Source organism: Coleofasciculus sp. E1-EBD-02 (assembly GCF_040218245.1).
GTDB lineage: Bacteria > Cyanobacteriota > Cyanobacteriia > Cyanobacteriales > Coleofasciculaceae > Coleofasciculus.
Genome location: NZ_JAVJQN010000093.1, coordinates 1 through 57,671, shown reverse-complemented (window position 1 = coordinate 57,671; position 57,671 = coordinate 1). Strand labels below are relative to the sequence as shown.

Below are 57,671 nucleotides of genomic sequence, written 5' to 3'. Positions count from 1 at the left end.
GCCGTTATTACTATATCTCTTGGCAGCCATGCATCGGGATAATCAGTTAAATAATGAAATGTTTGAGCAAGGTAGTAGTGTTGAAACCAAGATTTTGATTTATGAACAGTCTCTTAATTGGGTTCTCACTAAACAACGATCTGACCAAGGGTACAATTTAAATACCGCACTAACAGAATTAGATGTACAAAATTTGCGAAGAATTCTGGCTGAAGCTGGACTATGTGTAGTTCAGTCTGGTGGAGAATATGCATCAATCGCCATGATTGAACAACGGTTACGTCGCCAAGGTGAAGAGTATACTCAAGCTTTAGAAAGATCACAGACTCAAGACAAGGAAAATCCTCTGAGAAATATTCTTGCCACTTTTTACTTACAACCGACCAGTGGACGAGATGGTTCAGTTGAGTTTGTACACAAAAGCTTTAGTGATTTTTTGTTTGCTGAGCGGCTGCGAGAAAGTTTAGAAGCATGGACAATAAAAGGAGGCAAGCGTCAAACCTCGTATGAAGTATCGAGAGATGATATGAATTGGGAAATTTATGACCTACTGGGTTATGGAGGGCTGACGCCAGATATTGTAGAATATCTGAGCGCTTGGTTAAATACCAGTGAGACAATCGATACAGGTATCCTATTTGAACGCCTAGAGGATTTCTATTTTCGTTGGTGTGATGGAGATTTTATTGATGTTGATACAATCGAGAAAAACTTTCCTTTAACCAAAAAGCAGCAAGGGCAAGATCCGAAATTTTTCGTGGGACAGCGATTGGCAGATATTCACACCGTAGATATTTATACAGGTCTAAATATATTAATTTTACTTTTAGACTTACATCGCCTTGCTCAAGACAAAGAAAATCTGAAAAAAACAGTTTATTTTTATCCCTGTGGTCAGCCAGATCATGATGATTTTGACAGCTCTCGACTACGGCGGATTATTGGCTACAGCTACTGTATTGGAATTGATGCATTTGTGCAGACTGTAGGAATATTTTTGAGCCATGCAGAACTAAGTGGTGTGGATTTACATAGCGCTGACCTTCAGGGGGTTAATCTATGTAGCGCTAATCTTAGTAATGCTAACCTAAGTAATGCTGACTTGCGGGGAGTCAACTTGAGTAACGCTAATCTCAGTAACACTAATCTAAGTGGTACTGATCTCCGCAGCGCTAATCTCAGTAGTGCCGAACTCAGCCATGCTAATCTTAGTCGTGCTAACTTGACGGGATCTAACTTCCGAGAAGCTAATCTCAGCAATGCTGAACTACGAGGTGCTAATTTGGATCGTGCTGACTTCAGTAGTACCCAACTGAATCAGACATTTCTAAATCATGCATCCTGCCGTTATACTAATCTAAGTGGTGCTAATCTAAGTGGTGCTGAACTCCCTAGTACTGATCTAATGGGAGCTAACCTGAAATATGGATCTCTTAGTCGTGCAATTCTCCGAGGTGCTGACCTCCGAGATGCCAACCTCAGTAGTGCTAACATTAGTCGTGCATTCCTAGGAGGAATAATCTGGAATATAGAAACAAGATGGGATGATGCTAGTGGAATGGACACAGCATTTGATCTGCCACCAAATCTCAAGCAAGTGTTTGGATTAGGATCTTAGAAGCACTAATTAGATGTTTAGAGTACGATGGGAGTCATTAGATAGAGAAAAGATAACTCATTCAAGCTGGTTATCAGCTCACAGTTTTTCAGGCACGAAAAAGCAAAAATGGCTGAACTCACCATTCAAGTACCAGACGAACTGGCTCAACGCCTAGAACCACTTCGCGATCGTCTCCCGGAATTACTACAGCGTCTCGTAGAAACCGTTCCCCCCAGCATTCCCTTACCCAACCAAATCTCATCTGTTACTAACCCAACAGATGCTCCAACTGCATACACTGAAGTTCTCGACTTTTTGATCGCCCGCCCTACTCCTCAAGAAATCACTACCTTTAAAGTTTCCGCAGAAGCTCAAGAACGTCTCCGCACGCTGCTAGACAAAAACCGAGAAGGAACACTCACAGAAGCTGAAGCAACAGAACTTGATTTATATGAGCAGTTAGAGCATCTAATGATTTTGCTTAAAGCCAAAGCTTATAACTTAATCGGATAAATGACTGCTTCCGCGATTTCCCCTTGCCTACGTCAGTTCAATCAACCTGTTCAGATTATCATAAAGAGAGCATAGCTAATCCACTCTGGCTGTTGTCGAGTTAAACTTACCGTGCAGAAAGTCGAGAGAAATAACCCATGCTAAACAGCCTTCAACTCAAAAATTTTGGTCCGATAGACCAGCTTAAGTGCGAACAATTAGGCAATATTAACTTAATTATTGGTGAAAATAGCACAGGTAAAACAATATTACTTAAGGCTCTTTACAGTGCCATGCGAACCTTGGAAACCTATAAACGGGGCAATGAACCGCGCAGCGCTGAAGAAATACTGGCAGACAAACTTTACTGGACATTCGAGACGGTAAAAATCGGCGAACTCGTGAGAAAAGGAGCGGATGAACCTTTATCATTCCAGATTAATGTTAACCATCAAAAATTTATCTATACTTTTGGCAGAGATACAACCAAGACTATTCAAAACTTAGACAATCATGTTACACCCCGCGAGAGTAACTCAATTTTTTTACCCGCTAAAGAAGTTCTTTCTCTGCACTCAATTATTTTAGAATCTCGTGAACAAGACAAGACTTTTGGGTTTGATGATACCTACCTAGATCTAGCCCGTGCCTTACGTCAACGTCCTAAAGTTGGCAAAAAGTATAGAGAATTTGCTGAATCGCGAAGAAACCTAAAAGATATTTTAGACGGCAAAATTGAGTATGACGAAAGTTCAGGAATTTGGCACTTTAAAAAAGGACATCAAAAGTTCTCTATGGGAGTGACGGCAGAAGGCATCAAGAAAATTTCGATTCTCGATACTTTACTCGGAAACCGCTATCTTGATCCGCAATCCATCATTTTTATTGACGAGCCAGAAGCGGCGTTGCATCCAAACGCCATTTCCAAATTACTTGACATCATCGCTATGTTAGCGGAGTGTGGAATCCAGTTTTTCATGGCAAGTCACTCTTACTTTGTAATCAAAAAATTATTTCTCATCGCTCAACAACACAATGAAATCTCAATCAAAATAATTTCAACTAATCCTGAACAGTGGACTATTGCCGATCTAAAAGATGGTTTGCCGAGTAATCCTATCATTGATGAATCTATCCAACTTTACAAAGAAGAAGTGGGGCTGGCTTTTCAATGACCACTCAACCGATTATTGAATCTGGAATGACGTTCGGATCTTATCCAGAAGGACATTGCTTCCATATTGAAAAAAGTCAAACCTACCAAGACATCCAGGAGGGCGTTAAGATAGCAGAGCTTTTGTTGCTATATCCTCCCAATTCACCAAAGGTATGGATTATTGAAGCAAAATCCAGCTCACCTCGTCCTGAAACACAACCAGGGTTTGACGATTTTATCGAAGAAATCCGAGAGAAATTGACGAACGGGCTGAATCTCTGTATGGCAACTTGCTTAAAACGCCATGCAACATGGACAGAATTACCTTCTCTCTTTCAGACACTCGATTTAGAAAAAATTGATTTTCGCTTACTATTAGTGATCAATGGACATAAAGAAGAATGGCTTCCACCATTACAGGACGCCCTAAAAAAAACACTAAGCTCAACTGTAAAAACTTGGCATTTATCGGCAAATTCTGTGGTCGTGCTAAATCACACATTAGCTCAACAACAAGGATTAATTCGCTAAGGGGTAAATGCTAACTAATGTCAAAACACCCCCAGGTTTTAAGGCGCTATAAATACGATAAAATAGCTGGGTTAGTGAAGCGCGATCGCTCTTTTTATCAAACAGGTAGTTCAGGCATTCACCAATGGAGGTGACAGCATGACATGCTGGGATATCTACATTAAACAATGACTCAACCAGAAACTCCGCTTCTGGGACTCGGGTTCGTGCTATGGCAATCATTGACTCTGAACTATCAACGCCGAAAACGTGATAATCTGCCTTTACCAGTTCTTGCGCCAACAATCCACTCCCACAACCCAAATCCACGACTAAACCTTCTCTTATTTGGTGTTGCGCGAGGATTGCCAATATACCAGGTGTAGATTTCAGGGCGTAATCCCGGAATCCGACATCGTGGATATATGCCAAGTCTTCTTTGTACCACGTTTCCATATCCTCTCACCGCTAAATCCTCTAGACTATTGGTTTAGTCTGATGAAGGGGGGGTTTTGTTGAAAGGTTATTGGTGGATATCCTAATTAAACCCCTAAACCCATCCCTAAAGATGTCTTTCGGGTTGCACGAACCGGCGCTAAAGCGCAACTACGAACCGATCCATTAAATTTTGTTACGATAAACTCGGATGGAGAGTCAGCGGCGCACCCAAAACGTCGGGTAGCTCAATCTCCCTGCTGTAATCTGCTTGAGACAATACACCCATGCTGAGACTAGAACACATTAGTAAAATTTATCCCACTGGCGAAGTTCTCAAGGATGTCAACTGGGAAGTCAAACCGGGCGATCGCATTGGCTTAGTTGGCGTTAATGGTGCGGGTAAATCCACTCAACTTAAGATTATTGCTGGGGAGATAGAACCCACGGCTGGGGAAGTGATCCGCCCTACCAGTCTCCACATTGCTTACCTCACCCAAGAATTTGAGGTTGATCCCAGTCGCACGGTGCGCGAAGAGTTTTGGACGGTATTCACGGAAGCCAACCAAGTACAGCATAATCTGGCGCAGGTGCAACGGGACATGGAAACCGCTGATCCCGATGAACTCGATCGCCTGATCCACAAGTTGGATAAATTGCAGCGTCAGTTTGAAGCCCTCGATGGGTATAGCCTGGAAGCCCAAATAGAGAAGATATTACCGGAAATGGGATTTGCTCCCGAAGATGGCGATCGCTTAGTCAGTGCGTTCAGCGGCGGTTGGCAAATGCGGATGAGTTTGGGCAAAATACTGCTGCAAAGCCCTGACTTATTACTGTTAGATGAACCGACAAACCACATCGATTTAGAAACCATCGAATGGTTAGAAAATTACCTGAAAGGATTAAAAACCCCGATGGTGATTGTCTCCCATGACCGGGAATTTCTGGATCGGCTCTGTACCCAGATTGTGGAAACTGAACGCGGCGTCTCTACCACCTACCTGGGCAATTATTCGGCGTACTTGCAGCAAAAAGCTGAGATGAAAGAATCCCAACTCAGCTCCTATGAGCGTCAGCAGAAAGAACTGGAAAAGCAGCAAGCCTTTGTTGAACGGTTCCGCGCTAGTGCAACCCGCAGCACCCAAGCAAAAAGCCGCGAGAAACAATTAGAAAAAGTTGAACGCATTGAAGCACCAACGGGTAGCTTAAAAAGCTTACATTTCCGCTTTCCCCCAGCTCCTCGGAGTGGTCGCGAGGTTGTCAATATTAAGGAATTGGTGCATACCTACGACGACAAGATTCTTTTCCTCGGTGCAGACTTGCTAGTGGAACGGGGCGATCGCATTGCTTTCTTGGGACCGAATGGATCAGGGAAATCCACGCTATTACACCTGATGATGGGGATGGAAAACGCCACGGAAGGGATTGTGGAACTGGGTAAGCATAATGTGATCCCCGGCTACTTTGAGCAAAATCAAGCCGAAGCGCTGGAGTCAACTAAAACCGTCATGGAAACCATTCATGATGAAGTTCCCGATTGGAAAAATGAAGAAGTTCGCACCTTATTAGGACGGTTTCTTTTCAGTGGTGAAACGGCATTCAAAAAAGTTAAATCCCTGAGTGGGGGTGAAAAAGCGCGTCTGGCTTTGGCAAAAATGTTGCTGCGTCCCGCGAATTTACTCTTATTGGATGAGCCAACCAATCACCTGGATATTCCCGCCAAAGAAATGTTAGAGGAAGCCCTCCAGCATTATGACGGTACCGTGATTATTGTCTCCCACGACCGTTATTTTATTTCCCAAGTGGCGACCAAAATTGTGGAAATTCGTGATGGCGAGTTCCGCACTTATTTGGGGGATTATCACTACTATCTGGATAAAATCGCCGAGGAGAAAGAACAGGCACGATTAGCCGCGATCGCTGCCGAGAAAGCCGCCAAGAAAGCTGAAAAAGCTGCCAAGAAGAAAGCCGCCGCCAAACGTCGCTAAAAAAGTTAGCCCTCAACTAAAGTTGGGGCTAAAAGCTTAAACCCGTTTCAACGGGTTCACAAAATTATAGCTTTTCACGGTATGGGGTGTCTCTGTAGGGGCGGGTTTCACCACTATCTTTTCGGTTGCAACCCTAAGTAACTAAACCCGCCCCGACTCAGGTTTTTAGACTTCCCGTGAAAAGTCAGTCAAAGGATTCCCCCGTAAGCTCGATGCTTACTTTCGCTTTGACGCGGAAACGAAAATTCCGGCTATGGGAGTCAGTAACATTCTTCTGAAGTCACCTGACTCATGATACAAGAGTCAGCTAGTTGAGAAGAGTATCAACAAGTATCCTCTGCAAAGAGCGTATCGAGAACAATGATTCCAGAGAAAGAAAATAGACCGAAGAAGCTGCTAAATTTTCCGGCAAAATGGCTAAAAAGTCAAAAGAAAGGCAAAAATTAGCCATCAAATCAAGAAACTAATGATATCATGGCGGTGAAATTAGTATAGGAATAAAGAGCGATACTATGATGCAAGCACCTGTATCTCCTGTGGTGCTAGTCATCTTGGACGGCTGGGGCTACCGCAAGGCAAGGGATGGAAATGCCATTGCCATGGCTCGAACCCCTGTGATGGATAGCCTGTTGACGGCTTATCCCAGTACAACCATTCGCACATCTGGTAAAGACGTTGGTCTACCAGAGGGTCAAATGGGTAACTCGGAAGTGGGTCACCTGAATATCGGTGCTGGGCGTGTCGTCCCCCAAGAACTAGTTCGCATCTCAGATGCTGTGGAAGATGGTTCGATCAGGGAGAATGCAGCCCTGCAAAAATTGAGCCAAGAACTGAAGAAGCGTCAAGGGGGTAAGTTACACCTAATCGGCTTATGTTCGGACGGTGGTGTGCATTCCCATATCAACCATCTGCTGGGATTACTCGATTTTGCTAAATCCCAAGGCTTCTCTGATGTTTGCGTTCACGCGATTATGGATGGTCGGGATACCAGCCCCAACTCCGGGATCAGCTATCTTCAGACCATTCAAGAGCATATTGACAAAATTGGCATTGGACGCATTGCCACGATTAGTGGTCGCTACTATGCCATGGATCGCGATCATCGCTGGGATCGCACCCAAAAAGCTTACGACATGATCACCCAGGATGGGACTGGGGATGGTCGGAGTCCGGTTGAGGTGATGCAAGCGTCTTATCAGGCGGACATTACTGACGAGTTTATTCTCCCGACTCGGATTACGTCGGGTGCATTGGAACCGGGGGATGGGATAATCTTTTTTAACTTCCGTCCCGATCGCGCCCGACAATTAACTCAAGCTTTGACTGATCCGGAATTTGACGGATTTGAACGGGAATTGATTAAACCCCTAGCGTTTGTCACGTTTACCCAGTACGATCCCAGCTTCCCGGTTTTGGTGGCGTTTGAGCCGCAGAACTTGAATAATATTCTCGGCGAAGTCGTTTCCCGGAATGGGTTGCGCCAATTCCGCACGGCTGAAACTGAAAAGTACGCCCATGTCACCTACTTTTTTAATGGCGGTTTAGAATTACCCTTTGAAGGAGAGGATCGGGAACTGATTCCCAGTCCCATGGTCGCAACCTACGATCGCGCCCCGGCGATGTCCGCCGTCGATGTGACGGATGTAGCGGTAAAGGCGATTAGCAAAATGATTTACTCCTTGGTGGTGATCAACTACGCCAACCCGGATATGGTGGGACATACGGGAAATACAGACGCCTGTGTGAAAGCCATTGAAACCGTGGATCACTGCTTGGGACAGTTGATTGAGAGCATCAACAAAGTGGGTGGAACCGCAATCATTATCGCCGATCACGGGAATGCGGAATACATGCGAGATGAACAAGGTAATGCTTGGACAGCGCACACAACCAACCCTGTACCCTTTATTCTGATAGAAGGGGAAAAATTAAAAATCCCTGGACATGGCACGGACGTTGCTCTGCGGAGCGATGGACGGCTGGCAGATATTGCACCGACGATTCTGGACATCTTAAACCTGCCACAACCGGAAGACATGACGGGACGTTCTATGATTAAACCCGTGGAGTTTGATGTACGGAAGAATCGGACGCCAGTACGAGTTGCCTTATAGTCTTTGGTCTTGGACGAAAAAAGAAGACCACATTGCCATTGACAAATAAGCCATAATCAAGTATGACCAGTCAAGTTCTGCAAATTATTTGGGCAGCATCTGCTCTCGGTTTGATTGTTTTAGTGTTGCTTCATAGTCCCAAAGGGGATGGTATTGGCGGAATTGGGGGTCAAGCCCAACTGTTTACCAGCGCCAAAAGTGCCGAAACCGCCCTCAATCGGGTGACTTGGGTGCTTGCCATTATCTTTATCGGTTTGACCATTGTTCTCAGTGCAGGGTGGTTGAATCAATAATGGGTTGTCCATTGTTTGCTGTTCGTTGTCTGTTACAACTAGCCCCAGACAAAAACAGCAATGTTAACTGGGTTACACCCAAGGATTATCTAGGAAGGAATGACCCAAGTCACCAATTTGGGATGAAAAAAAGTGCAACTCGCAGGTTGAGGCGTTTCCTCTATAGCACCAGGAAACGTCTCTTGTGGATCACGATCTTGACCAGTGGGTTGATTCTGTTACTATCGATATCTTGGCATGTCCCTGGGATTCCGTTCTCTCTCCCGATGCCTCAACCTCACCCACTCCCCCAACCATTGGCGCAGTGGGATGATCAGACTGATGCTGGTGATTATTTCACGGAGATTAAGTTAACCCCGGTGGAGTATCTGGTTTGGTCTGAGTTTCCGGTTCAGGTTTATATTGAACACCCCAAAGAATCAGCGGAATCCTCGGCTAGTGCTAAACGATTCCACGATTGGTACGATGCTGTATTAGAAGCCGTAGAGGAATGGACTGTCTATTTGCCCTTACAGGTGGTTTCTGAGACAGAATCAGCAGATATTATTATTGTGCGATCGCGCCCTCCTTTGCAAGCTTCCTTTAACCGCGAAACCCAACGATTTGAGAACATTCGCGCCCGCGCCGCAGAAACTCGCTACGAATTTTATCTGCGTCCCGGTGTTGAGGAATCACAACGTATTTTAGCGCACAAGTTTACCATTTCTCTGAGTCCCCACCAAACGGTAGATTATACCCTAGCCACGGCTCGTCATGAACTCGGACATGCGTTGGGGATTTGGGGTCATTCTCCGGTGGAAACGGATACGATGTACTATTCCCAAGTTCGCTATCCGCCAGAAATCTCTGTGCGGGATATCAACACGTTGAAACGGATTTACCAGCAGCCCACTCGTTTAGGATGGGCGGTAACACCTAATATCATGTCCGGTTGAATACCCATAATTGCGGTGATGGGTTGAAGGGGTGAATTCATCGCTATGAATCCTGTTTAAGATTTAGAAACCTGCGAAGGCAGGTTTTGTTTGTGTAGATGCGGTTTTAACCGCCCCATCCTGGAATGGCTCAACCCTATTAAGTTATATAAACAACCTTACAAATGACGTAGCTTGCTTCTCAAGGGCAGCGAGTTCTCCACCGTTAACTTTTTAATTGTCCCCACCTACTGACTGATGGGGGATCTTCAGCGTCCTATCCTAATTTGACAAAGATTGCCTGCACCAGCTTTACCAGTTCAAAGGTGACAAAGATGGCGAGGATGGCTGTAACCAAGCTATTTAAGACGCGATTATTGCCATAGCCAAACAGAGAGGCGGTAAATTTGATCAACACAAAGGCAAGACCGGTAATGACGGCAAGTTGCAAAAAAGTCATAGGTTCTCGTTTAACTAAGTATTTTTGCTGATTAGACTTCGCAAATTCGACTACTCACATTGGTTGTATCCCCAATTGTCGCATATTGTATCAGCGTTTTAGACCCAATATTTCCCGCCGCAACCATGCCAGTATTTAAACCAATGTGAATTTGAATTGAGCGTCCTTTTTCGCGAATCCATTTCTGATTTAAGCGACAAACCACCCATTGTATTTCAATCGCTGCTTTTACTGCTAAATCCACATCATTTGGTTGGCGATAGGGTGCGCCCCAAACCGCTAGAGCGCCAATCCTGATTACTAAACCGGCGCTCTAGGGGACAATTTCGGTGACGACGCGATCGCTCGATCCACTCCTGACGATCATGCTCTGATCCTGTAATTTACCTACGGCGGTGGCTCCAGTGACATTAAAGGGGGGATCAACTTGTTTATAAATCACATTCCCCGACGCCTGCATATTCTGAGTGGGAATGTCCCACCTAACCTGATTGGCGTAGAGTTCGGCTTGATTGCGACTACCCACACCTTGGACACCCCCCTTTAAATTGGCGACTTCGCTCTCTAAATCTACCTGTCCCTGATTCGCTGTAATCACCACATTCTCGCCCTGATGGACAATTTGAACAGGCTGATTTGAGCGGACTGTTTCCGCCTTGACATCCCAGATTGCCTCATTGCTGGAGATTAAAACTGGGGGATCAATGGACGTAAGCTGAACATCTTTTTTCAGGATCGCGACTTTGGTTTTTAGGTTATAGTCCGTCTGGTTAGCGACTACGCGATCGGTCACAGTGTTATCCTTGTACCGTTCCGTTTGAGTCCGTTGATCCCCAATTAACTTTTGCCCTTTGATTTGCCAAAGTAACTGCTCTGTTTTCAGTTGCACATTGGGATCTTTCGAGATTGCCTGAACCGAGCCTTTCAGTTCCATTTGCTCACTTCGGGTTAAATACTGTCCTTCATTAGCCGTGACCTCGATTTGTTCAGGATGGCGTCCCTCTAAGTTTCGGCGTACCACTAACAACTCATCCTGGGGTAACCACTCCAATTCCTCTCCCTTAAAAACCGCGCCATTGCGGGTATCAGTAGCCGTAATATCTCCTCGCAGAAAGATTTGTTTCCCATCTTCCCGAACTTCCCCACTCTTGGCTGATACTTTTAAAATAACCTTTCCATCCTGAAATAAATCACCGATGGGCTGTTCAACTTTAGCGATTTTTTTGTCTTTAGTATAGGTTGCTTGGTTAGCTTTTACCCGCCATAAAGGACGACCTTGTTCATCAGCTTGCTCCAAGGTGACATTGTTGAATACAAGAGATCCTTCAATATCGGTAGACTCTGTATCTTGTTGAATTTTCTTGACCGTTTGACTGTCAGTCTGACAGCCGAAGAGTGGAGCATAAGCCAATAGACAGAGGCTCACCGCAAAACATCGTTTCCAACTCAAAATCATTGGAGCTAGCTTCGTGAAATTTTGATGATGAGTCATTAGTCCTTATCGCTAAAAACTCAGGACTAATGACTCATAACTCATGAATTCAAATTCGGGTATTCGTAGCGAGCTTTCTGGCTCGCATTACCAGAATTTCGACATTGCCATTATTGACAATAACGTTTCCATGACGAACAGCTTAATGACCCATGGAAGGATCTCCGGGATCATCCATCATACCAATACCGGATAACGGACGATAGGTATAGTTTTGTCGTGGGGATTTGCGGATACTTTCTTGAATCTGATCCAGATCAATATACCGATCCGCAACATTAATCAGACTATCGCTAGTCATTGAACGTAAACTAACCACCTCAACCCGCACTCCTCGATAACTGACGGCATCTACCGCATAAGCTAGATCACCATCACCACTGACGAGAATGGCAGTATCATAAGACCCCACTAATGCCATCATATCGACAGCTATTTCGACATCTAGATTGGCTTTTTTCGAGCCATCGGGTAACTGCACTAAATCCTTAGCAATCACCCGGTATCCATTACGGCGCATCCACAGCAAAAACCCTTGCTGCTTTTCATTGGTGCGATCAACACCAGTGTAAAAGAAGGATCGCAGCAATCGTGAACCAGCCGTTAAACGAACCAACAGTTTCGTGTAATCGATTTCAATGCCTAATTGCAAAGCTGCATAAAACAGATTCGAGCCATCAATGAATATGGCAACTCGACCGCGATTTTCTAAAACTTGTTCAGGTGTAAAAATGGGATCGGTACTAAAATTATTCAACATGATTTTTATGCCTCAGTTTTTTATGCAAGAAATAGATGCCTCCTTCCCAACCATCTTCTCGTTTAGTCAGCCGTAAGTGTGATTTTGGCTGAAAACGACGGAACACTATTAGGCTTCCATCGCCCAAAAACAAGTGGGGATGTCCTTTAGCGATGATTCGCTAACGTTCCCCAATGCCGAGGAATGACTTATGTTGCATGATCTTAAATGAGAGTTTTTTGGTTAAAGTCACTGGGATTGCCAGGTTTTTGGTAGATATCGATGTTTATTGGGAATAGTCAGCACGAGTAGACAAGCTGTTAGTCTAACTGATTCCCCGATACTGTACAAGACCTGCACAGTTAGGGTAGTGTTTCCGTATCTTGGACGAACTGCCAAACTCTTGTTTGACAAGGAATTGGTTAAATGAGTTAAGGGAATTAATTCCCCAAATGATGGTTTTGGCTACTTGCCTCAAGGCGAGGATAGTCTCCATATTAGCCATGCGATCGCTTAACCGTTGCTGGATAGATTCTAGACCATGATCTGTCCTCCTGTATTTGTGGATACTCTCTACCCTAGCCTCTTGGTAATCGGGACTCCTCTTACCTAGGCTTCGGCACAGGAAGTCCCTGAGTTTGTGGGCTACGTTGCTTTTAACGGTCAATGTGTTTCTTTGAGTCCGATTAGAAGTCATCGATTGTTTACAAAAACACCCTCCCTTACTTGGTTGTCATGGTATATCCAGTTGGCTTTATTTAGCATTTTGCCCAAAAAAAGTATTAAATACTACAAAATATTAACAAACTTTACTAAATTTTGTTGAAAAATGCTTGAACTAACTAAAAAAAAGGAGTTATTTCTCAATATAAAGAATTATTTCGTTAAATTTAGGAGAGTTCAAGCTCTTCTCTAGGTTGAGTGACAGGTCAACGGAACTGAGATTAAGTCAAGGCAGTAGCAGAGGTAAGTCTTGGTAATTTGCCGTCTATCCATATAATAGCGATTTTGTCAACTCCTGTTGTTGAATTGGGGCTAAGACTACTGCGATAAGCTGCGCCAGCTCCCTAATTGTTCCCATATTTCCCAGCATTTCAATCATCCCCACTTTCAGACTATTTGCCAGTCAGCCGTATTACCGCTTATTGTAAAGAAAGATTAAATAACTATCCCTAAGGGTTGTGTCAAGACTAATCGATACAGATCTCAGCTTTAGCCGAGAAAGCCCCTAGGGGGGAAATTGTCTAGTATAAGCGAAGGCTACCTAAAGTCAATGATGCCAGAGCTAAAAAGTCATCCTTATTTTCTGAAACCGCGATCGCCAAATCCGGATTATCCCTTGTTCGTCTATTTACCGGGGATGGATGGAACAGGTCAGCTCTTGCGATCGCAGATACCCAACTTAGCCGCAGCGTTTGATGTTCGGTGTTTGGTCATTCCTCCCCACTATTTGAGTAACTGGCAAGACTTAGCCAATCAGGTGGCTAGCTTAATTGCCACAGAACTCAGCCAACGACGCAGCCAAAGCGTTTATCTGTGTGGCGAGTCTTTTGGTGGCTGTTTAGCCCTAAAGGTCGCCCTCACCGCCCCCCATCTGTTGCACCGAATCATTTTAAGTAACCCAGCTACATCCGTGAGTCAACCCTCTTGGTTGCTATGGGGATCACAATGGTTAGGCGTATTACCCGATAATGTTTATCACCTATCTACTTTGACATTGTTACCCATCTTATCATCCCTCAATCGGATGATTCCCAGTAATCGCCGCGCCCTCTTAGAGGCGATGCGGTCTTTACCCGCAAAAACGATGCATTGGCGAGTATCCATGCTGAGGAATTTTAAGGTTGATCCAGCAGCACTTGAACCGTTGACTCAACCCGTCCTCATTCTCGCCAGCGCTGCGGATCGCTTGTGGTGTTCGTTAGCCGAAGCCAAATCCTTAGTCAACTATCTGCCAAACGCTACAATGTCGGTGCTGCCGAAGTCAGGTCATGCCTGTTTACTGGAAACAGATGTCAACCTATTCGAGATTTTAAACCACCAAAACTTCTTAGATCTCAGTGTTCCTCAATCCGAAATTGAACCTGATTCATCGGAAATTATCAGGGTTTAGACGGGGAGTTGAGTGTACAGGTGTCCCCTGGCGCAATTGAGTTCCTGTTCCCCCATCAGCCGGATCAAGAAAAGGTCGCAAGTTAATGGCTTCAGAACTCGGTCTAGACGGTTGACCAATTCCCAAAACCGATAACCCCTCATTTAACACCTGATCCAGCAGATCTGAACGGTTATCATCTTCAATAAAAGTGGTAACAGCATCCGTCGATTGACCACTATCAGCAACCGTCAAATTTTCAAACACGCGATCGCGAGTGAGTTGAGGATCTTGACCCGGTGGTATAGTCAGGACGATTTGACAGTCTGGGTTCTTCTGAGTCGTGACACAAATAATATCGTAGTTATTTTCCGTCGCTGTCCGCATTTCCAATAACCCATCCGGTCGATAAAACTCCAAACGGCGGCTAATTTCATTACAGCGGCGTTCTGGAGTCCAACCTCCACCCATCAAACTCGGAGTCGCCCACGCATAAGCTTGCTCAGGTTGACTTTCGGGGTGATACATCACCGTGTATTCCCCATCGAAGAATTGGCAGGTGAATCGAGGGTCATCAGTGTTATTCTGAGCAACGGTAGCATCACGCTGAAGCTGATTTTGAACGGGGAGGTTTTGGTTGACAGGGTTGACGGCTAAAACATTCGTACTAGCGAGGACAACGGCTAAACTTGCTGACCAGCCCGTGGTTCTTAACCCCAAAGACACCCCCTCTGATATTAAATGGCGGGTCATCTTAGTCGAGGGAACAGGGAATCGGGAAGAGGGTTTCATGATCTGGATACGTTGTGGATAATCGACTACTTATGAGGTTAAGACCATAGCAGTACGATAAGAGGTTCCCTGAATACTTCACAGTCATTTGTCATTTGTCATTTGTCATTTGTCATTTGTCATTTGTCATTCGTCATACTCGCTCCCTTGATCAGCAAGCTACGTCATTGGTTATTTGCTTCCCCATCTTCCCCATCTTCCCAGCATGCCAAAATAGCGCGATACGTTTCTTCGGAACAGGCTCCGCCAACGCGCTATTTTGACAATAGACAAGAGATAGGTTGAAACCCACGCTACATAAAGGTTTCAGCGATTGTAAGTCGGGCGGCAGCTCGCCGAAGTCTGAGCGCTAGCCGAACGTCTAAAAAATCGCGGAAAGCTGGACAGTGAGGCAGTTTTGGTTTTTCGGAACGGAACTTCTGACTGGGGTTTTGAGTTAGAACGTGTGCGCGTGTAGTACCTCCATCACATCACAGATATAGCTGATGCCCGAATAGTCGTCGAAAAACTTCGCTGCGACCTCATCCGAAATCTTCACGGCCATATCCCGATTGGGGGTGAGTATCTCGAACTTTACATTCGAGAAGTTGTCGGAAACGGTGGGTTGTCCCGACGAGCGCACGTTGCGACTGCCTTTACCGCCAGCGTCCACCACCGTATAACCGGTAGCTCCGGCTTCGTCGATGATCTTGCCGACCTTTTTCAGTAGCACCTTTTCCGTGACGATGACGAGCTTGCTGGCTTTCTGGGTCATGTAGTTTACCTCTTGATGCGTTCTATTACGACAATTCAAGGCAAAACCATAAAGTCTTGCCTTGAACCATATCTTTAAGATTATGCCAAAGATCGGCGAATCCAATACCCTCTGTTGAGAAAGATTGACTCAGATTAGCGGAAGCATTTTATAAAAAACACTTATCCTTTTGGCGCTATGACCCGTGGCAAACTGCAAGAGCAGTTGATGCATATTTGTGAAGAAAACAACATTATCGCCATCATGGTAACCCACGATGTGGACGAGGCGGTGCTGCTGAGCAATCTACTCGTCACGGTCTAGAAAAAGTCAATCTGGGTGTGGGCTTTGTGCCGCTGAAGGCTTGTGCGCCGATCGCGATCGCGAAAGAAAAAAGCTTCTTCACCAACTTGGAATAAAATGCTGATCAAGGTCTGCGAGGGTGGAAAGATCGGTGATCTGGTTGTTAAACACCGCAAGTGACGCCAGGTTGTCGAGTCCCACTAGGGGTGACAGTTACATTGACCACAGATATAGGGGTTTTCTGAGACTAAAAGGAAAACTTATGATTTGAATTGGGCATTTCCATGCAAGTTGGTACAGATTTTAAGATAAACTTAAGCACATAGAGATTCGGGTCTTACATAGATCTTGATCTATGGGAGATGCTGCGGGACAGGTATTCGCATAATACCTGTGCTGTAGGGGTGTAGCGCTGCACCCCCGCTTTCTGCAACTTTTAACCAATTTCACTTATCACAATCACCACTTCCCCAGCCAGGGGAGGCGGAAGGAGGTATTCATGGCAAATTTCTCTCGTATGTCTCGTCAAAACTTTCTGTACACCGCCGGCGCTTCCACAGCCGGCTCTATTGTAGTTCCAAGTAGAAACCAACAGCAACAACTGCCAGCGGATTGGAAATCCAAGGCTAACACAACGAAGTCCGTCTTCACGGACTCTAAAGATTTACGGAAATAAATTGGAATGACTATATCTTCATCTCTGGTTGACCCTGTTTCCCACAGTCTGCATCTGGTTTGCGGCTTTGGGGGTGAGATTGCCAATGAATCACCACTGAATTAGCGTGATCGTTTGCGCTCGCCGGAGCAAAACCTTATCTTCCAGCACACAACGCACCGGGATGCAGATGCATTCTTAGTGGCGGGTTGACTCGCTGCTCACCCGGATATGTGGAGCCGGCCACCCAGGACTCGAGGCAACGCTTGCCTGCCGTCCTGACCCCTAAGATTGAATCAAAGAGGAATTACAACATGGATTTTTTGTCCGATTTCTTGACGCTCTTCCTGGCGAAGTTGCAGTCCCCGACACTCGGCTTTCTGATTGGTGGTATGGTCGTTGCCGCCCTCAATAGCCAACTGCAAGTTCCAGATGCGGTTTATAAGTTCATCGTCTTCATGCTGCTCATCAAAGTCGGACTGAGCGGCGGCATTGCGATCCGCAATTCCGATCTGCTGGATATGCTGTTGCCCGCAGCGTTCGCCGTGATAATAGGGATTCTTATCGTGTTCATCGGGCGTTATACCTTAGCCAAGCTGCCGAATGTTAAAGTCGTGGATGCCATTGCCACCGCAGGCTTGTTCGGTGCTGTGAGTGGCTCTACCCTCGCTGCTGGCATAACAGTACTGGAAGCGGAAGGCATAACATACGAGCCCTGGGCTGCCGCACTCTATCCTTTCATGGACATCCCAGCGCTCGTAACTGCGATCGTCTTAGCCAGTATTTATGTCAGCAAGCAAAAGCAAAAGTATCTCAGCAAGGAGGAGTCTCTCAGCAAGGAGGAGTCTCTCAGCAAGCAGAGCGTTACCGCAGGCGGGTATCCCAGCGAGCAGGAGTATCCCACCACCAGGCAGGAGTATCTCAGCCAGCAGCGCATTACCGCAAGCGGATATCCCAGCCAGGAGCCTGAGCGGGTCAAAATATGGCCCATCATCCAGGAAAGCCTTCAGGGCTCTGCCCTATCGGCACTGCTGCTCGGCATCGCTCTAGGCATACTAACCCAGCCGGACAGTGTCTATGAGAGCTTCTACAATCCCCCCTTCCGGGGCCTGCTTTCGATCCTGATGCTGGTAATGGGTATGGAGGCTACGGCAAGGCTTGGCGAGCTGCGCAAGGTGGGTCAGTGGTACGCCCTATATGCCTTTGTGGCGCCGTTGCTGCATGGGCTCATTGCCTTCGGTCTCGGCTGGATTGCCCACGTCGCCACGGGATTCACCCCTGGCGGCGTCGTGCTCCTAGCTGTCATCGCCGCCTCCAGTTCAGACATCTCAGGACCGCCCACTTTACGAGCTGGTATCCCGTCTGCCAATCCCTCCGCCTACATCGGCTCGTCCACAGCCGTCGGCACGCCAATTGCGCTTGCCATAGGAATACCGCTCTACATCGGACTCGCCCAGGCGCTGATGGGCGGCTGATTTCAGAGTCGCGGTCTGCCGATGCTCCCCTAGCCCAGCGACCAACGCGGCGGCTATGTCAAGGTCTGCGTCGTCTCCATTCAACAGCCACGCAGCCCATCGGTCTGGGCTAATGACTTCTTTGCCGACGTCAACGTCCCGCAGGTACGAAACACAGCCACCAAAAAGCCGGGGTCATGCCCCGGCTTTTTTGGTGAGAATTGCTGCCAGCTTCCCCAGATCCTGAGCGAAGCCGCCAAAACGTGTTAAGCTTATCAGTCGGTCAATTTTGATTAAATGACCTGATGTCAACAAAACTTTATAATTCTGTTAAGACATCTTATACTACCAAAGGATAGTTAATAAGGAGTACAAACAACGATGTCGGAGGCAATCAAGCCACTGACCGTACCCAGAGAATTCTTGGGTGCCCCCGAAGATTTTAATCTAACGTTACTAATGTTCATAGTAGCGATGGCTCTGATAGTCTTCTCGACCTGCGGTTACTGGCTGTGGGAGTTACCCGCACCCTTGTGCTTTGGGATTAATGTCCTAGCATTGCATATGGCGGGTACGGTAATCCATGATGCCTCTCACAATGTCGCCCACAAAAATCGGATCGCGAATGCGCTGATGGGTCATGGGAGTGCGTTGATGTTGGGGTTTGCGTTCCCAGTGTTTACCCGGGTACACATGCAGCATCATGCCAATGTGAATGATCCAGAAAATGATCCTGATCATTTTGTCTCAACCGGGGGTCCTCTGTGGTTAATTGCGGCACGCTTTTTTTACCATGAGATCTTTTTCTTTAAGCGTCGCTTGTGGCGTAAGTATGAACTGCTGGAATGGTTCTTGAGCCGAGTGTTTGTGGCGGGGGTGATTTACCTGGCGTGTCACTATGGCTTTTTGGGCTATATCATGAACTTTTGGTTTACCCCAGCCTTGGTTGTGGGATTGGCATTGGGGTTGTTTTTTGACTATTTACCCCATCGTCCCTTCAAAGAACGCGATCGCTGGAAAAATGCCAGGGTTTATCCTAGCCCCATCCTGAATATTATGATTATGGGTCAGAATTACCATTTGATTCATCATCTGTGGCCCTCTATTCCCTGGTATAAATATCAAGGAGCTTATCGAGCCACTCAGCCTTTATTAGAAGAAAAGGGCTGTCATCAGTCATTGGGACTGCTACAAGGCAAAGATTTCTTAAGTTTCGTCTATGATATTTTCCTGGGAATTCGTTTTCACCATAAAGGATCGGGACAAACTCATGATACCAAATCCCTATGACCAGCATTTCTCACAAGTTTTGCAATCTTAATCCTTGAAACCTTTACCTAGAGTAGATTTTGAGTACAAAAACTATTGCCTATTGCCTATTGCCTATTGCCTCTCCCCACCACAAGACTTATTCAGCAGCCCCTAATTATCCCATTGAGTAATTGGCTCAAAGGAGTTGAAAAACTGAGCCGCTTGATAATCAGTCTCCCCTGGCTGCTGTTGACTCGCTCTCAAAACATATAGGCGATTGTCCGCCCAATACAACCTGTAAGTCATCACTTGATTTGGGGTTCTCAGTTGAAAGGATCGACCAGGATAACCCTCCAGAGAAATCGGGCGATCGCGCTGTAATTGAGCGTCAGTTTCGGCTAAAATTTGGTCGCGGACTTGGCGTAACTTGGCTTCTGGTTCAGCTAACGCGATTTCTTCAGAATAAGCGATTACGAATCTTTGGGGAGCTTGATTTAGTCGATACGCTTCTAGATCAAGATTAGTTGCTTGATTGGCGGGAACGGCTGTGACATCTGTCGGCTTTTTGGGTAGAGAAACCGCAAATTCTCCCTGAGTGGAAACAACTCTCGTCCATCCTGTTTCTGGATCACGCAGCGTCAGCAAACTATCTGGATGATCTCGATTTTGCCAGTAAGCTTGCTCTTCAATCGTGAGTACATCCTCTTCAGATTCGTCTTCATCGCGTCTTTCTCTTAGCCTGTCAATGCGTCGTTCTAGTTTTTCCTCCCCTTCCTCAAAGAAGTCGGGATGCTCATAGATACCATGGGGTGGTAAGGGTTGAGGCGGTTCGGCGTCAGGAAAGTCTATATTCGGAGTCTGACCCGATGGTAAGGGTTGCGGCGTTTGCGAGTTAGGATTCCTGGGAATTTGAGCTTGAGCAAACGCTGAATGGGTTAAGCCCAGATTCGTTAGCACTACGGCGATGGCTAGAGTCCCTAGTTTGGCAACGGTAGAACCCACGCCTAGTCTAGACTCTAACGCTGGAGATTTAGGAGCGCGATCGGGTAAACGCGGTAATTTTGAATACTTGTTGCGTTGAGTAGTCATAATTTAACCTCCGTTTTTATTGGGTTTACGCTCATTCTAAAAAAAATAGAAGGGTTTACCTTCTATCAATGGGCTTATGTCTGGCGACAAATTAACACACCTCTATACCTGAGTTCGTAGTAGCCACTTTAGTGGCAGAAGCGCTTAAGCGCTTACTACAAACAGTTAATATAGCTCAGAGTGGGATTTGTTCGTCAACCAACTCTCTCCATGGTCTTGATTTTCCCAATAAGCTGACTCTTCAATTGTGAGTACCTCGTCTTCGGAAGAATCTGGCGTATTTCTCTGTCTTAGATTGTCAATTTGTTCCTCGAATTCTTCGTGTCCTTCCTCAAAGAAATCAGGATGTTCATAGATAGCGGGAATTTGTATAGGTCGCACAGGTTGTACTTCTAGCTCACGCCTGGGCAATCCAGGAGAGGGGAAAGACTGCGGTGTTGGCGAGTTTATTGTACTATTTCCTGGAACTTGAGCTAAAGTTACGCCCAGATTGGTCAATCCAACCGCAATGGCTAGGGTGAGGACTTGGGCTAACGTTGAGCCTGCTAATCGTTTTGCCCCTATCCTCTGAAGCAGAAAATAGCGATGGAGGAAACGAGGCAACTTTGAATAGTTCTCGTTTCTAACTTGCATGATTACACCTATGTATCTTTTTAATTCTATTTTATTGTGCCAACCAATAAACATTGGTTTGGTTTTACAAATTGACACAAATTTGATTAATTATTTAAATAAAAAATATCACTTTTTAAACTTTAAAAATACACCCAAATGGGTGAAAGTGATACCCGAATGGGTGAAAGTTAACCAGAAAGCGACCTTGTAATTCATCGCCGTTAAAACGGTTATGAAAAGCAGAAGCCGCTAAAAAAATGGGACACGCATTGCATAAGTCCCTGAAGCTGGAGAGATATAGTCCAGTAACCCCATCACAACGAAGTCAATGAGAAGTCGATGAGTTCTCGAATAACTCCGATGGGATCTCAAAGATGTGACTGATTAGATGGGACATAACACAAGTTGCTGGAGAATACCGATGACACAAAAGCCAAGCCTGGATTTGACTCTGCTCCCTCTGACACCTGCTCCCTTGGTTCCTTATAGGGGTGTCCCCGTAAAGCCGCAGCCGCCGAGACTATCTTGGCTCAAGGTGACAGGAGGTACAGTCGGTTTACTGCTAATGCTGACATTACCCGCCATGGCTTGCGGTGGATTGAATAGAGGATGGTTATTTGGCTCTAGTCTGATTACGCTTCCGGCGATGTCATTGATGTACGGGTATGGATTACCGTTATTGGCTACGGTTTTAATTGAATCTTTTATCTTGTGCAAACGAGAGTTGGTTCCTTTCCGAAAAGCTTTTTTGATAGCAGGTTTGGCGAATGGGTTTTATCTGTTGGCTAGTTTGGTTAGTTGGGTTTCTTTAAGTGCAATGTTTCCTTTGGCTCTCATTGGCTCGATTTTATCGGCGGCGATGTGTCTTTCATTCTGTCATCGTCGAGGATATTTGAAGAATATCAGTCAAGGGATGTTTAGGTTTGGTGTTTATCTTTTCTTCATGGCTTTGGGTTTTGCTACGTTATTCCTGATTAACGCCATGGATAGTTCCGCCCACCTAGCTTTTCTGTATGGTGTGACAGCCGGTTTACTGCTGATTGGTTTTATTTTGGGCTTTGTGACGAAGGGGTTTGCGATCGCAGGTTTATTAAAGCAGAAGCATCCTCATCTGGCAATGACGGTTATGTCGATGAATGTGGGTTCGTTTGGAATTATTCCTATGGCTTATTATTTGATGCAGCTTCAAGGGTAGGTAGGCGTTTGTTGAAGGGTTTTTGAGAAACGCAGAGGTTCGCAGAGGTTAGCGCAGAGGTTCGCAGAGGGAGAGAGAGGTGAAGAGGGCAATAATTAATTTTTGGCTTTAAGTTAGGTGGTTTTGTACCGTTTACTTTGGAGGAGAGAGAGTTAAATGCTTGTTGATAAAAACAGTGGCTATAGTTGTGGCTGGTTAGCTTTGCTAGGAATCATCGGAATTGGCTTTATGTTCCTATTGGTTAAGCCATTAATTATGGTTAACCCTAGTAAAGCAAAACAATACGAAGCAAAACAATATACTGGTTCAATGAATCGCGCCCAGCAAGCTTATTTTTTAGAGAAAAGTAATTTTACGAATAATATTGGTGAACTGGGACTAGGCATTAGCACTGAAACCACAAACTATACCTATTCAACTTCTGCCACTATTTTGAGTTCGATTAATTATGGCGTTTCCCGCCAATCCGATTTAAAGAGTTATATGGGCGGTGTATTTTTGGGTGACGCTGAAGCAACAGGAGAATTAACAACATTTGCGATTCTGTGTGAGACAAAAGATAAGGGTACTAATCGCCCTCCAGCACCAATTGTAGAAGATGGTAGGCTTCAATGCGCTCCGGGTACAGAAAGTCTTAGTGGAGGGGATCAAGAGGTTTTTTTCGGAGAAGATGGGAAGTTAGTATATATTTCAGCTAATTACGCGAAAGCTGGTAAGTATAATCAAGCCCTTGATACTGTGGAAACGATCACCGAAGAAGGTTTTAAGGCAAAAGCATTGCAGATTATTGCAACAGAATTAGTTGCGGCTGGTGAGTCTGAGCAAGCCTTGAGAGTGACTCGTAATATCTCCGATGACTCGATTAAGAGTAATACTATTCAAGCGATCGCACTCAAGTTAACTGATGCTGGTGAGTCTGAGCAAGCCTTGAGAGTAACTCGTCATATCACCGATGACTCGATTAAGAGTAAGACTATCCAAGCGATCGTACCTTATTTAACCACGGCGACTGAGCATGAGCAAGCTATTCAGGTGGCTAAAACGATGACAGATTATCAACCAAAAACCAAAGCCTTGGATGCCATTGTACGTCGATTAGTTGCTACAGGGAACCCTAAACGAGCGGTTCAGATTGCTCAAACTATCCAATCTTACTATGGCGGTAAAGAGAAGGCAATGGCAGCAATTGAAGGTTATAAACGTTGATAATAATACCTAAACCATCATGAATATTATCTATTTTGTCCGGATTGTTTTTGTATATTTGGATGTTTCACAACTTTGAACAGTTACAGCAATAGAGGCGGTCAATCCTTATGAAAACTAATCTCTTATTTAACCCCAAGCAATGCTTAAAGGAACGTTACCAACTGCAACAGCAATTAGGGAATAATGCAGGGCGTCAAACCTGGTTAGCTCAAGATTTACAGTCGGGTGAACAGGTGACGGTGAAGTTACTCGCGTTTAATCCCCAGATGGAGTGGGATGAGTTTAAGTTGTTTGAACGAGAAGCGGCGGTGCTAAAGCAACTGAACCATCCCCGAATTCCTCAGTATCGGGATTATTTTTCCTTGGATCAAAAAATTGGGGCGGGGTTATGTTGGTTTGGCTTAGTGCAGGATTATATCCCAGGCAAATCCTTACAGCAGTTACTGAATGAAGGAAAGCGGTTTACGGAGTCACAGGTTCGTTCGATTGCTAAACAAGTGCTGGAGATTCTCATCTATTTACATGGGTTAAATTCTCCGGTATTACACCGAGATATTAAGCCGAGTAATCTGATTTTAGGAGAGGATAAGCAGATTTATTTAGTTGATCTTGGTGCGGTGCAAGATAGTGCGGCGGTAGAAGGGGTGACGTTTACCGTGGTGGGAACGAGTGGATATGCACCATTGGAACAGTTTTGGGGACAAGCGGTTCCGGCTTCTGATCTTTATGCTTTGGGCGCGACGTTAATTCATCTATTAACGGGTGTTTCTCCGGCTGATTTGCCCCAACGGAATTTACGGATACAATTTCGGGAGCAAGTCAGTATTAACTCTCAGTTGATCAGTTGGATTGAAGCCTTGACGGAACCTGACCTAGATTTGCGCTTGAGTTGTGCGAGTCAAGCCCTTGATGCATTGGAAACAGGGCGATCGATTCGTTCTATGCGTTATCAGTTGGAAACTGTACATCCGCCTTTTTCAACACGAATTAAGCTTAAAAAAAACAAAAATAAACTTATTGTTTATTTTTCTGCAACCGGGATAGTGTGGTTTATAGACACTTGCGTATTTTTATTCATTAGATTAATTCCATTTTTTAGTTTAGTTTTATTATCAATAATTGTGAATTTGCTTTTGCTTTTAATCGGATTCATTTCCTTGCAAAATGTCTTTCCTTCGCCAATTGAAACAATGGCGGTATTATTTTTTATATTGATTAGCATGATTGGTTTGGGAGATGCAGGGCTGATTGAGCTTAGAAAAATGTACAGAGATATCAGTAATTTTATACTTGCTAACTTCTGGGGATACTCTGTAGTATTTGACATAGATAAATTGACTTGTCAGGGATTTGATTTTCATCTACTCCTTTCGGAGATTCAAGGAGTAGCTAGTTATCATTCAGGTAAAGTTGGTGACTATTCAGGTAGTGCTATCTATCTCAAGACAAGAAAGAGAGACTATTGTTTGGCAAATCGACTAACACTATCTGAATCAAAATGGCTAGTTTGTGAAATTAAAAATTGGCTGGCAAATGGTCAATAACGGACGTAACTCATAAATTAAAATTTCAAGGAGTAACTCATGTTAAGTGCAGGACAAGTTTTACGCGATCGCTATCAGCTACAAGAACAGTTAGGACATAATGCAGGGCGGCAAACTTGGTTAGCGATGGACACTAAAGCCTCACCACCAACAGCCGTTGTGGTTAAATTGCTGGCGTTTAATCCCCAGATGCAATGGGATGAGTTGAAGCTGTTTCAACGAGAGGCTCAAGTTCTAAAGAATCTCAACCATCCTCGCATTCCGAAGTATCTGGATTATTTTTCAGTGGATGATGTTGAAGCGGGTTTAGAAGCATCTTCTATCGATAAGGAAAATAGTGATAAGTCTAAGGTAAACGGATTACCCTGGTTTGCTTTAGTGCAAGAATATATTCCCGGTAACTCTCTCAAGCAGTTATTAGAGCAAGGGAAACGGTTTAACGAAAATCAGGTGCGTCATTTTGCCGAGGATTTACTCAAGATTTTAAGTGATTTACACGAGTTGAGTCCACCTGTTCTCCATCGAGATATTAAACCCAGTAATCTAATTTTAGGGAAAAATAACCAAATTTATTTGGTAGACTTTGGTGCTGTGCAAGACAAAGCCAAAGCTGAAGGGGTGACGTTTACGGTAGTGGGAACCAGTGGTTATGCGCCCCCTGAACAATTATGGGGAAAAGCTGTACCTGCATCAGATTTATATGCTTTGGGTGCGACTTTGGTTCATTTATTAACGGGTATTCCACCCTCTCAATTACCTCAGCAGCGAATGCGGATTAAGTTTCAAGATAAAGTCAAGATTAATCCGAATTTTGCTCACTGGATTGAGCAGTTAATTCAACCTGCACCGGAAAAACGGTTGAGTACAGCACGTCAGGCTTTTTCTGCACTGCAATCCTCTTTGATTCCTCACCACAATCAAATCCCTACCCAAGGCTCAAGACGCTATTTAGATGATAGTGACAGTGGCTACGGTTGTGGCTGCTTGGCTTTGCTAGGACTAATAGGAATTGGCTTTATTATCCTATTAATTCCTTCATTTTTAAATAGCGCTGATAAAGCCAAGCAATCCGAAGCAAGACAGTATATTGGCTCAATGAATCGCGCCCAGCAAGCTTATTTTTTAGAGAAAGGTAATTTTACTGATAATATTGGTAAACTGGGACTTGGCATTAGCACTGAAACCAAAAACTATACCTATTCAAGTTATGCAACTCTTTTGAGTTCGATTAACTATAGCGTTTCCCGCCAATCTGATTTAAAGAGTTATGTGGGCGGTGTATTTTTGGGTGACGCTGAAGAAACAGGAGAATTAACAACATTTGCGATTCTGTGTGAGACAAAAGATAAGGGTACTAATCGCCCTCCAGCACCAATTGTAGAAGATGGTAGGCTTCAATGCGCTCCGGGTACAGAAAGTGTTGATGGAGAAAATGAGCGGGGAATTTTTCTGGGGGAAGATTGGAAGTTAGTAGATGTTTCAGCTAATTACGCGAAAGCTGATAAGTACAATCAAGCCATTGATACTGCGGAAACGATTACAAATGACTTGATTAAGGTAAAGGCTTTGGGAATGATTACAACGGAGTTAATGGTGGCGAGTAAGTCTAAGCAAGCCTTACCAATCATTGAAAAGATACAAGCGATCGCACTCAACTTAACTGATGCTGGTGAGTATACCCAAGCCCTAAACGTGACTTACAGTATCCCCCATGACTCGATTCGCCGTAAAACTATCCAAGCGATCACATCCTACTTAACCACGTCTGCTGAGTATAAACAAGCCTTGCGAGTAATTCGTAGTATCACAGATGAGTCGATTAAGAGTAAGACTATCCAAGCGATCGCACGCTATTTAACCACGTCTGCTGAGTATGAACAAGCGATTCAGGTGGCTAAAACGCTCACAGACTACGAACTAAAAGCCAAAGCCTTGGATGCCATTGTACGCCGATTAGTCGCTACAGGAAACGATAAACGAGCGGTTCAGATAGCTCAAACTATCCAATCTTACTATGGTGGTAAAGATCAAGCCATGGCAGCACTTGAGCGTTATAAAAATTGACGGTGAGGCATAAACATCATGAATCTGATACATCTTAATAAGGACTATTTTGGTGGCGACAACCCAGAGAATTTATTCGTTGCATGATTACAGAGAAAGGGTATTATGAGAGATAATTTTTTGTTTCATCCCAAGCAATGCTTAAAGGAAAGTTACCAATTGCAACAGCCATTAGGGAATAATGCAGGGCGTCAAACCTGGTTAGCTCAAGATTTACAGTCGGGCGAAAAAGTGACGGTGAAGTTACTGGCGTTTAGCCCTCAGATGGAGTGGGATGAGTTTAAGTTGTTTGAACGGGAAGCGGCGGTGCTAAAACAACTGAATCATCCCCGAATTCCTCAGTATCAGGATTATTTTTCCTTGGATCAAAAAATTGGGGCGGGATTGTGTTGGTTTGGCTTAGTGCAGGATTATATTCCCGGAAAATCTTTACAGCAGTTACTGAATGAGGGAAAGCGCTTTACGGAGTTACAGGTTCGTTCGATTGCCAAACAAGTGCTGGAGATTCTCATCTATTTACATGGGTTAAATTCTCCGGTATTGCACCGAGATATTAAGCCAAATAATCTGATTTTAGGAGAGGATCAGCAGATTTATTTAGTTGATTTTGGTGCGGTGCAAGATAGTGCGGCGGTAGAAGGGGTGACGTTTACCGTGGTGGGAACGAGTGGATATGCACCATTGGAACAGTTTTGGGGACAAGCGGTTCCGGCTTCAGATCTCTATGCTTTGGGCGCGACGTTAATTCATTTATTAACAGGTGTTCCTCCGGCTGATTTGCCGCAACGGAATTTACGGATACAATTTCGGGAGCAAGTCAGTATTAACTCTCAGTTGATCAGTTGGATTGAAGCCTTGACGGAACCTGACCTAGATTTGCGCTTGAGTTGTGCGAGTCAAGCCGTTGATGCATTAGAAACGGGGCGCTCGATTTGTTATCCTTTGGAGTCCGTTTATCCACCTTTTTTCACGCGGATTAAACTTAAAAAATCTCCACATCAGCTTGTGATCAAATTTCCGGGTAGAAAAGTATTTTTTTGTGTATGTATTTTGGTTTTTGCGTTTAAATTGATTTTATTTTTTAGTTTGTGCTTACTGTTTATTTGTATATTTATGTCTACAGTATTGTCTGGGTTGTCTGCAATAGTCAATTGCCTTATATTAATTGCTGGAGAGGGGATTCCATTTTTATCGACAATTTTAAGTTTATCTATATTTTTCATTTCTCTGTATTTTGCTATGCAAATTCCCGAAAAACATTCAGAAATAACTAGCGAAATTAGAGGTTTTATCTTGCCTAGATTTCGGAGTTATCATGTAAGTCTTGATAAAAACAGCTTTTTCGTTTGCAATCAATTAAAGTTTCATTTATTGCTTTCAGAGATTCAACAAGTAAGCCCAGATTTTTTAAAGCAGGCAATCTATCTCAAAACGAAAAAGAGAAATTACTGTTTAGCCCATCACCTAAAACCATCTGAAGTCAATTGGCTGGTTTATGAAATTAAAGATTGGTTGGCAGATTGTTAGCAACGAATGAAACCCATTAGTTAAGAGTTGAAGGAATTAATTATGTTAAGTGCGGGACAAGTTTTATGCGATCGCTATCAGCTACAAAAATCGTTAGGACACAATGCAGGGCGGCAAACTTGGTTAGCGATGGATACTCAAGCCTCACCGCCAAAAACCGTTGTGGTTAAATTTTTGATGTTTAATCCCCAGATGCAATGGGATGAGTTGAAACTGTTTAAACGAGAAGCTCAAGTTCTGAAAAATATCAACCATCCTCGCATTCCGAAGTATCTGGATTATTTTTCAATGGATGATATCGAGGCGGGTTTAGAAGAATATGCTGCCGATAATAATGATAAGTCTAATGTAACTGACTTACCTTGGTTTGCTTTAGTACAAGACTATATTCCTGGTGCATCTCTCAAACAACTATTAGATCAGGGGAAACGGTTTAGCGAAAATCAAGTGCGTCATTTTGCCGAGGATTTGCTCAAGATTTTAATTGATTTACACGAGTTGAGTCCGCCTGTTCTTCACCGTGATATTAAACCCAGTAATCTGATTTTGGCGAAAAATAACCAAATTTATCTGGTAGACTTTGGTGCTGTGCAAGACAAAGCCAAAGCTGAAGGGGTGACATTTACGGTAGTGGGAACCAGTGGTTATTCACCCCCCGAACAATTATGGGGAAAAGCTGTACCTGCATCAGATTTATATGCCTTGGGTGCGACTTTGATTCATTTATTAACAGGGATTTCGCCATCTCAATTACCCCAGCAGCGAATGCGGATTAAGTTTCAAGATAAAGTCAGGATTAATCCGAATTTTGCTAACTGGATTGAGCAATTAATTCAACCTGCACCGGAAAGACGGTTGAGTACAGCACGTCAAGCGTTTTCTTCGCTGCAATCCTGTTTTATTTATCACCAAAATCAAATTCATGTGCGACAATCAATAAACCGTTCATCGGATACGAACAGTGGTTACGGTTGTGGCTGCTTGGCTTGGCTAGGACTAATTGCAATTGGCTTAATTTTCCTGATGCCTGGTTTATTTTGGGCTTTTGGTGGTTCTAGTAAAGCAAAGCAATCCGAAGCAAAACAATATATTGGTTCAATGAATCGCGCCCAGCAAGCTTATTTTTTAGAGGAAAGTAATTTTACTGATAATATTGGTGAACTGGGACTGGGAATTAGCACTGAAACAGAGAACTATACCTATTCAATACATACAACTTCCTTGAGCGTTATTAACTATGCCGTTTCCCACAAATCAAAGATGAAAGGCTATGTGGGCGCTGTATTTTTAGGTGACGCTGTAGAAACAGGAGAGATGACAACATTTGCCATTCTGTGTGAGGCAAAATCTCCCGGTACTCATCGCTCTCCAGCACCAATTGTAGAAGATGGTGTGATTCAATGCGCCCCGGAGACAGTAAAGCTAGAGAGTTATAGAGAGGATGAAAAAGAAATTTTTATCGGGGAAGATTTGACTTTAGCGTATCGTTCGGCTAATTACGCGAAAGCGGGTAAGTACAATCAAGCTATTGATACTGCGGAAACGATTACAGAGAGTTGGGTTAAAGTTAAAGCGTTGGAGGTGATTACAACGGAGTTAATGGTGGCGGGTAAGTCGAAACAAGCCTTACCTATCGTCGAAAAGATACAAGCGATCGCACTCCAGTTAACTGATGCTGGTGAGTATACCCAAGCCTTGAGAGTGACTCGTCATATCACCGATGACTCGATTAAGAGTAAGACTATCCAAGCGATCGCACCTTATTTAACCACGGCGACTGAGTATGAGCAAGGGATTCAGGTGGCTAAAACGATTACAGACTATGAACAAAAAGCCAAAGCCTTGGATGCTATTGTACGTCGGTTAGCGGCTACAGGTGAGTATGAGCGAGCGGTTCAGATTGCTGAAACTATCCAATCTTACTATGGTGGTAAAGATCAAGCCATGGCAGCAATTGAGCGTTATAAAAATTAACGTTAATCGGCAATTTACAACACCTGGTAGGAATGTTGCGGCGGAAGTCTCTATACCCTGAAACTGTACTCAGAAAACAGGATAGAGCAGTTGTATCAACAAAGGCAATCAGGGAGATGAGATAATTATCACTCAGGGCGAGTTTAGTCATACCTAAGTTAAAGTAAGAAATGATGACAGTAAAACCAGCCCTACACACGCGCTAGATACCGTCAACATTTATCCGAGGTAATCTTGTGTTCAATCCAGAGCAATGCTTAAAGGAATGTTACCAACTGCAACAAAAATTAGGACGGACGGCTGCAGGGCGACAAACCTGGTTAGCGACGGATTTACAATCTAATGAACAAGTGACGGTTAAGCTATTAGCCTTTAGCCCGGAAATGCAGTGGGAAGAATTTAAACTCTTTGAACGCGAGGCACAAGTTTTACAAGCCCTGAATCATCCCCGAATTCCCCGCTATCGGGATTATTTTTCCTTAGATAAGGAAGCGGGGTTACAGTTGCCGTGGTTTGGACTGGTGCAAGATTATATTCCGGGGGATTCTCTTCAAGAATTATTAGATAAAAATAAACGGTTTAGTGAAGAACAGGTTCGCGCTATTGCCAGTCAAGTTCTGGATATTTTGATTTATTTACATGAACTGAGTCCGCCAGTATTACATCGAGACATTAAACCCAGTAATCTCATTTTAGGGGAAGATAAGCAAGTTTATCTAGTTGACTTTGGTGCGGTTCAAGCGCAAGCGGCTGTTACAGGAGTCACATTTACAGTCGTGGGAACGAGTGGTTATGCGCCCTTAGAACAGTTTTGGGGACGGGCGGTGGCGGCTTCTGATTTATATGCTTTGGGCGCAACTTTAATTCACCTGTTAACGGGTACAGCCCCGGCTGATTTACCGCAAAAAGAAGGGCGGATTTATTTTCGCGATCGCGTCAGCCTGCAATCGAATTTTATCGCTTGGATTGAGCAGATGACCGAACTTATGTTAGAAAAGCGCTTTAGCGCCGCCAAACAAGCTATGAAATCGCTAATATCTGGAAATATTAATCTCTCTACTGCCGCGCCTAATCCGACTCGAATCAAAACTTATAAACCTTCAGGAAGTCTGATTAAAATCAATATTAATAAATCGATGGAACAACTTGCAATTACAATTCCTGCACCGGGACTTCGTAAACTAACCCAATATAGCTGGCTGGGATCTATCCTTTTCGGATACCTAACTTTAGCTTTATTTTTTGCTTTTATAAGTCAGGTTATTTTACTAATAGAAAAACAAGAATTAATGGGACTGTTGATGGGTTTAGCATTATTGGCAGCATTAGTCACTTTACTGGGTAATTTTTTTGGCAAAAAAACTCACGTTGTGTTTGATCGCAATCGTAACCTCTTCAAGCTAGAGCGACAGATAGGGTTCTTCAAATATGGTCGCCAGCAGCAATCGATTACAGAAATGGGCAATCCTTTCTTAGTGAATCGGGGCTCTATTTATGAAGTCATAATTCCATCAACACGGGGTACTTATAAACTGGGTGGCGCTTTGGGTGAACATGAAAGTATCTGGTTAATCCAAGAACTATTAGACTGGCTGCGTTTTAAATAAGCTTATTATTATCTTCGAGGGAAAACTTATTTTAAACCAGAGCAACAGTTATTAGAGGATGAATCAAAGTAAATACCTAACCAATAGTAGAATAAATTATGACTAATTCTCCTTACCAAATCGGTGGGAGTCTTCCCGAAGATGCCCCCACCTATATTATCCGACAAGCGGACACGGAACTCTATGAAGGGCTAAAAACAGGAGAATTTTGTTATGTCCTCAATTCTCGGCAAATGGGAAAATCCAGTTTATTAGTTCGCACCATGCAAAAGCTATCTACGGAAGGATTTGCCTGTGCTGCGATTGATTTATCTGATATTGGTAGCCAATCCCTGGATCAGTGGTATGGCGGTGTAGCCTATCAGTTATTGAATAGCTTTAATCTGTTCAATCCCCTAGAATTTATGGACTGGTGGCAAGGGCGAGACTGGATGTCTCCGGTACAGCGATTGAGTGAACTTGTTTCCACGGTATTGCTGAAAGAGTTATCTCAACCTATTGTTATTTTTATTGATGAAATCGATAGTATTCTCAGCTTGCAGGAAGCTGCCGATGACTTTTTTGCCTTCATTCGCGCCTGTTATAATAAACGCGCCCAAAATGTTGACTATCAGCGGCTTTGTTTTACCCTAGTTGGAGTCGCTACGCCATTGGATTTAATTAGTGATCCCACCCGCACCCCCTTTAATATTGGTCGGGCGATAGAGTTGCAAGGGTTTCAATTCAAAAATTGTCAACCGTTGATTCAGGGATTGGCGGGAAATGTTCATGATCCTGAAGCTGTATTACACGAGATTTTAGACTGGACAGGTGGACAACCTTTTCTCACCCAGAAACTCTGTAAAGTCGTGGTGCAAGATTCAAGCTTAGTTGGGGGCAATCACTCGACTATCAATGATTCAACAGACGATTTTAAGTCACCCTTAATTGGGCAAATTGTTCAATCCCAAATTCTAGAAAATTGGGAATCTCAGGATGAACCTGCCCACATCAGAACCATTCGCGATCGCATCCTCAAAAATGAGCAATTTGCGGGTCGATTATTAGGACTTTATCAGCGCATTTTACACCAAGGAGAACTGATTGCTGATGATAGTCCAGAACAAGCCCAATTATGCCTCAGCGGATTAGTTGTGCGCCAAGGGGGAAAATTACGAGTAAAAAACAGAATTTATCAGTCAATTTTCACCCCCAATTGGGTAGAAAACGCCCTAGCTGAATTACGTCCCTACAGTGAAGCGTTAACCGCTTGGTTTGCCTCAGATTGTCACGATGACTCCCGATTATTGCGCGGACAGGCTTTACAGGATGCTCAAGATTGGGCGACGGGGAAAAGTTTAAGCGATCTCGACTATCATTTCCTGGCTGCGTCTCAAGAAGCAACCCTGGCACAGTTACGACAAACCGAAAGCCAAAATCAAGCGGAAATTAAGCAACTGCGTCGCGAAAAAGAATTACTGGAAGAATTGACCAAAGAACAACAGCAACGAAAATTAATCCAAGCGAAATTAAATCGGGAACAGCGGTTGAGATTCCAATATGTCACTGGTGCAGCGGCGGTGATTATAACACTATTGATGGGTGTATTTTGGGTTAAACCCTCGATTGAAGAACGGAATACTAAAATTAATACTCTGAGTTTATTATCCGAATCCCTTTTAGCCACCAATCAAACGCGAGATGCACTCATCGAAAGTATTCGCGCCACCAAAGAACTTAAACAGTCCCTTGGCGTGACGGCGGATACCAAAATGCGGGTGATTATGGCATTCAATCAAGCGATTTCAAGTTTCAGTCAGCCGAATACTTTACCCGGACATGCTTCTGGTGTGACTCAGTTTCGGTTTAGTCCGGATAGTCAGATGTTGGCTGTTGCCTATAAGGATGGTACGATAAAGCTATGGCATCATCGGAGTGATCCCGATAAATCTAACCGAGTTTATATTTTACAGGAAGCGGGCGATCGCATCCTTAATCTCAGCTTTAGTTCCGATAGCCAAACCCTCGCCAGTGCTAGCGCTGATGGTACAATTCAAGTTTGGGATCAAAAGGGTCAACGACAGGGAACTGTAAACGTTGATGCTGATACGATAACCAGTATCAGTTTTAATCCCAACCGTCAACAAATTGCCGTTAGTACCGATAAGGAGATTCGACTGTGGCAATATCTGGAGGATAAATTATCGCAAACGTTAACTCGTCCCCATGTTTCCCATGTCCGTTTTTCCGCCAACGGTGATCAACTAGCAACCGTGGATCAGGAAGGCGCGATCGCACTGTGGCGGTGTCGGGATGGTACGTTACTCCACACCTTTCATACAACCAACGATGCTATTATCGATATCCAATTTAGTCCTAATAGTAAACTTATTGCCTCTAGCAGTACAGAGGGTACAGTAAGACTCTGGCGTAAAAATGGCACATTGTTGAATATCTTACAACATACCAAACCAGTCACCAGCTTTAGCTTTAGTGCGGATAACCAAATGCTAGCCACAACAAGTACCGATAACCGCGTCAGACTCTGGCATCAAAATGGTACATTACTCAAAGCCTTACCGAGTCATAAAAATCCAGTCGCCAAGGTTAGCTTTTCCCCCGATGGTGAACAATTAGCATTAGCGAATCCGGATGGAACAGTTAGCTTGTGGAATTTGAATCTGAACCACCTGTTGCAGCAAGGATGCATTAGCTTAACCAGAAACGACAATCGTGTTCAACCCAAGACTGATTCTGATGCATTCCACCTTTGTCAAAGGTACACTCCTGTCAATATAGATAGATAAACCTTAACCTGTAGGGTGGGTTAGGCGGTATTCAATTGAGGCAACAAATCATTTAATGATGACTCCGCCGTAACCCACCACCTTATCCTTTATTCTTAATCTGTAGGGTGGGTTAGGCGGTGTTAAGTTTAGGAAACAAATCATTTAATTCTCGCTCCGCCGTAACCCACCACCTTATCCGTTATTCAGGGTTAACAAAAGATGAGGGCTAGTCAACAAAATTAATAGATTTCCCTTTCACGATAATCAGGTTAAAAGGGGTGCGTATGATGGAAAGCACGTAATGTTCAGGAAGCGCGAGGGCGTTAGGTTACTCAAAAACGAGGCTGTACTAGGTTCTAAAGACCCAAACTCTCGTTGACCTGCACCCGATACAACCAGTGCTGGTGAGTGCGATCACCGCGAAAGCACTATACAATCTACACCAAGAGGTATAAATTGCTCCATGATCAAGGATTTAGGAGATTTTTTCTCCTAAGATGCGGTTTTAGCGTACTATAGATAGGATAAGTAGTGGGATACAGAAAGCCTTTAGGTGAAAGATCATGCTAATCCAACTAACCCTACAAAACTTTTTATCTTTCAGAGATGAAGTTACGTTCAGTATGCTAGGGGTTAACAGTGACCAACAACATTTAGAACATCTGGCTAACAATGCAGCTGGGAAAGATCGCTCACTGCTACCAATCGCCGCAATCTATGGGGCAAATGCAGCAGGTAAATCAAATCTCATAGAGGCTGTACAATTTGCCAAAGATTTAGTTGTAGAAGGAACTAGAAGCACTCAAAAGATTCCATTTATCCCATTTAAACTGGGTAATTGTAGTCAGAGATCAAGTAAATTTGAGTGTATATTTACGTATCAAGGCATCCAATATTCTTATGGATTTAGATTGAATAGAGAACAAATACTTGAGGAATGGCTTTATGGTGTTCCTCATGATAAAAAACAGGAAATAATGTACTTTGAACGCATTACTTCTTCAAAAAAAGAAACAAGCTTGGATTATGGCACACCCCTTAAAGGTAGGAGTAATAAACGTAAGCAATTTCTTGATTTCGTGGCTGAAGGAACTCGCCCTAATCAGCTTTTTTTAACAGAAGCGATTGACCGCAATGTTGATGTATTAGTTCCGGTGGCTAACTGGTTTAGAGAAGCACTGACTATTATTCCAGCCAAGGCTGACTATCCGGGATTAGAAGTGGGCATTCTCAGTGATGAATCATTTATCGATTTTATCAGTGAATTTCTTCGATTTGCCGGAACAGGTATTGATTCGATCAGCACTGAGGAAGTTGAACTCGACATTGATTATCATTTTCCAAATATGCCTAAAATTGTCATAGATGATTTAATACAAGAACTTAATCAGGCGGATAGAGAAGCACTAGCAATAATAGGGAGTAATAGTCGAGGTGAACGGTATTTAATTCGCAAAAATAAAGATGGAAAATTAGGGCTAATTCAATTAAAAACTCAACATCGAAATGACAACGGCAATCTGATTGATTTTACGATTGAAGAAGAGTCAGAAGGCACGCAACGTTTGCTTAATCTTATACCGACTCTTTTTCTTTTGAAGCAAGAATCTGAAAAAGTCATTTTTTTAGATGAACTTGATAGACGATTACATCCGCTACTTTCTCATTGTTTTGTACAAACAGCAATAAACTGTAGAGAAAAAAGTAATCAATTAATTTTTACAACTCATGACACTAATCTACTCGACTTAGATTTGCTGCGACGGGATGAGATTTGGTTTGTTGAAAAGAATCAACAAGGTGCATCAAGTCTTTATTCTTTAGCAGAATTCAAAATTAGACCTGACTTGAAAGTTGAAAAAGGTTACTTAAACGGTCGTTTTGGTGCTATTCCTTTCTTTGGAGACCCACAACGTTTAGGATGGTTTGGTTGTGAAACTGATTTGTCTGTCTAAATCAGCTAGAGCTAATGAGCAGAATCAATCGAACCAAGCTACTGGATCGCCAGCATGATCGGAGAGATGCAAAGCTTTTCATCGTTGCGACTGAAGGGGAAGTCACCGAAAGGCAATATTTTGGTATGTTTCATAGTACTAAAATTAAAGTAGAAGTTCTGGCTACAGGAGATGATCATAAGTCCGCTCCTCAGTATGTTTTAGACCGTTTAAATGACTTTAATGAGAAGTATGATCTAAACGACGATGATATGCTTTGGCTGGTATTTGATGTAGACCGTTGGTCTCCTAAGAATTTGAGTTTAGTTTGTCGGGAAGCTAAACAAAAAAATTATCATTTAGCTATCAGCAATCCCTGTTTTGAAGTTTGGTTGTGCCTGCACTTTGCCGATTTAGATCCCCTGGATAAAAGCTGCCAGGATTTCAAGGCAAGGCTAAAAATCCTTTTAGGAAGTTACAATAGTAGTAAACTTAATCTATCTTTATACGAACCCAAGATTGCAGATGCGGTAGCTCGTGCCAAGCAGCTACATTCAACAGCGATACAAAACTGGCCTCCTACATCAGGAACACACGTATATCGGCTCGTTGAAATTCTTCTACAAAGCTTGAATAAGTAACTTAAGATCAATAGCACTAAAATAAGCATTTTGGAATCACCGAAACCCTTGATATACCGTAGAGTGAACACTGCCCATCAGCCTTATAGCACTGAGCGGTGGTGTGTTTACACATTAAAAATGGAGGCTTTATCATGACTGAATACAACGCCTCTACAATGAAGACAATGACGCTTAGAAATAGAGTTCCTTTAACTCGTCCAACGATACATCATTTTCAGGTCGCGGATCACGAAAATAGCGATGAATCGGCAACAATTCATCAGAACGACGGGCGTTGGGTGAGGCGACAATTTCCTCGATTAAATTCAGATAATCTATCGCCGTTGTCTTCCAAGTGTAATAGTTCCATACATGCTGGCGACAGGCGTTGTGCAACCTCTCCCACCGTTGAGGATCACAAAGGACTTCTTCTAAACCCTGGGCAATTGCTGCTGGATTCTCTGGATCAATGAGAATACCATAAACCTCATCTCCCTCTCGTAAACTCTCCCTTAAACCACTGTTCTGAGTCACGACTAATGGTAACCCAGCTAACGCTGCTTCTATCGGACCCAATCCAAAAGGTTCGTGGTGAGAAGTGAGGGCAAATACAGAATGACGTTGGACAAAAAACCGATAAGCATCAGCGAGTGCGGGTTGATCGGGGAGGCTAAAGCCACTGATTTTACCCCGTAAGTTATTATTGTTCACCACTTCGCGTATGGGAATAAGTACCTCCTTTTCTGCTGTATGATTGCTAACAGCTTCCCGTAGTGGGTTGTCTTCTCCCTGAGTAAAAATAACCAAATTAGCTTTTTCTTGCAGCATTTCACTCTCAGCAAAGGCTTGAACTAAACCCAGATGATTCTTTTTCGGCGCTAATCGACTCGCCGCGATAATCGCAGGCAAATCTCGTCGCTCTTCTTCAATATCCCGCGCTAATCGTTCTTGAATTAACTGATAGGTTTCTTCCTCGTTTGGGGAACAGGATTCAAGATCGAACAATGAAGGGTCAACTCCCGGTGGAATTTCGGCAAAACGAGCATCATCATTAACATCAACTGCCCCTCGATAGGCAGGATGAGCGTATTGTTTAAACCGTTCTTGATCCGTTGTACTGGTAATATTTACAGCCGAGCGATTCATACTCAACCGTTCAGCCACAATGCGGCGTCCGAAGTGATAATACTCATCCATTTCTGGCATATTTTCGGGTGTAACTTCCAGTTTATCCATCTTCAACGCCCCCAGAGAATGAGCAGTAAAGGTGAAGGGAATACCCACTTCGGCTTCAATTAAAACCCCAGATATGCCACCATCAGCATAATGGCTGGTCATCACATCAGGGAAGTTACCTTCTTCTTGATAAAATTGCAGGATATTGGGTATCCAGTCTCTCACCAGATGTGACCAGAGTAATTCTTTGCGGAGAAATTCTTTGGGTCCCGCAGGTAAGCGGATAATCCGAACATTGGGCGTATCGGGATAGTGATCAAATTTCTCGGAAAATTCAGACCACTCTGGGTCAATAATCTGGCGAGTGATAATGTCTACGTTATGACCATGCTTTGCCATCTCCACCGCCACATTTTTCACATAGATGAGCTGACCCCCAAAATCTGGATGTTCCGTCCAGTAACTATCATGGCGGTCAAAGTTACCTTGTGGGTTAAGAAATCCAATATGCATAATAAAAACTCACTAAAATTAAATTAATTCGTCCATCATACCCGTAATGATTTCGACACAAGCATTACCCTTGTACCCCCTCCCTCATCAGTAATGACGATGCTACTGAACTTGATCTAACCGGGACAATAGTTAGCCAAAAAGCCTCCTCTCATTCAGAAAGGAAGCTTAACTTATTGATTAGGATAGCGCTGGTTGGCGGCTATTTAATGCGCTGCGCCAGTAACTCTTGGGCTTTATGAGCGCACTCGGCATTCTGCTTTTTAACATTTTGTAAAAACTGAGCCAGTTCCTGATCACCAGTTTGCTCGGCATCCTGGATATACTCATCGTAAGTAGCGGCACCATTGAGCATGTGATACAACACACTAACCAGGTTATAGTTTGTGTTCTGTACTCCTGTAGCTTATTCGCTTTGAGTCGGCATTTTAATTCTCCTTATTTTTTTATCGTTCAATTTCTTTCTCTAATTGAGGCTTTGGCTGATTAAGGCAAGCCATTTAACTTAACCCGACTTTACCACCGAAGCCTTCACTAGGGTAAAACTCCTCAGCGAGGATATTCGTCACTCCTAAGATAGATAAGATATCAATGCTATTTTTATGCCATAAGGCAGACGTAAAGCAGGCTTCAAATTTATTAAGGTTATGGTTGCCCTAGTCAGGGATCAGATATTTAGAACTTAGCTCAATAGCAATTCCTTGTTTAGCTATCGATTGATGACGTTTCCTCTAGATTTGGGCATGATTTCTAATTTTTGTTACATCACTATCAATATCGCTAATCTAAGCCTTACGAATCTAAGGCTTATTTACTGAAGTTCAAGGAATTTCAGAAATTCCCCCCTTGACGTTCAATAAGAAGAATAACTATGACGACCCAGAATCAATGGCACGAACTCGCTCAACAACTGCGCGTGGATAGTATTCGCTCCACGACGGCGGCGGGTTCCGGTCATCCTACCTCCTCCATGTCGGCGGCGGATTTAATGGCGGTGTTCATGTCCAAGTATTTCCGCTATGACTTCGACAATCCCGATAACCCGAATAACGATCGCTTTATTCTCTCCAAAGGACATGCTTGTCCCTTACTCTATGCTATGCATAAAGCGGCTGGGGTGATGTCAGATGAGGATATGATGTCCCTGCGTCAGTTTGGCAGTCCGGTTCAAGGTCATCCAGTTCCCGTTCTCCCTGGAATTGAGGTGGCTACAGGTTCTCTGGGACAAGGCTTATCCGTTGGTGTCGGTATGGCATTGGCTGGAAAGTACCTGGATCAACTGCCCTATCGGGTTTGGGTACTTCAAGGTGATAGTGAAACGGCTGAAGGGTCAGTTTGGGAAGCCTTTGATCACGCTTCTTACTATAATCTGGATAATCTGATTCTGATTATTGATGTGAATCGCTTAGGTCAACGGGGTCAAACTGAACTGGGCTGGAATACCCAAGCGTATGCAACCCGGGCGAGAGCGTTTGGTTGGCACGCGATTGAAATCGATGGTCATGATTTTAAGGACATTGAGCAAGCCTACGGTGAAGCACTGTCCATTCATAACCAACCTGTGGTAATTATTGCCCGCACCGTGAAAGGAAAAGGTGCCTCTGTGGTGGAAAATCAGAGTGGTTGGCATGGTAAGAATTTGGACGATGAGAAAGCAAACGCGGCAATTGAGGAATTAGGCGGTCAACGCAATATTCAAATTTCCGTCCCTAAACCAGAGGAAGAGGGAGAACCTGCCATCATTGGCGAGACGCAACCCTTAGAACTTCCCAGCTACGATGAAGGCGAGAAAGTTGCCACCCGTACAGCCTACGGTAAGGCATTAGCCGCCATCGGCGCATCGCGATCGGATGTGGTGGCGCTTGACGGAGAAGTCAGTAATTCAACCCGCGCCAAATTCTTTGCCAAAACCCATAGCGATCGCTTCTTTGAAATGTTCATTGCTGAACAGCAGATGCTGGGAGCGGCGATGGGATTGCAAGCACGGCATTATAAACCGTTTGTCTCTAGCTTTGGTGCGTTTCTGAGTCGCGCTTATGACTTCGTGCGAATGGCAGCGATTTCTCGTGCCAATATTAAGTTATCGGGGTCTCACGCCGGAATCTCCATTGGTCAAGATGGACCCTCGCAAATGGCACTAGAAGATTTGGCATCTATGCGGGCAGTTTGGAGTAGTACGGTTCTGTATCCCTGTGATGGTAACCAAACCGCTAAACTGGTGAGTCAAATGGTTGACCGGGATGGAATCGTTTACCTGCGGACAACGCGGATGAAAACGCCTGTTATCTATGAAAAAGCGGAAGAATTTCCCATTGGTGGGAGTAAGGTAATTCGGGGTAGCGATCGCGACCAAGTGACGGTGATTGGTGCCGGGGTAACGTTGCATGAAGCGTTAAAGGCGTATGATCGGCTCAAACAAGAGGGTATCACTGCCCGGATTATTGATGCCTATTCGGTTAAACCCATTGATACAGAAACCCTGCATCAAGCCGCACAAGATACCGAAGGTAACTTAATTGTCGTTGAAGATCATTGGCTTGAAGGTGGCTTAGGTGCCGCCGTACAGGACGCCTTTGCTGGTGTTGATACCGCACCCACCTATCAAGGTCCCCAACTGCGGTTAATTAAGTTAGCGGTACAAAATATGCCCGGTTCTGGCAAACCCCAAGAACTCATGCACGAGGCAAAAATTGACGCCGATGCTATAGTTGCAGCCGCGCGATCATTAGTTAAGCAACCCGTTGGTGCGTAACTCATATCTCGCATCATTCGCGTTAATCAGCCAGTGGTTTAAACCACTGGCTAAAAGCGAAAGTCGTCTAAAGACGACTGGATAATACTTTTAATCTGAAGTTCCCCCAGCCAAAAAATCGGAACTGCCTCATTGTGCGGCTTTCCGCTATTTTTTAGTAGCTGCCATGCTTATGTACAATCGCGCTCAACCTTGATGTAGCGTGGGTTTCCACAGTGACTCACTACCTACTTTTTATGACGTTTGAGTTGCCCTATTCATATTTTTATTTCGCCATTTTTCTACACTTATTTTAACCGCTTCTATTTCCTCAAAATCTACCTGCATCACAGCCGTCTCAAATTCCACACCCAACGCTGCGCTAACTTCCAAAATTTCTACAAAACTAGCACATTGATAATCGGTGTCTTCATACTGCTGAACTCGTTGCTGCTCAATTCCCAGCAAATCAGCCAGTTCGTTTTGGCTCATTTTGGCAGCTATCCTGGCTTTAATTAAAGCATCGGGCAGCTTATTCAAACTCTCAACTTTAATTTTTATCGGCTGGCTATTGTCACAATTAATCAGTCTTTCATATTCAGTAATTTCGGCTTGTAAAGCCATGAGATGCGATTGTTTTACATCACGAGAAAGCTGCAAATCATCAGGCTCTTTCTGCTTAAGTGCTTTATCTTCATCTAACATCTTGATGGAATATTCAAATTTTTTGGCACATTCTTGGCTGTATTCATACTGCTTTTTATTTTTAATCATGATTCCCACCTCAATAAATCTATGGCAATAATCCCTTTGGAATTGAACTGTCTATCTCGCTGAAAAAATTCTAGAGAAGCTAACCCGTAATCTCCTACGGGTTGATCTGAACGAAAAAGTTCACCTTTATACGTTGATTTCTGGGCGCTACGATCTAAATGATTTAGTAATCTAGGGGCATTTTTGCGGAGATAATCGTAATCCATATCTTCCGGCTCCCAACAGGCATCAAAATCACCAGGGTTGGGTTTACTGGTAACAAAACTACCATCAATATAAATAATTCGACAACCTGCGGCTTTTAATTTGGTCATTGCCAGTTCCAAACCATCTATCATGTTCTGTCTCTTCAACGTTGTACCAAATCTTTACTGAAACTCCTCCCACTCGCAAAAATGAACTCCTGGTGGTAGATTGCCGTTCTCATCGAATTCTGGAATCACTTCCTCATATCATGTCCGGTCAAACACCCCTAATAAAAACCCCTAAAACCTTTGTTGCTACAGTATTGCAATTATGGGTAATCGTTAGGACATGATATCACACCTGTGTCACCAATCGATTGTCCGGCTATTAAGTGTATCACAATTATCCTTTATGACGTTTTAGTTGCCATATTTATTTTTTTATTTCGCCATTTTGCTACATTTTTTTTAACCACTTCTATTTCATCAAAATCTACCTGCATCACAGCCGTCTCAAATTTCACACCTAACGCTGTGCTAACTTCCAAGATTTCTACAAAACTAGCACATTGATAATCGGTGTCTTCATACTGCTTAACTCTTTGCTGCTCAATTCCTAACAAATCAGCTAGTTCGCCTTGGCTCATTTTTGCTGCTATCCTAGCTTTAATTAAAGCATTGGGCAGCTTATTCAAACTCTCAACTTTAATTTTTATCGGCTGGCTATTGTCACAATTAGTCAGCCTTTCATATTCAGCAATTTCTTCCTTTAACTCGTTAACTTGACTCTGATAGGAGTCTCTATGAAGCTGCCAGCGTACTGGTTCAGCTTTCAAGCTCTCATTACTATCCAATTCGGCGACAGACTGTTCAAAGCGCCGCAACCAATCTAAGGAGTAGTGATATTGTTGCTCATTTTTTATCATTATGGTATCCACCTCTGTAACTCTATAGACAGAATTCCTTTGCGCGTATTTGTTCTTGTATAAAAAATTATCTTTATACCTCAGACAGCCTTTTAAATGGGTATAACATCAAAAACCTTTTCAATCAGAGTATTACCCAATTCCCTGGGTTCCAGCTTATGCAACCCACCCCCATACACACGCCCCTCACCCATCAGCGCCTGATCAGAAATCTGATTTAGAGCCTGCCACATCTGTTTATGTAATTCAGGCTGATCCAAAAGTGCTTGAGCCAAAATCGGTAAGGGATACAACATCAAATAGACATTCGTAGCCGTTGCCCTTGAATGATTTAAGATAAATCGAAAAGGTTTACCTCTACCAGTATCGCAACGCCCCATATAGGTACACAGAAAAGGAGAAGACGGACGCTTTTCCTGAGAATACCAGGGAGAACGATGCTTGCACAAATAGCGATCGCGAATTCCCTGCTTTACTCCCCTCTGCAAATAGTCCCAAAGCATCGGATACTTGGCTTTCACCTCAGCTGGGGGCAAATCGCACGACAGCAGAAATAACGGGTTTTCAAGCATCGGATTTCCCCAAGGATCAGCTTCAATTTCATCAACGCCTAAAAACCGAGGACTGGGCAAAATTGGCTTGAGAAACTCCTTGGGCAATTGATAATCATAAACTTGCTCTGCTTTCAACACAAAAAAACGATTCGCTCCTGTTGCCAACCCCCGTTTTATAGTAAATAAATCTGATAGCTTTAATGGCTGCTCTGGAGAATTTCTCCCAGCCGACACCAACCCAAACTGAGTCCACTTAGCGGTTTTGCGTAGCGACTTGACTGACATCATCCGGGACATCTTAGGTGCTGTCAAACTCCCCTGATAGGTTAATTTGACAACATGGTTCGCGGGTGGCAAAGCTTTCTTAAACCAAACCATAGCCGATGTGCAGAGTGCATCTTCAAACTGTACATCAGTTGGATCGAAACAATGAATCCGTAACAACGTAACCCGGTTGAGCAAATAATCCTTAATTGGTTGCCCATAATTCACATCCATAAACCCCGTAGGAATCAGCCAACCAGCCAAACCATCGGGAGCCATCCAAGCATCGGAAATACACAAAAAATGGCAGTAAAGACTAGCCAACTGGCTGAGTTTTATTCCCGCTATCTCCTCGGTGACTCGTTGTAATCTTACCTTGTCAACCCGACTTAAATGATGATGGCGAACATAGGGAGGATTACAAATGAGCAAATTAGCTTTAGCCAAGTCCGAGTTAGGAGGTACAGCCTGGGTGAAGTCAGCAATATACAGTTGAAGTGACGCTTCGCACCAAAGTTTTATCGCTTCATTCCCGTAATGAGAATCAACTTCATACCCTACTGCCTTAACAATTTGCGATGGGAGAAATTGCTGTAACAAAGCCGAGTAAAACGCTCCTGTACCAAAAGCGGGGTCAAGAAAACGAATTTTTGGGTCTGTGGGTAATAGCCTCTTAGCATATTTGATAATATCTGCTGCCAGCACTATCGGTGTAGCAAATTGACCCAACTTGTTTCGTTCCGCCTGGGTTTTCGCTCCATCCAGTTGCGATTGTCTCCACGCCCGTCTTAATTCTGTCGTCCTTAAATTCATATCCCAAACAGCGCTAAATCATCAATCCGATGTTCCCACACCCAGTCAATTCCTTCTGCCGCTTCGTACCCCAAATAACCGCTGTCGAAATAGCCGCACAGAAACAGAATAAAACGGACATTATTGCCATAGTTACTTCTCAACTGAGCCATTTTAGCAGCTTCTTCTTTGCGTCGCTTATTGGGATTAGTATAGTCCCCAGCAGATTTGGCTTCAATCAGCAAAGGTAGCTCACCGGGACGGGTTTGAAGGGGCATGACTACCACATCAATCGGGATATTAATTTGTTTAGTACCTCCCTGTAAAAGTATGGGAATATTTAGACGAAACGCAAACGTTCCTGGCTGCATTCTCTCAAAACTTAACCGAGTTTCTCCGCTAATATAGGAGTAACCATGTTGCTCCAGCCATTGCCGAATCGCCGCAAGCTGTCTTTGCTCTTGAGCGTTGCGAATAATTGGGTCAGAAATAGCACCGCAGAGGCGATCGGCTACAATAGTAGCTGCTCGGTTAACATCTGTATCAGTCGGTTCTTGCCCACTCTCCAACCAGGAGAAAATATCTCTATCAATCAGTCGGGTAATAATTTGACTGATTTTATCCAATCCCGCCTCTAGAGTAGCACTATCTAACCGAGGTGGAGTACGTTGCTTCTCCTCCATGTTTTTGACCAGATTAGTTGATACCCCAGCTAAACCAATCAAGCGATCGCGGGCTATTGGTGGTGCTGTCGCCATCCGGAGGATGGGCAAAACTTCTGGATGCTGCCGAAGGACAGTGGGTGTAATAGTGGTGAGATTCGCTGTAAAGATTAAGGCGGATTCGACTTGTTGAGTTGTCGTAATGCGAGTGTCGCGGTACGCTTGGGGAGCGAACTGCATAAACCAGTTATTGTAAAAGTCTACCGACTGAGCGATATCCGGTTTCCACAAATGGGGTTTGTCGGCATTGACTGACACTTTATTACCTTCCTAGCAACTTTCCTACAGATAATTAAGAGTATCAAATGTTCCTACAAATCTGCTCGCCATAGTGCCATGGCATGTCTCTACCTGAATCCTAAGAACTGGTAACTTGCTGAATCGGAATCTCGATCCAAAATTCAGTCCCTTTCCCTGGTGTGGATGTACAGTTGAGAATACCATGATGATGTTCGACCACAATTTGATAACAAATGGTCAATCCTAAACCCACTCCTTGTCCAACCACTTTAGTGGAAAAGAAGGGATCAAATAACCGTGCTTTTATCTCATCCGTTATTCCCGGTCCATTATCGGCAATTTGAATCGCAATCCTTGGACAGTTCGGTAACGATGGTTTCTTCTCCTCTGTCTGGATATCGAGCTGAGAGTCTGGCTGGTGAGAGGAATCCGTGGAACATTCCAATACCCCCGTGCGAATAGCAATAATCGGTGCAGGATAATCGGGATTATCTTTAAAAGACTGCTCCAAAACATCGATCGCGTTGTTGAGAATGTTCAGAAACACCTGGTTAAGCTGTCCAGGATAACAGTCTGCCTGAGGCAAATCGCCATACTCCGTCAGCACTTTAATCTCAGGCTGGTTCCCTTTGGGTTTGAGGCGATGTTGCAACATCAGTAAGGTACTCTCAATTCCTTGATTTAAGTCAGCCTGTTTCATCTCGGCTTCATCCAGGCGGGAGAAGTTGCGTAAGCTGAGGACAATAGAACTAATCCGATCGGTTCCCCGTTGCATAGAACGCAGCAGTTTGGGTAAGTCATCGGCGATAAAGTCAACATCAATGAGTTCCGCTTGCTCCGCAATAGCCGCCGCCGGATTGGGGTAATGCTCTTGATAAAGGCGTACCAGATTCAAGAGGTCATAAAAATAGGCACTAGCGTAGGTTAAGTTATTGTGAATAAAATTAACTGGATTATTCAGTTCATGTGCCACACCTGCCACTAATTGTCCTAAACTGGACATTTTTTCACTCTGCACCAGTTTGGCTTGGGTGGCTTGAAGCTGGTTTAGGGTTTGTTCAAGTTCTTGGGTTTGGGCTTGGGCAATCTCAGCGCTTTCACGGGCTTGGGTGTAGAGGGAGGCTTGATCGAGTGCGATCGTTAGTTGAGCGACAACCGCTTGCAATAGTTCCACTTCACTATTATCCCAGGGACGTTGTTCTGTCCCGTGAATACAGCTAATCGCGCCAATGTCTCCCGCCCGGGTTTTAATCGGTAGGGACAAGATTGAGGTATATCCCTGTTGGGTTAAAAACTGTTTTAGGATCGGGTCATCACAAGTTTCCACATCATCAACCTGAACAATTTCTCGCTTGAGAATCCGCTGGGCAAGGGGGGCAATTTGCTCGGTTGAATGTTGACCGATAGAGCTGGATAAATCAGGTGTTCTGGCTTCTTTGACTACATCCCAATGGGGGGGTTGTGCTTTGAGTCGATACCAGAGAAATTGACAGCGATCGATTTTGAGTAGCGTGCGAATCGATTCTACTGCTGTTTCCAGGATAGTATGAAGTTCTAGGGAGTTGCGAATTTGATTGGCAAGCCCAAAAAGCAGAGATTCGCGACGGCTGAGTAGTTCTGAACGCGCCCAATATTGGTCAATGGCAACGGCAATGGCATTGGCAACCCAGCTAAAGGTACGCCGAGATTCTGAGTTGAGGGATTGATTTCCCAATAGCATCATGCCACTCATCAGCCGATCTTCTACCACCGCCGCCAGTGCGGAAATCCGGCTGTGGCTGGGTGGAGCGGGGGTTGTCGGCATCGCCGGGGGATGGGTTAATCGGGAAAGGCGGGACCCTAAGCCCAAGGGTTTAAATGGGTTTGCCTGTTTTGCCACGGCTAAGGGGTTCATTTTCAAGGCGTGAGGTGTGGCTTTGGGGCGTGATTCTCCGGCGGGCTGGGGTTGACGAATCTCCCGCGAGACAACGACAAGTTCGGTTACTTGATTGGTTTGAGGATGGCGTATCGGATTGATCGTGCTTTCTAGCCACCGATAATCGCCGCTTTGATGACGGATGCGGTAGCGAATCGGCTGCTGGTGTTGGCAATCCGTGGGGTTGGAGTAGATCTGTTTAATCGCGGTGACATCTTGAGGATGCACTAACTCGTCAATGGAATGTCCCACCAACTGATCAGATTCGTATCCTAAGAGGGTACGACAAGCGGGTGAAGCATATACATAGACCCCATCTGTCCGATGTTGAGAAATCAGATCGGGAGACTTCTCAACCAGTAATCGGTAACGGCTTTCTCCCTGATTCAACTCCTGCATTGCCTGTTGGTGATGCCATTGTTCCAGTCGCAGGGCAATTAAATTCGCGATCGCGCTGGCAAAGGTTTTGTCTTGAGGCGTCCACTCCCTCGGACTGGATAAGCTTTGTTCGTAGCTAATCATACCGATCATCTGTTCGTTTTGCCAGATCGGTACATCCAATCGCCCCAGCAATAGGGGATTGGTAAGACAACAACACGTCTTCGGTAATATAGGTGGACTGATATCTTTTCCCTGGTTTTGTCCTGGGGTTTTGTCCCAGCCATGATAGTGTTTACCATTCTCATACCGTTCCACACAATTAAGCTGGGAAGCTGCATCGTTGTACAACCATACACTGACTCGCTCAGCGTCTAATGCATCGGCGGCGGCTTTTGTCAAGTCACAAATTACGGTGGTCAAATCTCCGGCGTTGAGTCTCTGAGATTGAGTCAACTCGAATAACACCATCGTTTGGTTTTGCCAACGTTTGGTGTTGTTAATTTGAGCATCGTTTACCAATTCCTTTGAACCCCTACTCTGCTTTCTAGTTGCAATCACTTAATCTATTTGTATTAGCAGCAGCATCCTGAGTAATAATTTGGTTGATCTGGGAGTTGAGTTCGGTGAGATAGCAACATTCCCTCAAAAAATTACTCACATATCGCATAGATGTTCTCTCTCCTCTTCCGGGTGGAAGCAGCGACTTTCGAGCGTTAGTCCTCAGCCGCTATTCCCTACACCCTGTCTTTGGTTTCTTCCCACTACTCGGTTGAGATTACAGAAATTTACGACTCTCTTAATACATAACCCTAACCTAAAACGCTAGCAACGTCAGCTTTTGCGTAAGTAACTTTTTTTTACCTGTCATATAAATTAATTAAACCTCCCAGGATCGTGAGCGATTTACTCAGACTATCCTCTGGGAGATTGCTCTCACTACAGCCAACGTATTACGAAAATTTTATTTTGTATTACAAATAATGTTGTATGAGATAGTTGAATGAGAGAGTCGAGGGACACATAAGCGTCTGAGTTATGAATAGTAGATGCACCCTGTTTACCCAACCTCTGTTAACCATCTCTCAACCAGGGTCGGAACCTGTAGCTAACAGAGGCTTTCTGTAACAACGGCGATTTGAGAAAATCTTTTGATGCCGCTGTAATACAGTTGGGTCATACGAACCATCATACACAATTGGAAACGTGAATATGGGTATAAGTTTACGTTTGTTAATATTACGTTGTATTACGCAAACTTTCTCAGTCTGGCAGAAGGGGTGAGGGGGAGATGAGGGAGATGAGGGAGATGAGGGAGCAATGTAGAGACGTAGCATGCTACGTCTGGGAGCTGGGGGAGCTGGGGAAGAGGACTACCAATCAACAATGAACCATGAACAATCAACAAACGACGAATGACAAATGACGAATGACAAATGACAAATGACAAATGACAAATGACTACAAGTATTTTTGCAAGAAGAGGCTTAACTTCTGCTTCGTCGCCTCTGGCGCTTTGTCGAGTGGAGTCAAAATCGCGTACTTTAACGCTGAGTGTGCCTCGGATGGGGGTGGATTTTGGGCAAGACGCCGCACGGTTTCTTGAATCACCTGTTGAGCATTCGTCGCATTGCGCCGTAAATTGCCAATTACCATTTCTACGGTTACGCTGTCATGATCGGGATGCCAGCAATCATAATCGGTGACTAGGGCTAAGGTGGCGTAGGCGATTTCTGCTTCTCGCGCTAGTTTTGCCTCAGGTAAATTCGTCATCCCAACCACCGTTGCGCCCCAACTCCGGTAGAGATGGGATTCAGCTTGAGTGGAAAAGGCGGGTCCTTCCATACAGATGTAGGTGCCACCGCGATGCAGGGTGACATCAGTTAACTGTAAGCTAGCCACCGCATCAGCTAAAACCTCGGCGAGTTGATGACATACGGGTTCAGCAAAGCCAATATGCGCCACAATCCCCTCACCGAAAAAAGTAGATACACGATTTTTGGTGCGGTCAATAAATTGATTGGGTATGACCATATCTAAAGGTTTGGCTTCTTCCTGGAGGGAACCCACGGCTGAGGCGGAAATCAGGTATTTGACGCCCAACTGTTTCATCGCGTGGATATTGGCACGGAAGGGTAATTCAGTGGGCATGAGATGATGGTTACGACCATGACGGGCAAGAAAGGCAACGGTCGTTCCTTCTAGAGTGCCGACAATTAAAGCATCAGACGGCTTTCCAAAGGGGGTATCGAGTTGCACCTCTTGCACATCTTTGAGGGCATCCATTTGGTAAAGTCCGCTACCGCCAATAATACCAATCGTTGCCTGTACCATTCTGCCTACCTTTTGCTGCTACAATGCCCAGATATTGTATCGGGAAATGGGTCGCGATCGCTCAATTTGAGTTATTCCCTTATGAGTAACCGCCACTGGCTAAAGATTACCGAATACCTTTTCCTCGCTGGTTCAGGATTGGGAACGGTTATCGCCGCCGCCACTCAGCAGGCGGTTTACGCCGCCGCACCAATTACGATTACTCTGGGATTGAATTTAGCTAATCGAGGGCGATTTGATCAGAAGACTCATCAACAGACAGAAACCGCGATCGCACTCCTCCAGCAACGAGTTACTAACTTAGACTCTCTCCAATCCCAACCTGATCAGCAGATTGCACAATTACAGGGTGCGATCGCACAATTCCCAACCCCAGAACCCAATTCTCCCACGATTGAGCCTGCTGTAGAAATTCAACCGCTTTTACCAGACACCATTCCCCGATGGCAATGTGTCAACACCCTAACCGGAAATTTAGCGCCAATTACCACGCTGACTCTTCACCCAAACGGGCAAATTATCGCCACTAACACGATTAACAATACAATCCAATTGTGGGATATTCAAACTGAACAAAAACACCTTATCCTTAAAGGACATTCCCAGCCAGTTTTATCCATTTCCTTTAATCCTCACGCACAAACCTTAGCCAGTGGGAGCGCGGATCATACGATTAAGCTGTGGGATACTCGTACCGGACAGCAGAAACGCAGTCTAAAGGGCTATTTTTACTATTTTCTTGCCGTCGCCTTTAGTCCCGATGGTTTAACCTTGGCGAGTGGGAGTGCTGACTGTACCGTTAAACTTTGGGATGCTAATACCTTAGCCCAAAAACGCATTTTTAAAGGACATGGGGACAAAGTTCATACCGTAGCCTTTAGTCCCGATGGACAAATCCTGGCGAGTGGGAGTCGGGATGGCATGATTAAACTCTGGGATGTGCGTTCCTCTGTTCGCAACGATACGATCACACTCAACGGACATCAAAGGGGAATTTATGCGGTCATATTTAGCCCCGATGGACAATGGCTGGCGAGTGGAAGTGCAGACTGTACGATTAAATTATGGGACATGAGAACTGGACAGGAAAGGTATACCTTAACAGGACATACTGATGAGGTTCGCTGTCTTGCCTTTAGTCGGGATGGGAAAACCTTAATCAGTGGAAGTTGTGACCAAACCCTGAAACTCTGGAATCTGGAGGATGGGGAGTTAATTAGCACTTTATCTGACCATGCGGGTGCAGTGACATCGGTGGTTTTCAGTCCCGATGGGCAGCGATTGATTAGTGGAAGTAGTGACAAAACAATCAAGATATGGCGTAGGCTTTAGGAGTGCGATCGCGCCTGAACTTCAGTCCGGTCAGCCTTGCGTCGCGATCGCGATTCTATCTGTCAATAACTTGAGAACATAATACAATATTTTATAGTCCCCTCTTATCTATAGCTAATCTCAAGAATTGTAAACTCTTTTCTTTGATGTTACCCCTATTACTCTGTAATTCCATAAATAAAGTAGGTGCTATATATGATTTTCATTAACCCCAAAACAGACTTTGCTTTCAAAAAAATATTCGGTTCTACCGATAGTAAAGACATCCTGATTAGTTTTTTAAATGGGCTTCTATACGAAGGTAATCCAACCATCGAAGACTTAGAGATTATCGATCCGTATTTGCCGCCGAGTATTCCTGGTCTAAAAGACACCTTTCTAGACGTTAAGGCGAAAATTACTGGAAATAAAATCGTTATCATTGAAATGCAAGTTTTAAATGTCGTTGCTTTTGATAAACGAGTTGTCTTCAATGCCGCTAAAACCTTTGCGACTCAACTTAAATCTGGGGAAGGATACTCTAAGCTGAATTCTGTCATTGCTTTAACAATTACAGACTTTCAGATGTTTCCCCATCGAAATAAAGTCATTTCCCGATTTACTTTTGCCGATATGGAGGATTTATTCATATATCCGGAACATCCTTTAGAATTGATTTTTGTAGAGTTGCCGAATTTTCAGAAAGATTTAAATGAATTGGAAACATTAACCGATAAATGGATTTATTTCATGAAACAAACGAGCAACTTAGACAGTGTACCGGAAACAATGGATGAAGTTGCTGCTATTCAGAAAGCGTTTAGAATTGCTAATCAAGCGAATTTAAGTATGGAAGAGTTGGAAACGCTAGAAAAGCAACAGATGTTTCTAGAAGACCAACGTGGCGCTATTTTGAAAGGCATTGAACAAGGTTTAGAACAAGGTTTAGAACAAGGTAAACAAGAAGGAGAAATTGGAATAATCTTACGTTTATTAGAACGTCGTATCGGAGAGATCGCGCCCGAACTTCAAACCCGCCTGCGTCAATTATCTTCTGGGCAATTAGAAGCATTAGCCGATGCTGTCCTAACGTTTACTGATGTTACCGATTTAACCAGTTGGTTGCAAGATCATACCCCGAGTTAAATTGAGAGTAAGAAGGAACGCGATCGCTGTCTTTGTCGGCAGAGTGGGGAAGGTTTATGATAGATGCAGTACACTCCTGCATTCCTAGAGATAATACCGCCTTGGATTCAATTGTAATTTGGACAAATTATGAGCTACTGTCTCAACCCTAAATGCCTAGAGCCTCAGAACCCCGATGGTAATCGATTTTGCCAAAGTTGTGGGTCAAATTTACTATTGAGAGAGCGTTATCGGGGGCTTCGATTGATTGGACAGGGGGGATTTGGTAGAACGTTTTTAGCTGTGGATGAGGATAAACCGTCTAAGCCCCATTGTGTGATTAAACAATTTTATCCTCAAGCTCAAGGAACCGATACTGTCCAGAAAGCGGCGGAACTTTTTGAGCAAGAAGCGGTGCGTCTTGATGATTTGGGCTACCATCCCCAAATTCCAAAACTGTTTGCCCATTTTAATCGGGATAATCGCCAGTATTTGGTACAAGAATATATTCCGGGGTATGATTTAGCTCAAATGTTAATCGCTCAAGGTGCTTTCACTGAACAGCAAATTCGAGACTTACTCAATAGTTTGCTGCCATTGCTAGATTTTATTCACAATCATAATGTTATTCATCGGGATATTAAGCCAGCCAATGTGATTTGTCGTTCTTGCTCCAATTTCCAGGGAGCCAGGAAAGGACAACTGGTACTTGTGGATTTTGGTGCGGCTAAATTTGCCACGATTACTGCTCTCACTCGCAAAGGAACGATTATTGGTTCGGCTGGCTATGCGGCACCGGAACAGGCGTTAGGTCAAGCGTTTTTTGCTAGTGATTTGTATAGTCTGGGTGTTACTTGTATTCATCTGTTGACTCGACGCCATCCCTTAGAACTTTATTGTGTGAATGAGGGAGATTGGGTATGGCGAGATTATTTAACTACGTCCCTGAGTCCGGAATTAGAGCAAGTTCTCGATAAATTGTTGCAACGTCCCGTCCGGCGGCGCTATCAACAAGCGCGAGATGTTTTACAGGACTTGAATCCTGATTCACCGAAGACACGTCACCGCTATTTTGCCCAACTTCAAACGTTAACTATACCGACAATTCATCAACTTATTCCTCAGAAAAAAACGTGGAAATGCATTCATACGCTCATCGGTCATTCAAGTTCGGTTTGTTCAGTGGCAATGAGTCCTGATGAACAATGTCTGGCGAGTGGAAGTTTTGATAAAACGGTTAAATTGTGGAATCTTCAGACAGGGGAATTGTTGCATACGCTGATCAAACATATAAAACCTGTGTTGTCGGTGGCGTTTAGTCCTGACGGTCAAATTTTGGCGAGTGGTAGTGTGGATGACACAATTGAATTATGGCATTGGCAATCCGGTTTTGTAAGTTGTACGATCGCGGATTATTTCGAGGCAAGAGTGTCGATATGTTTGGCGATCAGTCCTGATGGGAAATTCCTGGCAAGTGGTAGCGATCGCCAAGTTATTAAAGTATGGCATATTGATACAGGTAATTTACTCTACACCTTCCACCATTTACGCGGGATTAATTCAGTTACCTTTAGCCCGAATGGACAATTTTTGGTGAGTGGAAGTAGTGATAATACGGTGAAGTTATGGTGTCTGGATAAGGGGGAATTAGTAAATACTTTTACAGGTCATGAACGGGATGTCAATTCTGTGGCGATTGACCCTCAGGGGAAAATACTTGCCAGTGGTAGCAGCGATACGACGATTAAATTATGGCATTTAGGGAATGGTAAACTCCTGGCTACTCTCAGAGGACATGGGGATTGGGTGCGAACGGTAAGATTTAGTCATAATGGACGAATGCTGGTTAGTGGTAGCGCTGATGCCACAATTAAGTTGTGGGATTTGCATGGTGGTAAAGTGGCGGCGACGTTAGCGGGACATACTAGGGATGTGAATTCGATTGCATTGAGTCAAGATGGAGAGATGATTATTAGTGGGAGTGGTGATGGCACAATTAAGATTTGGCGATATCAATAAGATTGTCATTTGTCATTTGTCATTCGTCATTTGTCATGGGTTAAGAAACGGGGAAAATAGAATTTATAATTTATAATTCAGATAATTCGTAATTTTCATGGATCAGCTTAATCAGTATTATGTGATTTTGGGACTGCAACCGGGTGCGTCTTTAGAGGAAATTAAACAAGCCTATCGGGAATTAGCTAGACGTTGGCATCCGGATCGTTTTCCTGATGATCCACAACGACAAGCTAAAGGACAAGAGAAACTTAAAAAAATAAATGAGGCTTACCAAAATCTGAAGTCATACACTCCGGTGTTACCTCAGCCAGAAGTTAACCAGGATGTGGATGGGACAAGCTATTACCAGTGGGGAATGGAACTGGCAAAGGATTGTCAATATCAGCAAGCAATCGACTATTTTAGTAAAGCTATCTGGCTGGATGTTGACTTGGTTAAAGCCTATAAATATCGCGGACTTGCGTATTCTCAACTGGGCGAACACCGACATGCGATCGCGGATTTTAATCAAGCGGCTAGTTTGTATTGGCAATACCAAGAGTTGCGAGACTATCAAGATGTCCTTTTCTGCATTAGTAAGCTACAAAATGTAGTCTTGCAGCCACTCCAGCAGAACTGGCGCTGTGTTCATACCCTCAAAGGTCATACTTACTTTGTCTACGCCGTTGCGATTAGTCCAGATCGAGAAACAGTGGTTAGTGGTAGTACAGATGGAACCATTAAGTTATGGGATGTGCAAACGGGAAAGGAACAGCAAACTCTCAAAGGACATGCAGGTAGGTTTGGCTATGTTCAATCTATTGCGATTAGTCCCGATGGGCAAATTTTGGTGAGTGGGGGGAATGATAAAACGATTAAACTTTGGCAACTTAGTACCGGGAAGGAACGGCGAACCTTAACCGGACATTCAGGTTTATTTGCTGGGGTTAAGTCGGTGGCAATTAGTCCCGATGGTAAGTTAATTGCCAGTGGTAGCGATGATAAAACGATTAAACTTTGGTCTCTGGTTAAGGGGCGAGAACTACGCACATTTAAGGGTCATACTGCTGGAGTCAATGGGGTGGCGATTAGTCCCGATGGCAAGATTCTCGCTAGTGGGAGTAGCGATAAAACGATTAAATTATGGCAGGTGGGGAAGGCGCGGGAATTGCATACACTTACAGGTCATACTGATACTGTAAATGGGGTAGCATTTAGTTCCGATGGGCAGATTCTTGCCAGTGGGAGTGCCGATGGAACGATTAAACTCTGGCAACTCAGTAGTGGACGGATACTGCGAACCTTAAAAGGGCATCATGATAGCGTAACGACAGTGGCATTTAGTCCCGATGGGCAGATTCTTGCTAGTGGTAGCGCTGACAAAACGATTAAATTGTGGCAGGTTAGAAAAGGACGGAAACTTCGCACCCTCAAAGGTCATGCGGCGGCTGTACATGCCGTGGCGATTAGTTTAGATGGGCAAATTCTTGTCAGCGGAAGTGCGGATAAAACGATTAAGATTTGGCGATGCGATTGAATGATGAATTTGAATTTCCTCCCCTTGACAAGGGGAGGGTTAGGGAGGGGTTTTTCTTCAGGTATTGCTTTCTGGTAGAATCTGTCATGCTGAGCGAAGCGAAGTATCTAAAGGCGGATTTTGTTGGTCAATTATTGGGTTGAATAAGGGCGGGTTTTGTTGTTCAGTTATCAGCTCTTAATTAGCGTTAGTCCCTAAACCATCCGTGTCAACTTAAGCTCAACCCCTCACCCCCAGCCCCTCTCCCAAGCCAGCCCTCACCCCCAGCCCCTCTCCCAAGCTTGGATACTGCTGGCGAATCAGGGGTCAGACCCCTCACCCACATCCCTCCGCTGCTCTATTCCTTCACGTCCATTCATGGTTTACGTTGAGAGGAACCCCATCAGCTTGCGCCCTCTAGGGGGTAATCGATGCATTACCCACATCTTTATTAAAGATTGTGCGATCGCGTCACGATCTGGCAAACCTTCGCGCAATTGTGTAGTCCAAGTCAGTAAAATTGCTGGTTTACAGATGCGATCGCGTTTCGGGATGGATTGCCTCACGCTTATGTATCAAGAGCCAGAGCCGT

43 protein-coding genes and 6 pseudogenes (1 of these 49 running past the window's edge) are annotated in these 57,671 nt (G+C 44.2%); 30 read left to right on the top strand and 19 right to left on the bottom strand.

Features of this window, described 5'->3' with window-relative positions; all coding sequences use genetic code 11:
• From RIC07_RS15485 to RIC07_RS15470, 4 genes are all read left to right on the top strand, one after another.
• A protein-coding gene (locus RIC07_RS15485; protein WP_446395314.1) for a pentapeptide repeat-containing protein crosses the window boundary here: on the top strand, window positions 1-1,618 show its 3' portion. It extends 1,526 nt beyond the left edge of the window; 1,618 of the gene's 3,144 nt are visible here — the last part of the coding sequence; its start codon lies off the left edge, out of view; it ends in the stop codon at window positions 1,616-1,618.
• 108 nt (window positions 1,619-1,726) lie between these two features.
• Window positions 1,727-2,113: a hypothetical protein gene (locus RIC07_RS15480; RefSeq protein WP_446395313.1), complete on the top strand. Its 387-nt coding sequence runs from the start codon at window positions 1,727-1,729 to the stop codon at window positions 2,111-2,113.
• 137 nt (window positions 2,114-2,250) lie between these two features.
• Window positions 2,251-3,267 (top strand): AAA family ATPase, encoded by a 1,017-nt coding sequence (locus tag RIC07_RS15475; protein WP_446395312.1) that lies wholly within the window; start codon window positions 2,251-2,253, stop codon window positions 3,265-3,267.
• Window positions 3,264-3,779: a hypothetical protein gene (locus RIC07_RS15470; RefSeq protein WP_446395311.1), complete on the top strand. Its 516-nt coding sequence runs from the start codon at window positions 3,264-3,266 to the stop codon at window positions 3,777-3,779. Before RIC07_RS15475 ends, RIC07_RS15470 begins: the two co-directional genes overlap by 4 nt.
• Here the strand turns inward: RIC07_RS15470 and RIC07_RS15465 are convergent.
• Window positions 3,780-4,214: pseudogene (locus tag RIC07_RS15465) on the bottom strand (class I SAM-dependent methyltransferase); the annotation flags it as partial.
• A gap of 266 nt (window positions 4,215-4,480) precedes the next feature.
• Between RIC07_RS15465 and RIC07_RS15460 the strand changes: the two are divergent.
• The 4 genes from RIC07_RS15460 (at window position 4,481) to RIC07_RS15445 (ending at window position 9,523) form a co-directional block, all read left to right on the top strand.
• Complete coding sequence (locus RIC07_RS15460; RefSeq protein ID WP_446395310.1) at window positions 4,481-6,181, top strand: ABC-F family ATP-binding cassette domain-containing protein; 1,701 nt, start codon at window positions 4,481-4,483, stop codon at window positions 6,179-6,181.
• 512 nt (window positions 6,182-6,693) lie between these two features.
• On the top strand, window positions 6,694-8,295 hold the full coding sequence (gene gpmI / locus RIC07_RS15455) for a 2,3-bisphosphoglycerate-independent phosphoglycerate mutase (RefSeq protein WP_446395309.1): 1,602 nt from the start codon (window positions 6,694-6,696) through the stop codon (window positions 8,293-8,295).
• A gap of 62 nt (window positions 8,296-8,357) precedes the next feature.
• Window positions 8,358-8,588, top strand: a complete 231-nt coding sequence (secG, locus tag RIC07_RS15450; protein WP_044209019.1) for a preprotein translocase subunit SecG — start codon at window positions 8,358-8,360, stop codon at window positions 8,586-8,588.
• 266 nt (window positions 8,589-8,854) lie between these two features.
• A complete protein-coding gene (locus tag RIC07_RS15445) occupies window positions 8,855-9,523 on the top strand; it encodes a matrixin family metalloprotease (protein ID WP_446395308.1) in 669 nt (222 codons plus the stop codon).
• A gap of 256 nt (window positions 9,524-9,779) precedes the next feature.
• Here the strand turns inward: RIC07_RS15445 and RIC07_RS15440 are convergent, their stop codons facing one another.
• The 5 genes and pseudogenes from RIC07_RS15440 to RIC07_RS15420 form a co-directional block, all read right to left on the bottom strand.
• Entirely contained in the window at window positions 9,780-9,962 is a 183-nt protein-coding gene (locus tag RIC07_RS15440; RefSeq protein ID WP_446378398.1) for a hypothetical protein, read from the bottom strand.
• Window positions 9,963-9,996: 34 nt separating this feature from the next.
• Window positions 9,997-10,245 (bottom strand): annotated as a pseudogene (locus RIC07_RS15435) (adenylate/guanylate cyclase domain-containing protein); the annotation flags it as partial.
• Between the two features lie 30 nt (window positions 10,246-10,275).
• Window positions 10,276-11,454, bottom strand: a complete 1,179-nt coding sequence (lptC, locus tag RIC07_RS15430) for an LPS export ABC transporter periplasmic protein LptC (RefSeq protein ID WP_446395307.1) — start codon at window positions 11,452-11,454, stop codon at window positions 10,276-10,278.
• Window positions 11,455-11,596: 142 nt separating this feature from the next.
• Window positions 11,597-12,214, bottom strand: coding sequence for a LabA-like NYN domain-containing protein (locus tag RIC07_RS15425; RefSeq protein ID WP_446354357.1), 618 nt, complete (start codon window positions 12,212-12,214; stop codon window positions 11,597-11,599).
• Window positions 12,215-12,518: 304 nt separating this feature from the next.
• A complete protein-coding gene (locus RIC07_RS15420; RefSeq protein ID WP_446395306.1) occupies window positions 12,519-12,890 on the bottom strand; it encodes a hypothetical protein in 372 nt (123 codons plus the stop codon).
• 576 nt (window positions 12,891-13,466) lie between these two features.
• Between RIC07_RS15420 and RIC07_RS15415 the strand changes: the two genes are divergently transcribed.
• A complete protein-coding gene (locus RIC07_RS15415; RefSeq protein ID WP_446395305.1) occupies window positions 13,467-14,306 on the top strand; it encodes an alpha/beta fold hydrolase in 840 nt (279 codons plus the stop codon).
• Here RIC07_RS15415 and RIC07_RS15410 read toward each other — a convergent pair.
• Both RIC07_RS15410 and RIC07_RS15405 read right to left on the bottom strand, forming a co-directional pair.
• On the bottom strand, window positions 14,283-15,077 hold the full coding sequence (locus RIC07_RS15410; RefSeq protein WP_446395304.1) for a COP23 domain-containing protein: 795 nt from the start codon (window positions 15,075-15,077) through the stop codon (window positions 14,283-14,285). The genes RIC07_RS15415 and RIC07_RS15410 overlap by 24 nt on opposite strands.
• A gap of 436 nt (window positions 15,078-15,513) precedes the next feature.
• Window positions 15,514-15,831 carry a P-II family nitrogen regulator gene (locus RIC07_RS15405; protein WP_446375916.1) on the bottom strand — a complete coding sequence of 106 codons (318 nt, stop codon included), beginning with the start codon at window positions 15,829-15,831 and terminating at the stop codon, window positions 15,514-15,516.
• 165 nt (window positions 15,832-15,996) lie between these two features.
• On the opposite strand from RIC07_RS15405, the pseudogene RIC07_RS15400 reads away from it, so the two are divergent.
• The 3 genes and pseudogenes from RIC07_RS15400 to crtR all read left to right on the top strand — a co-directional run.
• A pseudogene (locus tag RIC07_RS15400) lies at window positions 15,997-16,217 on the top strand (hypothetical protein); the annotation flags it as partial.
• Window positions 16,218-17,082: 865 nt separating this feature from the next.
• Window positions 17,083-18,243 carry a sodium-dependent bicarbonate transport family permease gene (locus RIC07_RS15395; RefSeq protein ID WP_446395303.1) on the top strand — a complete coding sequence of 387 codons (1,161 nt, stop codon included), beginning with the start codon at window positions 17,083-17,085 and terminating at the stop codon, window positions 18,241-18,243.
• 360 nt (window positions 18,244-18,603) lie between these two features.
• Window positions 18,604-19,512: a beta-carotene hydroxylase gene (gene crtR / locus RIC07_RS15390; protein WP_446395302.1), complete on the top strand. Its 909-nt coding sequence runs from the start codon at window positions 18,604-18,606 to the stop codon at window positions 19,510-19,512.
• Between the two features lie 132 nt (window positions 19,513-19,644).
• On the opposite strand, the gene RIC07_RS15385 is transcribed toward crtR, so the two are convergent.
• Window positions 19,645-20,562, bottom strand: a complete 918-nt coding sequence (locus RIC07_RS15385; RefSeq protein ID WP_446395301.1) for a hypothetical protein — start codon at window positions 20,560-20,562, stop codon at window positions 19,645-19,647.
• A gap of 165 nt (window positions 20,563-20,727) precedes the next feature.
• A complete protein-coding gene (locus RIC07_RS15380) occupies window positions 20,728-21,195 on the bottom strand; it encodes a hypothetical protein (RefSeq protein WP_446395300.1) in 468 nt (155 codons plus the stop codon).
• Window positions 21,196-21,598: 403 nt separating this feature from the next.
• Here RIC07_RS15380 and RIC07_RS15375 point away from each other — a divergent pair, with 403 nt between their 5' ends.
• The 12 genes and pseudogenes from RIC07_RS15375 to RIC07_RS15320 all read left to right on the top strand — a co-directional run bounded on the left by RIC07_RS15375 (window position 21,599) and on the right by RIC07_RS15320 (window position 37,640).
• Window positions 21,599-22,372 (top strand): hypothetical protein, encoded by a 774-nt coding sequence (locus tag RIC07_RS15375; RefSeq protein ID WP_446395299.1) that lies wholly within the window; start codon window positions 21,599-21,601, stop codon window positions 22,370-22,372.
• Between the two features lie 156 nt (window positions 22,373-22,528).
• Window positions 22,529-23,578 (top strand): type IV pilin-like G/H family protein, encoded by a 1,050-nt coding sequence (locus RIC07_RS15370; RefSeq protein ID WP_446395298.1) that lies wholly within the window; start codon window positions 22,529-22,531, stop codon window positions 23,576-23,578.
• Between the two features lie 110 nt (window positions 23,579-23,688).
• Complete coding sequence (locus RIC07_RS15365) at window positions 23,689-25,125, top strand: serine/threonine protein kinase (RefSeq protein WP_446395297.1); 1,437 nt, start codon at window positions 23,689-23,691, stop codon at window positions 25,123-25,125.
• 39 nt (window positions 25,126-25,164) lie between these two features.
• Window positions 25,165-26,091 (top strand): annotated as a pseudogene (locus tag RIC07_RS15360) (serine/threonine protein kinase); the annotation flags it as partial.
• Between the two features lie 129 nt (window positions 26,092-26,220).
• On the top strand, window positions 26,221-27,189 hold the full coding sequence (locus RIC07_RS15355; protein ID WP_446395330.1) for a type IV pilin-like G/H family protein: 969 nt from the start codon (window positions 26,221-26,223) through the stop codon (window positions 27,187-27,189).
• Window positions 27,190-27,294: 105 nt separating this feature from the next.
• Complete coding sequence (locus RIC07_RS15350) at window positions 27,295-28,716, top strand: serine/threonine protein kinase (protein ID WP_446395296.1); 1,422 nt, start codon at window positions 27,295-27,297, stop codon at window positions 28,714-28,716.
• Window positions 28,717-28,758: 42 nt separating this feature from the next.
• Window positions 28,759-29,610 (top strand): annotated as a pseudogene (locus RIC07_RS15345) (serine/threonine protein kinase); the annotation flags it as partial.
• A 129-nt stretch (window positions 29,611-29,739) separates the two neighbouring features.
• Window positions 29,740-30,690: a type IV pilin-like G/H family protein gene (locus RIC07_RS15340; RefSeq protein WP_446395329.1), complete on the top strand. Its 951-nt coding sequence runs from the start codon at window positions 29,740-29,742 to the stop codon at window positions 30,688-30,690.
• Window positions 30,691-30,926: 236 nt separating this feature from the next.
• Window positions 30,927-32,297, top strand: a complete 1,371-nt coding sequence (locus RIC07_RS15335) for a serine/threonine protein kinase (protein WP_446395295.1) — start codon at window positions 30,927-30,929, stop codon at window positions 32,295-32,297.
• Between the two features lie 98 nt (window positions 32,298-32,395).
• Window positions 32,396-35,083, top strand: a complete 2,688-nt coding sequence (locus tag RIC07_RS15330) for an AAA-like domain-containing protein (RefSeq protein ID WP_446395294.1) — start codon at window positions 32,396-32,398, stop codon at window positions 35,081-35,083.
• Between the two features lie 545 nt (window positions 35,084-35,628).
• Window positions 35,629-37,020 carry an AAA family ATPase gene (locus RIC07_RS15325; protein WP_446395293.1) on the top strand — a complete coding sequence of 464 codons (1,392 nt, stop codon included), beginning with the start codon at window positions 35,629-35,631 and terminating at the stop codon, window positions 37,018-37,020.
• A 14-nt stretch (window positions 37,021-37,034) separates the two neighbouring features.
• Window positions 37,035-37,640: an RloB family protein gene (locus RIC07_RS15320; protein WP_446395292.1), complete on the top strand. Its 606-nt coding sequence runs from the start codon at window positions 37,035-37,037 to the stop codon at window positions 37,638-37,640.
• A gap of 174 nt (window positions 37,641-37,814) precedes the next feature.
• Here RIC07_RS15320 and RIC07_RS15315 read toward each other — a convergent pair whose 3' ends face one another.
• A complete protein-coding gene (locus tag RIC07_RS15315; RefSeq protein ID WP_446395291.1) occupies window positions 37,815-39,311 on the bottom strand; it encodes a glycosyltransferase in 1,497 nt (498 codons plus the stop codon).
• 202 nt (window positions 39,312-39,513) lie between these two features.
• A complete protein-coding gene (locus RIC07_RS15310; protein ID WP_446395290.1) occupies window positions 39,514-39,675 on the bottom strand; it encodes a hypothetical protein in 162 nt (53 codons plus the stop codon).
• Between the two features lie 507 nt (window positions 39,676-40,182).
• On the opposite strand from RIC07_RS15310, the gene RIC07_RS15305 reads away from it, so the two are divergent.
• Window positions 40,183-42,063, top strand: a complete 1,881-nt coding sequence (locus tag RIC07_RS15305) for a transketolase (RefSeq protein ID WP_446395289.1) — start codon at window positions 40,183-40,185, stop codon at window positions 42,061-42,063.
• A gap of 234 nt (window positions 42,064-42,297) precedes the next feature.
• Here the strand turns inward: RIC07_RS15305 and RIC07_RS15300 are convergent, their stop codons facing one another.
• The 7 genes and pseudogenes from RIC07_RS15300 to RIC07_RS15270 all read right to left on the bottom strand — a co-directional run bounded on the left by RIC07_RS15300 (window position 42,298) and on the right by RIC07_RS15270 (window position 51,126).
• Window positions 42,298-42,816, bottom strand: a complete 519-nt coding sequence (locus RIC07_RS15300) for a helix-turn-helix transcriptional regulator (RefSeq protein ID WP_446395288.1) — start codon at window positions 42,814-42,816, stop codon at window positions 42,298-42,300.
• Window positions 42,813-43,259 (bottom strand): annotated as a pseudogene (locus tag RIC07_RS15295) (DUF6932 family protein). The gene RIC07_RS15300 and the pseudogene RIC07_RS15295 overlap by 4 nt, the downstream one beginning before the upstream one ends.
• A 152-nt stretch (window positions 43,260-43,411) precedes the next feature.
• On the bottom strand, window positions 43,412-43,927 hold the full coding sequence (locus RIC07_RS15290) for a helix-turn-helix transcriptional regulator (RefSeq protein ID WP_446395287.1): 516 nt from the start codon (window positions 43,925-43,927) through the stop codon (window positions 43,412-43,414).
• Window positions 43,928-44,019: 92 nt separating this feature from the next.
• Complete coding sequence (locus RIC07_RS15285) at window positions 44,020-45,558, bottom strand: Eco57I restriction-modification methylase domain-containing protein (RefSeq protein WP_446395286.1); 1,539 nt, start codon at window positions 45,556-45,558, stop codon at window positions 44,020-44,022.
• The gene (locus RIC07_RS15280; RefSeq protein ID WP_446395285.1) at window positions 45,555-46,517 is read right to left on the bottom strand and encodes a XamI family restriction endonuclease; all 963 of its coding nucleotides are present in this window, start codon (window positions 46,515-46,517) and stop codon (window positions 45,555-45,557) included. The genes RIC07_RS15285 and RIC07_RS15280 overlap by 4 nt, the downstream gene beginning before the upstream one ends.
• A gap of 100 nt (window positions 46,518-46,617) precedes the next feature.
• Entirely contained in the window at window positions 46,618-49,353 is a 2,736-nt protein-coding gene (locus tag RIC07_RS15275; protein WP_446395284.1) for a GAF domain-containing protein, read from the bottom strand.
• 900 nt (window positions 49,354-50,253) lie between these two features.
• A complete protein-coding gene (locus RIC07_RS15270; RefSeq protein WP_446395283.1) occupies window positions 50,254-51,126 on the bottom strand; it encodes an S-methyl-5'-thioadenosine phosphorylase in 873 nt (290 codons plus the stop codon).
• Between the two features lie 81 nt (window positions 51,127-51,207).
• Between RIC07_RS15270 and RIC07_RS15265 the strand changes: the two genes are divergently transcribed.
• The 5 genes from RIC07_RS15265 to RIC07_RS15245 all read left to right on the top strand — a co-directional run.
• A complete protein-coding gene (locus tag RIC07_RS15265) occupies window positions 51,208-52,458 on the top strand; it encodes a WD40 repeat domain-containing protein (RefSeq protein WP_446395282.1) in 1,251 nt (416 codons plus the stop codon).
• 195 nt (window positions 52,459-52,653) lie between these two features.
• Window positions 52,654-53,583 (top strand): Rpn family recombination-promoting nuclease/putative transposase, encoded by a 930-nt coding sequence (locus RIC07_RS15260; protein ID WP_446395281.1) that lies wholly within the window; start codon window positions 52,654-52,656, stop codon window positions 53,581-53,583.
• Window positions 53,584-53,712: 129 nt separating this feature from the next.
• Window positions 53,713-55,581, top strand: coding sequence for a protein kinase domain-containing protein (locus tag RIC07_RS15255; protein ID WP_446395280.1), 1,869 nt, complete (start codon window positions 53,713-53,715; stop codon window positions 55,579-55,581).
• A gap of 97 nt (window positions 55,582-55,678) precedes the next feature.
• Window positions 55,679-57,100, top strand: a complete 1,422-nt coding sequence (locus RIC07_RS15250; protein WP_446395279.1) for a WD40 domain-containing protein — start codon at window positions 55,679-55,681, stop codon at window positions 57,098-57,100.
• A 357-nt stretch (window positions 57,101-57,457) separates the two neighbouring features.
• Window positions 57,458-57,671, top strand: a 214-nt coding sequence (locus tag RIC07_RS15245; protein WP_446395278.1) for a hypothetical protein, incomplete at its 3' end; no start/stop codon positions are given.

Bases quoted from the DNA above. Each gene is read 5' to 3' on its own strand.
- RIC07_RS15480 (WP_446395313.1), top strand. From the start codon at position 1,727: ATGGCTGAACTCACCATTCAAGTACCAGACGAACTGGCTCAACGCCTA.
- RIC07_RS15475 (WP_446395312.1), top strand. From the start codon at position 2,251: ATGCTAAACAGCCTTCAACTCAAAAATTTTGGTCCGATAGACCAGCTT.
- RIC07_RS15470 (WP_446395311.1), top strand. From the start codon at position 3,264: ATGACCACTCAACCGATTATTGAATCTGGAATGACGTTCGGATCTTAT.
- RIC07_RS15460 (WP_446395310.1), top strand. From the start codon at position 4,481: ATGCTGAGACTAGAACACATTAGTAAAATTTATCCCACTGGCGAAGTT.
- gpmI (WP_446395309.1), top strand. From the start codon at position 6,694: ATGATGCAAGCACCTGTATCTCCTGTGGTGCTAGTCATCTTGGACGGC.
- secG (WP_044209019.1), top strand. From the start codon at position 8,358: ATGACCAGTCAAGTTCTGCAAATTATTTGGGCAGCATCTGCTCTCGGT.
- RIC07_RS15445 (WP_446395308.1), top strand. From the start codon at position 8,855: ATGCCTCAACCTCACCCACTCCCCCAACCATTGGCGCAGTGGGATGAT.
- RIC07_RS15440 (WP_446378398.1), bottom strand. From the start codon at position 9,962: ATGACTTTTTTGCAACTTGCCGTCATTACCGGTCTTGCCTTTGTGTTG.
- lptC (WP_446395307.1), bottom strand. From the start codon at position 11,454: ATGACTCATCATCAAAATTTCACGAAGCTAGCTCCAATGATTTTGAGT.
- RIC07_RS15425 (WP_446354357.1), bottom strand. From the start codon at position 12,214: ATGTTGAATAATTTTAGTACCGATCCCATTTTTACACCTGAACAAGTT.
- RIC07_RS15420 (WP_446395306.1), bottom strand. From the start codon at position 12,890: ATGACTTCTAATCGGACTCAAAGAAACACATTGACCGTTAAAAGCAAC.
- RIC07_RS15415 (WP_446395305.1), top strand. From the start codon at position 13,467: ATGATGCCAGAGCTAAAAAGTCATCCTTATTTTCTGAAACCGCGATCG.
- RIC07_RS15410 (WP_446395304.1), bottom strand. From the start codon at position 15,077: ATGAAACCCTCTTCCCGATTCCCTGTTCCCTCGACTAAGATGACCCGC.
- RIC07_RS15405 (WP_446375916.1), bottom strand. From the start codon at position 15,831: ATGACCCAGAAAGCCAGCAAGCTCGTCATCGTCACGGAAAAGGTGCTA.
- RIC07_RS15395 (WP_446395303.1), top strand. From the start codon at position 17,083: ATGGATTTTTTGTCCGATTTCTTGACGCTCTTCCTGGCGAAGTTGCAG.
- crtR (WP_446395302.1), top strand. From the start codon at position 18,604: ATGTCGGAGGCAATCAAGCCACTGACCGTACCCAGAGAATTCTTGGGT.
- RIC07_RS15385 (WP_446395301.1), bottom strand. From the start codon at position 20,562: ATGACTACTCAACGCAACAAGTATTCAAAATTACCGCGTTTACCCGAT.
- RIC07_RS15380 (WP_446395300.1), bottom strand. From the start codon at position 21,195: ATGCAAGTTAGAAACGAGAACTATTCAAAGTTGCCTCGTTTCCTCCAT.
- RIC07_RS15375 (WP_446395299.1), top strand. From the start codon at position 21,599: ATGACACAAAAGCCAAGCCTGGATTTGACTCTGCTCCCTCTGACACCT.
- RIC07_RS15370 (WP_446395298.1), top strand. From the start codon at position 22,529: ATGCTTGTTGATAAAAACAGTGGCTATAGTTGTGGCTGGTTAGCTTTG.
- RIC07_RS15365 (WP_446395297.1), top strand. From the start codon at position 23,689: ATGAAAACTAATCTCTTATTTAACCCCAAGCAATGCTTAAAGGAACGT.
- RIC07_RS15355 (WP_446395330.1), top strand. From the start codon at position 26,221: ATGAATCGCGCCCAGCAAGCTTATTTTTTAGAGAAAGGTAATTTTACT.
- RIC07_RS15350 (WP_446395296.1), top strand. From the start codon at position 27,295: ATGAGAGATAATTTTTTGTTTCATCCCAAGCAATGCTTAAAGGAAAGT.
- RIC07_RS15340 (WP_446395329.1), top strand. From the start codon at position 29,740: ATGCCTGGTTTATTTTGGGCTTTTGGTGGTTCTAGTAAAGCAAAGCAA.
- RIC07_RS15330 (WP_446395294.1), top strand. From the start codon at position 32,396: ATGACTAATTCTCCTTACCAAATCGGTGGGAGTCTTCCCGAAGATGCC.
- RIC07_RS15325 (WP_446395293.1), top strand. From the start codon at position 35,629: ATGCTAATCCAACTAACCCTACAAAACTTTTTATCTTTCAGAGATGAA.
- RIC07_RS15320 (WP_446395292.1), top strand. From the start codon at position 37,035: ATGAGCAGAATCAATCGAACCAAGCTACTGGATCGCCAGCATGATCGG.
- RIC07_RS15315 (WP_446395291.1), bottom strand. From the start codon at position 39,311: ATGCATATTGGATTTCTTAACCCACAAGGTAACTTTGACCGCCATGAT.
- RIC07_RS15305 (WP_446395289.1), top strand. From the start codon at position 40,183: ATGACGACCCAGAATCAATGGCACGAACTCGCTCAACAACTGCGCGTG.
- RIC07_RS15300 (WP_446395288.1), bottom strand. From the start codon at position 42,816: ATGATTAAAAATAAAAAGCAGTATGAATACAGCCAAGAATGTGCCAAA.
- RIC07_RS15290 (WP_446395287.1), bottom strand. From the start codon at position 43,927: ATGATAAAAAATGAGCAACAATATCACTACTCCTTAGATTGGTTGCGG.
- RIC07_RS15285 (WP_446395286.1), bottom strand. From the start codon at position 45,558: ATGAATTTAAGGACGACAGAATTAAGACGGGCGTGGAGACAATCGCAA.
- RIC07_RS15270 (WP_446395283.1), bottom strand. From the start codon at position 51,126: ATGGTACAGGCAACGATTGGTATTATTGGCGGTAGCGGACTTTACCAA.
- RIC07_RS15265 (WP_446395282.1), top strand. From the start codon at position 51,208: ATGAGTAACCGCCACTGGCTAAAGATTACCGAATACCTTTTCCTCGCT.
- RIC07_RS15260 (WP_446395281.1), top strand. From the start codon at position 52,654: ATGATTTTCATTAACCCCAAAACAGACTTTGCTTTCAAAAAAATATTC.
- RIC07_RS15255 (WP_446395280.1), top strand. From the start codon at position 53,713: ATGAGCTACTGTCTCAACCCTAAATGCCTAGAGCCTCAGAACCCCGAT.
- RIC07_RS15250 (WP_446395279.1), top strand. From the start codon at position 55,679: ATGGATCAGCTTAATCAGTATTATGTGATTTTGGGACTGCAACCGGGT.